The following is a 51,289-nucleotide window of genomic DNA, read 5'->3' as shown; positions in this document are numbered from 1 at the left end:
GAGACATACAGCAGATTGCACATTAATTATTCTCTTAGTATCCCTGATTTTGGATCATTTTTTCCTTGGATTACTCTTAGAGAGTTGAACCCGTCCTAGCTCTTCCAAAGCTTTAACAGTTTGTGGCTTTCTCATAGATTGAACTCCAGCAATTAGAGGTGAATAGCTTAATGTTAAACACTGGCAGATAATTTAGAAGCATTGTTGCAGCCAAAAGCAACGTTCCGGTTGAGTGGCTAGACATAACTTTTGCATTACCACCAATATCTTTCGGTAGTCCGCTCGAACCGGGTTGTTAGACCGCCGCGATCGCCACTTGACGCTGTTATTGTCCGCGTCCTGGTTTGCAATCTGCAAAACCTAATGCCTCCGTGTCAAGGAAACTAGCGATCGCCATCTCAATGACTGCTTCGATTGGATATTCAATTTCAGCAGCACGAGCAATTAGGGCAGCACGAATTCGGTCAGGAAAACGTCCTAAAATAACTTCGGCATCAGCGAGGGAAAGTTGCTCTTGAAGTTTGGCTTGCATGGCTTTACATCTCAGTTGGAATTTGGACGTTGTAAGGGGGTTCAGTAGCTCTTAGAATGATGGCTTCTAGCTCCAATAGTAACGCAGGGTTCTGCCAGTGAGAAATTGTCTGTACTGCAATCCGTATGTCTTCATCGCTATATTTATCGAGCCATGCCCACAAAAAAGCTTTGTGCCCACCACTGAAGCGACCTCGTAAGCTCTTGGTTTTACCGATGTAGAGCAATCCATCAGTTCTGTGCCTGATTGCATAAATGCCAGGACGCGCAGGAATGCTCTCAAACCCACGGGTCAAGGGTTGACATTGCTCAAAAGGAATGAAAGCAATCGCGTCTAGAATTCTTCGCGCTTGGATTTGTAGGTCAGAATCATTCGTTGGCATGAAGGCAAGAAGGCTGATTGCACAGAAATCATAATCCCACAAATTCTGTTACAACCATCATCAACTAGGGATGGTTTCCTGCGCGATCGCACAGAGAAGGCGATCGATCCCGAGCTGATTTGAGCCTTGGCCGTGCCTGTGTTTTTCTAGGATATAGGAAAGGGGCGAGCGATCGAGTTTTACCTGCCGATAAAAAATGTAACGTTATTTCCGTAAAAAACCTGGTTTCTGCGTCCAGGAGTATCAATGATGAAATTCAATCTAAAAAGCAACAAGTGCAGAATATCTGGCAACCATCCGAATTATACCTCCTAACATCCTGCTACACTATTAATAACCGCATCCTCACCCACATTTATGCTTCCAACAATCATCGCTGCTATCGCTCCCTACATATCAGGAGTGCTCTCACCCATCGCCAGAAATATCGGCTACAAACTAGGAGAAGCCTTCGGCAATCACTCTCAAAAGTACCGAAATATTCTGATTCCCGCTCCCAATAACTCATCTGATTCGACTGAGATAGAGCGAGCAAAACAGCGTTATTCTCAAGAAATGCTGGAATACGCGAAGGCGAAAGATACCAGAGATCGGGAATTGTTAAAGCTAACAGTAGCACAAACAGCGCGTCGCATTGAGTTGCAGGAACAGGAACAGCAGGATAGAGTAAAGCTGGCAGCCTTGCAGCGGGATTTGATGCGGGAATTGCAAGCAAAGGATATTCAGGTCAAGCTGGCTGAAATTCAAACAATTTGGGATAAAGATACTTGGTTTTCTAAGTTGAATCGAGAGGAAACTAAACAGATTTTACTTCAGCAGCAACATCGCCTCTTAATCTTACTATCACCGCCCAAAATTAGCAAGCAATGCCCGGAAACCTTCTGTGAAGATTTGCCCATTGAAATGAGAAGTGTGGGAGATTTTCTCAGACAGCATTATCCTCAACAGGATGTCTTACGCCCAGTTAAGTTTTATAGCGACTATTTCACTGAGTCGATTGGTGATATTGATGTGGAACGCTTGCAGCGAATTTTATCTCCGGTTCCTACTACAATTTTATATAGCGATATCAGCGATTATGCCGTAACTTTTCGCGTCGGCTTTTGGGGATTCCTGAATAATCAGGAAGTCTCCCTGTTTTCTACCAAAGTTTTTGACTGGGAAGAGGCAAAAGATGCACTTTTAGCATCTGGAGTAAGTGAGAAAAAAGCCCTCCGCATGATTCGGCAGTTGATAGTGGCGATTCACAAGTTACTGGCGGGATTTTTAGCCGATTTGTATTATCTCAATATTGACCCTAGCTATGAACCTCAGTTGTTTAATTTAAAGGATGAATTGGCTGAAGATGGGTTGGCAGAAGAATGGGTGAAACCTTATTTTGATATTCTTGAGGATATTCAGCGGCGACAGCGAGAAGTGTATGAAAAGGAGTTAAACAAGCTGGCTGATGCTGAACTAAAAGCTTTAGAAGAATTCAGGCAGCGAGAAGTGTATGAACAAGAGTTGAAAAAGTTGGCTGAAGCAGAAGCAGCAAAGGTATTCAGGATTAAAGAGCCGAAATGGAGATGTGTACGCACTCTCAAGGGACATTTAGGTTGCGTTACTTCTGTTGCCATCAGCTCGAATGGAGAAACTATTGCAAGTGGCAGTTATGACCGAAAAATAAAACTATGGAATCTGCAAAAGGGATGGGAAATTTTTACTTTTACTGGGCATTCAGACTACGTTACTTCTGTTATTTTTAGCCCGGATGGAGAAACTATTGCAAGTGGCAGTGATGATGAAAGAATTAAAATTTGGAATTTGAAAAATGGACGGGAAATTCTTACTTTTAATGGGCATTCAAAGGGAGTCAACTCTGTGGCTTTCAGCCCGGATGGAGAAACTATTGCAAGTGGCAGTGAAGATGAAAAAATAAAACTGTGGAATCTGAAAAATGGACGGGAAATTCTTACTTTTAATGGGCATTCAAAGGGTGTAAACTCTGTGGCTTTCAGCCCGGATGGAGAAACTATTGCGAGTGGTAGTGAGGACGATATCAAACTGTGGAACATAAAAAATGGACGGGAAGTTTGCACTCTCACTGGGCATTCAGATTGCATTACTTCTGTGGCTTTCAGCCCGAATGGAGAAACCATTGTGAGTGGCAGTGATGACGGAAAAATAAAACTGTGGAATCTAAAAAATGGACGAGAAATTATTACTTTTACTGGTCATTCAAAGTGTGTTAATTCTGTGGCTTTTAGCCCGGATCGAGAAACTATTGCAAGTGGCAGCATGGATAATACTATCAAATTGTGGAATCTGAAAACAGGACAGGAAATTTGTACTCTTGCTCGACATGGACACTGGGTTATTTCTGTCACCTTTAGCCCAGATGGAAACACTCTAGTTAGTGGCAGTTGTGATGAGAGTATCAAGATTTGGCGGTGTGATGCGTGAAGTAAGAGGGCAAGATGAAAATTATGGCGGGATTGGCAAACAGGGAACTACAAAACTTGACGGCGTGAGAAATAAACCGATAAACACTTAGGGAAGGTAATTGAGATGTCAGAAACAATTAATTTTGAGCAAGCAGTGTTAGAGAATCTGCGACAGTTGCCAAGGGAGAAACAACAAGAAGTGCTCGACTTTGCACAATTCCTCGTGCAAAAAACGGAACAAAAAAAGCAGTTACCCAGCGAAAGTTCTGAGTCTAACAGTTCGTCAACAACCGCACCTAGTCTCAAGCTATCACTTAGAGAAATTGCTAGCCTGCCAATAGCAGAACGCCATAAAATACTAGCACCATTTATACCTGCTACAGCCGAAGATTTTTTGACAAATCCTGAATTAACCGAGTTTTCGGTACTCGATGGCGAGGAGTATTTAATTGAGAAATGTTACACTCGCAGCCACGACGCTTTTTTGAAAGGCTACGTACCCGAAGACGAAGGACTTTATGATGACTACAGTACGTTTGTCTAGATTAGATTGTTTGGAAAAGTCTTTGTTGCTAGCGAAAATCGGGCAAATTTCTCAAGCAGATGCAGCAGCAGTGAAACAAGTCTGGGATTTGTACGTTAAGCCTCAACTTTAATCATAATTCGATCGCCCTCAACTCCCCAACTCCCCTCAACTCCCCTCTCCCATCCCCCAACAGCCCAACAATACTTAATAAAAACTTTATAAAACTTACCATTTCTGCATAGATTAGAGTTATCCTAGAAAATCCAGCAATCCTGCAAAGCGTCAACCTTCTCGTCACTTATCCAGTGGTTCGATGACTCAAACCCAAAGCACTAAAACCGCCACCCCAACTGCAATTTATTCCTTGACAATTGCTCCCGCCTGTGTATTGCGGGGTCGATCGGCCCTAGCACAAGCCGGAGATGCGATCGCCCGTTTCGGAAAGCGGCCGCTAATCGTCGGCGGCAGCAACTCCCTCGCCGCCGCCCAATCGTACCTGCAACCAATCCTCGAACAGCAGCAGTTAAAATCGGCCGAAACAGCATACGGCAAGGATTGCAGCGAAACCAGCCTCGAAACCCTCCGCGAAGCAGCCCAAACCCATCAAGCCGACTTCATCATCGGTGTAGGCGGCGGCAAAGCCTTAGACGCAGCCAAACTCGTCGCCTATCAATGCAAAATCCCGATCGTCACAATACCGACATCAGCAGCCACCTGTGCGGCTTGGACAGCCCTTTCTAACATTTATTCAGAACAAGGTGCATTCCAATACGATGTCACATTAGCCAGATGTCCCGACTTATTAATACTCGACTACGGCTTAATTCAAACTGCACCACAGCGGACATTAGTAGCAGGAATTGGAGATGCGATCGCCAAATGGTACGAAGCATCAGTCAGCAGCGGACACTCCGAACAAACCCTGATAATTTCCGCCGTTCAACAAGCTAGAATACTGCGCGATATATTATTCCAAAAATCAGCCGCTGCCCTCAAAGAGCCCGGTAGCGAAACCTGGCAAGAAGTCACAGATGCAGCCGTATTGCTAGCAGGAGTAATCGGCGGAATTGGTGGTGCTCAATGTCGCACCGTCGCCGCCCACGCCGTCCACAACGGCCTAACTCATCTATTAGCAAGTCACGGCACATTGCACGGCGAAAAAGTTGCCTACGGCATTTTAGTACAACTGCGGCTAGAAGAAATGCTGCAAAACAATCAACTCGCTGCTAGCGCCAGACAGCAACTGCTAAAATTCTACGCCGAGATTGGATTACCCCAAACTTTAGACAACCTAGGACTCGGAGACATTACCATCACAGAATTGCAGCGCGCCGCCGACATAGCCTGCAATCCCAATTCCGACATCCACCGACTGCCTTTTAAAGTTGTTCCCCAACAATTAATGGCAGCGATGGTTTCTACCACCGCACCTGTGGGAGAATTAAAGATTAAGAATTAAAACAGTTTGTAGTAAGGACTAAAGTCCTGAAAAGGCTGTGCTAGCAAGGACGAAAGTCCTTACTACAAACCAGGAAAACTGACAACTGACACAAAATAAATGACCTTGGATTGGATTAGCCCTGCTGACAGGTTGCAAAAACTACCGCCCTACGTATTTGCCCGTCTCGACGAACTCAAAGCCCGCGCCCGCGAACAAGGACTCGATTTAATAGACTTAGGAATGGGAAACCCCGACGGTGCCACTCCTCAACCAGTAGTAGAAGCGGCTGTCGCAGCCATCCAAAATCCGGCAAATCACGGCTATCCACCCTTTGAAGGAACTGCCAGTTTCCGCCGTACTATTACTAAATGGTACAGCCGCCGCTACAACGTTGAACTCGATCCAGAAAGCGAAGCATTGCCTTTGTTGGGTTCTAAAGAAGGTTTAGCACATTTTGCGATCGCCTATATCAATCCAGGGGACTTAATATTAGTACCAAGTCCTGCTTATCCCGTATTATTTCGCGGCCCAATCATCGCCGGTGCAAAAGTTCACAACATCATTCTCAAACCAGAAAACGACTGGGTAATTGACTTAGCCGACATTCCCGACAGCGTAGCCGAACAAGCCAAAATCCTCTATTTCAATTATCCTAGTAATCCGACTGGAGCAACAGCACCCCGCGAATTTTACAAAGATATTGTGGCTTTCGCACACAAACATCAAATCTTGCTGGTTCACGACTTGTGTTATGCCGAATTAGCCTTTGACGGCTATCAACCGACAAGTTTATTAGAAATTCCCGGCGGCAAAGAAATCGGTGTCGAATTTCACACCATGTCAAAAACCTACAATATGGCCGGCTGGCGCGTCGGTTTTGTAGTAGGAAATAGCAAAATAATTCAAGGTTTGCGGACATTAAAAACTAACCTAGATTACGGTATATTTTCCGCTTTGCAAACAGCAGCAGAAACAGCCCTGCAATTGCCGGATAGTTACTTGCACGAAGTGCAGAATCGTTACAGGACTCGCCGGGATTTCATGGTTGAAGGATTGGCAGAATTAGGGTGGAATATTCCCAAACCTCTGGCTGCCATGTATCTTTGGGTTCCCTGCACTCCGGGCATGAGTTCGACTGATTTTGCCCTCAATGTTTTGCAGCAAACGGGTGTGGTGGTGACTCCTGGCAATGCTTTTGGGCCGGGCGGCGAAGGATATGTGAGAATTAGTTTAATTGCAGATTGCGATCGACTGGGAGAAGCCCTGCGGCGCATGAAACAAGCAAACATTCGCTATCAATAGTCATTAATTAGTAGTCATTAGTCAGTTGTTATTGGTTATTTGTGGGTTGTTAGTTGTTACTGGTTATTTGTGGGTTGTTAGTTGTTATTGGTTATTTGTTATTTGTTGGCGATCGTAACCAATTATTAACTACCAATGACTACTGACTAATGACTACTGATTAATGACTATAACGTTTTAATTTGCTCAATTACCCAATCAAAAGTTTGTATAACTTGCTTGAGGGCAGATTCGTCTTGCAAAGTAAACAAAGCCAGACTCGGCGACCTTCTCTCACCCGGTTCTATAGGTAGCGACAGACCGATCGAACTCAGTTTACTTCTCAATTCCAGCCAATTTTGTTCCGCATTAAACGGCGGCTGGGAACCGTAATTATCAGCAGAAATCTCCATTCTGGCAGCAATATCTACAGTGAATAACTGATAGGGTTTTCTTCCCCTTTGAGGCAATTGAGCCGTGAAACCACCGTAGGCATCCCCCGTTCCCCAGTGGATTTGAACTTCGGGTTCTTGACTTTTTGCCCACAAGTAAATTGCTTTTGCCATTTGCGCCTCGTCCGCGCCTCGTCTAGCTTTGATTTCCGCAAAAAATGAAGATTCATCCCAGCGCCTTCTTTCGCGGGTTGCGCTGGATTTTTTCTGCTGTGCTTCTGCTGTCTGACCGATCACTCTGGGAACCAGCGTTTTCAAACCGTCTTCACTTACATACTGCTTAATTTCCAGGGCCAAAACTTCAAGCGGGTCCATTTGTTCGTTGAGAAATTCCACAACTCGGCGCATTTCAGCGGAAATCTCGTCAGCTACAAACACTAAGCGAACTTTACCCGCTTGCAAATTAGTTTTAACCTTCTGCCAAAATCTGTCTTCATTAGCATCCGCACCGAGAAACTCTTCAAAAATCTGTTCGGGATCGCGACCCCGATCGCGACAATTAGCTTCAAACAGAGCAATAATTGAATCGACAGGCCAGTAAACCAACGCATTAGCAGCATAGTCGATCGACTGACCCAAAACTTTTTGCCGCAGTTCGGCATTAGGAGTTCGCCGGACATCCACCAAAGTAGGAACTGCATTTTGGTCGAGAAACAAATGATCCAGCGACCACTGCACCGCTGTTTCCTCATCGCTGGGTGCAGCTTCCCGCGAAATTAACAGCCACCTCCGCGCCGTAGCCCGATCGATTTGGTCTCCCGCGATCAAATTAGGATAAGTTACTAGCAAGTCTTGTAACTGGTCTTCCGAGTCGTAGGGCTGTTCCATCATTTCTACCAGCCTGTCGTCGTCCTGAATCAGATAAATACCTCCAGCCATGCCAGCCCACCTACTTAATTTTAGATTTTAGATTTTAGATTTTAGATTTTAGATTTCAGGCTGAGTTATTAGTCTTCAGTCTTCAGTCCGCAGCCAATAACTTCTGAAGGCGGAAGGCATTGGTCAGAATTCAATAAAAATTTTGAATTCAATAATTTTTATTGCTTGTTAATTAAACAAAAAATCCCTTCTGACTAATGACTGATGACTAATAACTAATGACTAATGACTAATGACTAATGACTAATACAACCAGTAAATACTCGCTGTGCCGGCCCGGTCATGTAAATTCGCCCAGAAACTTCTGCCCATTCGATTTCCAAAACGCCGCCGGGGAGTTCAACCGCAGTTGCCCGATCGCACTTCCCTACCAACACCCCAGCTACCACAGCAGCACAAGCACCAGTCCCACAAGCTAGAGTAACACCCGCGCCTCTTTCCCACACCCGCATTTTTACATAGTCCGAACGTACCACTTGAATAAATTCCGTATTGGTACGCTGCGGGAATGCTTTGTTGTGCTCGAATTGAGGCCCGACAGTTTCTAAAGCAACAGCCGAAACATCCTCTACAAAGGTAATGCAGTGAGGATTACCCATGCTGACGCAGGTAACAGACCAAGATTTATCAGCAACTTCGATCGGCACATCTATAACTTTGGCATCCGGTGCAGCCAAACTTGTCGGAATTTCCGCAGCCAGCAGCCGGGGAACCCCCATATCCACCTTCACCTGACCGTCAGATCGCAGTTCCGGGGTAATCACACCAGCCAGAGTGTGGATGCGGTACTGAGTTTTCGCCTCTGACCCTTCCAAATCGGCGATAAACTTAGCCAAAGAGCGAATTCCGTTGCCGCACATTTCCGGTTCCGAACCGTCGGAGTTAAAAATCCGCATCGTATAGTCAGTGTCGTTTTGAGCCGGAAGAGCAAATATCACACCGTCTGCGCCAATCCCGAAATGTCGATCGCACAAATCCACAGCTTGTTCTGGCGTGATCACCGGTTCTGACGAGTGGCGGTTGTCAATCAGAATAAAATCATTTCCCAGTCCGTGATACTTCGCAAACTCGATCGGCATAAAAACAAACCTCTTTTGGTTAAAACTGATTAGATAATTTGATGACCAAATTACCCATTTCCCAGTATTATAAAACTTTCTGCAATTTATAGTCCTTTCTCGTCAAATATAAACAAATATAATTTTTATAACTCTACAGGGATATCTAATTAATCCTGATGTCAATGGCTCAATGAATATCGGTCGAAAAGTAACCGCCAATGGGTTTCTCTCTAATTGGGGAGAGGCGCTTGTAATTGCCGCAGTAAGGGTTAAACGGTATAAACTGAAGAATATGGTTTAAGGTAATATTTGACTATATTTTTCTGAACTATGTCTGAATTTGAAACCGGATTGCCCAGCGTTCGCTTAATACAAAGCTACATCAAAGACAAACAACAGGTGGAGATCAAACTCCTGACCGGCGACTTAGTAGCTGGCAGAATTTTTTGGCAGGATAATAGCTGCATTTGCCTCCTCGATCCCTCAGAAACACAAATTCTGATCTCGCGGCCAGCAATTGCTTATCTCAAACCCAACGGCTGAGAGTGGGGAATGGTGAATGGGGCATGGGGCATGGGGCATGGGGCATTGTTGACTGTTGACTGTTGACTGTTGACTGTTGGCTGGAAAGCTCACCACAGTCAACTGCCAACTCAGAACTGTCAACCGTCAACTGCCAACTGTCAACTGCCCACTAACTAATCGCTAAACAGCTTTTCGATGACTTGGGCCTTGACCAAAGGCAGCTTTAAAGCAGGTTGCGGCACCGGTGGTGAGGCCGTCCGCTGCATCAAGCCGAGCTCGTAGAAGCCGCCGCACAGCAGCAAACGATCGCCTTCTTGCAAATTTGTAGTTCCGTCGGGCCAGCGAGTAAATTTCCCTTCCCGGCGGATCGCCCGCACCTGGACCCCGTACTGGGTCAGCAATTCTACCTCTGACAGTTTTTTGCCCGCCCAAGGACTGTTTGCTGGCAGTCTCAGCCACTGGCAAGAACTGTCGCCCTGCGGGACTGCAACTTCGCCCTTCGCCAGCAACTCAAAACTGATGAGTTCTTCCGGTTCTCCCACTACAAAAAGTCGATCGCCCGAGTGCAAAGCTGTCTTGCCGTTAGGATAATCAATTTCCTCGCCATCTTTCCGGACGATTGCCATTACACTGACCCCTGTCAACTGCCGCAAGTTAGTTTCTTCCAGAGTCATACTGGCGATGGGAGAACCTAACGGCAAGTTGTACCACTCGCTGTTCATATCTCGAACCGCCACTTTCAAATCCCGCGAAATCGCCAAAGGTTCGCGCGGTGGCCGCAATTCCAGATAGCGGCTGCTGCGAATTTGCTGCACATCCCGCCCGATCGCCATTGCCGAGAGCCCCATGCCAGCCAGCAAGTGGGAAGACAGTTCTAAACTGGCTTCAAACTCGGGCTGCACGACTTCCCAGGCCCCCAATTGATAAAGCAGTTCGATGTCTTTATCTTGGTTCGCGCACACCACAATATCCAAATCCGGGACTAATTCTAAAGCCCGCTTCAGACACAAGCGAGTGCTCATGGGATCGGGAAGGGCGATCGCCATTGCTTTTGCCCGTTCCACCCGGGCGGCTTCCAATACGTGCAAGCTGGCAGCATTCCCGTAAATGTAAGGAATTCCTTGGACTCTACACTCTTGAATTCTACTTTCTGACTCGTCGATAACCACAACTGAACAGTTGCGGCTTTGGAGCATTTTGACTAAAATTCTACCGACTCGCCCGTAGCCGCAAACCACAACATAATTTTGTTCCGGCAAAGTTTCAGCTATTGCCACAGGTTGAGATGTTTCGTCAAAATAGCGCTGCAAAGGCCCGAAATTTTCCGCCCATTTCAATAACTGCGGCACGCTTCTCAACACAAAGGGAGTTAGCACGAGGGTGACGGCTGTCGTTCCTAAAATTAACAGGTAAACGTTCCGCGAAACCAGCCCCATAGCTTGACCTGCACTAGCGAGTACAAAGGAGAATTCTCCTATTTGAGCTAAGCCCAAACCTGTGATTAATGCTGTTTTTAGCGGATAGCCGAATAGTCGGACGATCGGCGTTATAATCAAGAATTTGCCGACAAATACTATAAATACCAGTCCCAGAATTACTTCTAGATGGTTCCACAGAAACATCGGGTCGATTAACATTCCGATGGTGACAAAAAATAAGGATGCAAAAATATCTCGCAAAGGCTCGACATAAGTTAGAGTTTGGTCGGCATATTCCACCTCCGAAATCATTAAACCCGCCACAAATGCGCCCATCTCGATGGAAAAACCCAAATATTCTGTAAGCAGCGCAATCCCTAAAGCCAAAACCACAACTCCCAGCAAAAACAGTTCTCGACTTTCTGTTTTCGCGAGGTATCGCAGCAACTGCGGTACCATCCAAATGCCGGCAACTACAGCACCGACAGCAAATAACCCGATCCGCAGCAGGGCCCACGCTACCGTCATGCCGATCTCTTCTGCGGGCTGATTGAGTGCCGGCAAAACTGCTAGCATTAGCCCCAAAGCCAAATCTTGAACTACTAATATTCCCAGCATGACTTGACCGTGGGAAGTACCGGATTCATTGCGCTCCATCAAGCATTTCAGTACAACTGCTGTCGAAGAAAGCGACAGAATCGATCCTAAAAACACGCCTTGAGCTGGCGATTCTACCCAGCCTACAGCCAAGGAAATTGCAGTAGTAATGGCGATCGTCAGCACAATTTGCAAGCCCCCCCCGCCCAAACTAATGCTTTTAACTTTTTGGAGTTCGGCGAAGGAAAATTCCACTCCCAAGGCAAATAACAGAAAGGCAACCCCAAATTCAGCCAGGGTGTCTACCTGAATTAATTCTTTAATCAGCCCCAAACCGGCCGGCCCAACTACGATCCCTCCCAGCAGGTAGCCGAGAATTACCGGCTGTCGCAACAGCGATGCAAAGAGTCCTCCTGCTGCGGCAGCAGCGAGAACTAGAACTAAGTCAACGATCAGTCGGAAGTCTTCTTGCACAACTTTATGAAAAAAGTATAAAGTTATATTATAGTGTCTAATGTGTTGATTATGTTTAGTGGGTTGACTGTAGTTGGGGACCCAGGGCAACTGCAACTATAGAACCCGGTATTTTCTGATACCAAAGATTTTCACTCCTCAAAAAAAGCTTAACCTCTTGCAAGTAGAGCGAGGCATTGCGCCTTGATTGAGGGTAATGTTTCACCTCAACGAGATGAGCGCGGTGAGATTAAATCAAGTTACTTTTTTTAATCAATTTCAGACCGAATAAAGTGGGGTTGATTACTTTTTTGTATTGAGCGGTTTTATCACGGTGTACGTTCACAGATCTGCGCTCGGTAAAAAGGATTAGTTAAAATCGTTTTTATTTTATTTATTCAAGCCCTGCTTGCGGATTTACCCGATATACTAGATAATTACTCAGGCACTTTTGTGTTTTTTCTAGTAATCCCCGTTTTTGCTAACAATAAAGATTTAGGTTTTAGACAAGTAATTTTGTCGTTGTTCTTGATACCTCAAAATGACAATTCCATTCGGAATGTAGGTGGGACAAAGCTGCCGTTGCACCTGTAAAGACTGCACTAGAGGCGATCGAGTCCCTAACTGTAGGACACCCGTATTCGCTCGGTGACGAACTGAGCATTGTCGATTTCTACCTGATTCCAGTCTTCACCTACCTATCGCAGACCGCAGAGTACGAAGCAACGATCGCGCGAACTTCAAAGCTGCGGACTTGGTGGAATGAGGTCAGTCAACTTCCCAGTGTGAAGCAAGTCTGTGCTTGACATCTGTGCACTTTATAACTTAAGGGTTTACAACCATGTCGCATTTATTTGAGCCATTGGATCAACGCGGTGTTACATTCCGAAATCGCATTGCAGTTTCTCCCATGTGTCAATATTCAAGCGTTGATGGATTCGCGAATGATTGGCATCTAGTTCATCTCGTCAGTCGAGCCGTAGGAGGGGCAGGGCTGGTGATGACTGAAGCAGCAGCAGTCGAGCCTGAAGGACGAATTACGCCGCAAGATTTGGGAATCTGGCAAGATGCTCACATTGAAATGTTGGCGCGAATCGTCGAGTTAATTCACCGCAATGGTGCGGTTGCTGGAATTCAACTTGCTCATGCAGGTCGAAAAGCCAGTACAGCACCTCCGTGGGATGGCGGCGATGTGCTTTCGGAATCTCAAGGGGGATGGACTTCGATCGCCCCTAGCGCCATTCCATTTGAACCCGATAGCCCCGCCCCGATCGCTCTGAGTATCGAAGACATTCAGAAGCAGACGACACTCTTTGTCAACGCAGCCCAACGCGCTCTCGCAGCCGGATTTGACGTAATCGAGATTCATGCGGCTCACGGCTACCTACTGCATGAATTTCTGTCTCCCTTGAGCAATCAACGCACAGATGACTATGGTGGCAGTTTTGAGCATCGCATCCGGTTTTTATGTGAAGTCGCACAAGCAGTGCGAAATGTTTTGCCAGATCGAACACCGCTTTGGGTTCGCATCTCTGCAACCGATTGGCTTCCAAATGGTTGGGACATTGAACAAAGTATTGCACTCAGCGATAAATTAAAGTCACTGGGTGTTGATTTAATCGATTGTTCCTCAGGCGCAATTGTACCGGGTGAAAAGATTCCGACGGGTGCAGGTTATCAAACTACCTTTGCCGATCGCATTCGACGCGAAGCCAACATCGCCACCGGAGCCGTTGGTATGATTACTGCACCCGCGCAGGCTGACCACATCATCCGTACAGGTCAAGCAGATATGGTATTACTTGCCAGAGAAATGCTGCGCGATCCTTATTGGCCGATGCGGGCTGCCCAGCAACTACGTCAATCGGTGCCTGCTCCAATTCAATACGCTCGCGCTTGGTAATTAAATAGATTGGCGATCGGTTTTACACAAATCCACTAGGAATGACTGTTTTAGTGTTTCTTTAAATCAGTCGCTCAATAAAGGCTTTTTTGATGCGGCCTCAAGTACAAGGCACGTTCCCATCGCCGTGACGTGAGCCGATTTAATCAACTAACAGGAAGTGAATATGTCTGAGATTCAAAACAAGGTTGTCATCATTACTGGAGCAAGTAGCGGTTTAGGTGAAGCCACCGCTCATCGTTTAGCCGCCAGGGGAGCCAAACTCATGCTTGCTGCCCGCCGCGAAGATAGACTCAAGGACTTGGTGGCTGCAATCGAAAAAACAGGTGGCACAGTTGCCTATCGAGTCACGGATGTTGCCGATCGGGCGCAGGTGCAAGCATTGGCTGACGCAACGTTGGAAACCTATGGACGCATTGATGTGCTGGTCAACAATGCGGGTTTAATGCCACTGTCTCCCCTTGACCAGATTAAGGTGGAGGAGTGGGATCAAATGATTGATGTCAACCTTAAAGGCGTACTTTACGGCATCGCAGCAGTGCTGCCGACTATGCGCCAACAGAAGTCTGGACACGTAATCAACTTGTCGTCGGTTGCAGGACATAAAGTATTTCCGGCGGGGGCAGTTTACTGTGCTACCAAGTATGCAGTGCGAGCCATTTCCGAAGGGCTGCGGCTGGAGTCAAACGGTGAAATTCGTTCTACCAACATTTCACCCGGTGCAGTTGCGACTGAGTTGACCAGTACCATCACTCATGGTGATACGGCATCAGGGGTGAATCAGTTGTATTCAGTCGCCATTGATGCCGATGCGATCGCCCGGGCGATTGCCTATGCCATTGAGCAGCCCGGTGATGTGGATGTCAACGAAATGATCATCCGTCCGACTCGTCAGGAGTTGTAAAGTGGGGCGCATCAGAGTCGATCGACTCAACTGAATTTAACCCAATGGCTCAACGGGAGAGCGAATGGCTGGTGAAATGCACTACATTCGAGGTTGCACAGGTAAGCCGTTGCTGCTAATTCATAGTTTGGTCCGAAGCTGGCGGTCGGGGCATCCCATCCTCCACGAGCTCGCTGCTAAACGCAATCGGCTTGCTTGCGGAGAAATCAGCAAAGTTTGTCGGTGGGTTCGATCGCACATCGCCTCGCGATCCGTTGGCACTCCCAATTCGTTCCTCTGAGTGCATCGTTGTGTCGATCGCACCTTCCCCCGTGCAACCCAACAATCTAATCAATCTAGCAACCATAATATCGGATAATTGTAAAGCAATTCACCAAGCCAACAGCATGAGTATTGACCAATTAAACACAGACTACGGCATTGCCGGGAACCTCACCTTCGCCACCGGAAACGGTGGTTTCCCGATGATTCACATCGACAACGGTCAAGCCAAAGCCTTAATTTCTGTGTATTCCGGTCAAGTGCTCTCCTTTCAACCAGCCACCGAAGCCACAGACTTGATGTTCGTCAGCGACAAAGCCTACTACGCCGAAGGGAAAGCCATCAAAGGCGGTATACCCATCTGTTGGCCCTGGTTTGGCCCTGATCCCGAAGCCTTGGGGCGTCCGAGTCATGGGTTTGTGCGGAATCGCCTCTGGAATGTGCTAGAAACCGCCACAACCCCAGACGGTGCAACCAAAGTCACTCTCGGACTCAAGGATACCGATGAAACTAGAGCAATTTGGCCCCAAGCTTTTGAACTGGCGATCGTAATTACGATCGGCACCAGCCTCACTGTAGAATTAATCACCCGCAATCTAGGCGACAAAGCATTTCCCCTCACCCAAGCTTTGCACACCTATTTCCAAGTCGGCGATATCAACCGCGTGCAGGTTTTAGGTTTAGAAAATAGCCAGTATCTTGATAAAGCTGATGGTGGTGTCGAAAAAACTCAAGTGGGTGCAGTGGTAGTAACAGGTGAAGTCGATCGCATTTATCTTGATGTCACCAATGAATTAGTCATTGACGATAGCGCCCTCAATCGTCGGATTCGCATTAAATCATCGGGTAGTAAATCCGTCGTAGTGTGGAATCCTTGGGTGACAATTTCTGCAAATATGGCCGACCTTGATGATGCAGATTACCAGCGTTTACTCTGCGTAGAAACGACCAATGCAGCTACAGATATTGTGGAAGTTCCCCCTCATGGTGAGTTTCGCTTGCAGGCAATTTACAGCGTTGAACGCGACTAAGGAATGCTAGCTTAATCTTAGCGGTGATGGGGCAAAAATTCCCAGTAAGCGGTTCAACATTTCTATTGGATATTGTAGGCGTTGCTCAAATCCCACCCACAAAACTGGGATTGTTTCTTTAAACACAACTTAAATGCCGATTAGCTGATTGAATAGAAAAACTCTGTCACCCTAATGACTAATAATACCAAATCAAAAATTTCTCCCCTGTTTATTTCTTAATCCGCGAAAGACGTTCGGCTAAGCTGACTTGAGCCGTCTAGGGGCAGACAAAAATTTGTATGATCGGTTTCAACCGCCGACTCCGATATTTTTACTTACCATCAATTATTATGCAAATCTTCAACTGGACAAAACTTCAAAATGGATCAGACATTCGCGGTATCGCCCTCGAAGGCGTTCCCAATGAAAAAGTCAACCTCACCCCCGAAATTGCGACAATCTTAGGTAAATCATTTGTGAGTTGGCTGGTGCAAAAAGTCAATAAACCAGCGGCAGAATTAACGATCGCGATCGGGCGTGACAGTCGCCTATCAGGGCCAACCTTAATGCAAGCAGTCATGGAGGGAATCGCCTCAGTTGGTGCAACCGTGTACGACTTTGAAATCGCATCAACTCCCGCCATGTTTATGAGTACCATTACCCCTGGTTTTGATTGCGACGGCGCGATTATGCTCACTGCTAGCCATTTGCCATTTAATCGAAATGGCTTAAAGTTTTTCACTGCCAAAGGTGGGTTACAAAAGCAGGATATTACAGATATCTTAACACTAGCCCAAAGCAATTACTTTCAGCCAGCCTCATCGCTCGGTAAGATTACAAAGCATGATTTTATCTCAGTTTATGCTAACCAATTTGTCACAAATATTAGGGAAGCAGTCAATCACCCCGATAATTTTGAGGAACCACTAACAGGATTAAAAATTGTTGTGGATGCGGGCAATGGTGCTGGCGGCTTTTATGTTGATAAAGTGTTAAAACCTTTAGGTGCAGACACCACGGGCAGTCAGTTTTTAGAACCTGATGGTACTTTCCCTAATCATGTGCCAAATCCCGAAGATAAACAGGCAATGCAGTCAATTTGTCAAGCGGTAATTGAACATCAAGCTGATTTTGGGATTATTTTTGATACGGATGTCGATCGCAGCGCGGCCGTCGATCAAGTTGGCAAGGAACTCAATCGCAATCGCTTAATTGCCTTGATTTCTGCGATCGTATTACAAGAGCACCCAGGCTCTACCATTGTCACCGATTCTATTACCTCCGATGGCTTGACACAATTCATCGAACAAGATTTAAAAGGAATTCACCATCGCTTTAAACGCGGCTACAAAAATGTGATTGACGAGTCGATACGCCTCAATAAAGCCGGACAGGAATCATGGCTGGCGATTGAAACCTCTGGACATGGAGCTTTGAAAGAAAATTACTTTCTGGATGATGGCGCTTATTTGGTCAGCAAATTATTGATTGAATTGGCTAAATCAAAGCTAGCCAATCAATCTTTGCCAGATTTAATTGCAAATTTAAAAGAGCCAGAAGAAAGTACAGAATTTCGGATTAAACTTAGTGGGGATGATTTCAAGCCTCACGGCGAGCGGGTTATTGAACAACTGCAACAATTTGTCTCAAAGCAAGCAGACTGGAAAATAGTTCCCAATAACTATGAAGGTCTGCGAATTTCCTGCACGTCACCTAGCGAATCCGGCTGGTTTCTGTTACGCTTATCACTCCATGATCCGGTGATGCCTTTGAATGTTGAGTCTAATGTTAAGGGTGGTGTTGCTCACATAGTGGCTCGGCTTTTAGCTTTTTTCCAAACCACAGAATCCCTTGATTTTTCGGCACTATCGCTCTAAGTTTTACTCGTGTCAGACTATTAGTAAACCAAACCCAAGGAGGAATTTAATCATGTGGATTTTAATCATAAAATGTTCTGCTGAAAGCTGGGAAACCCATTCCAAAGCTTTTAAAGCGCTCGCTGCCAAATATCCTGCCACGCCTTCCTCTTCCAAAAAGATGAAAGGCGATGGTCAACGCATCATGGAATTTCAGCTTGAGGATGTCAATGATGTAGAGGAATTTATGGAAGAATGCTTGACCTTAGATGGTTTCACCGCTAGCTTTGAATCCCTATAATTCTCGGTGAGAAGATTATAGCAGCTATCAATTGTTATCTCATATCATTTAAGATGTGAGATTTTAAAATTGAGAATCAATACTATTTGGCCAAAAACAGGCTACAATAACTAGAGAGTTTGAGGAAGGTTATCGGCAAAAAAACTGCCAATAAAAAATTGATTTAACAGCAGAGTTAAAATTTATTCTGTTGTAGCGCCGTGAACTATAACTAATATTAATACCAATTAGTTAAAAGTTATACAATAGTAGCTAGGATTGATAAAATATAATTCCATCGGCTTAGAGATGAAGAGTGTTTCTGTTGAAACTTGGGTTATCCTGGATTTGTCGTGGAAACGGTAGTGTGAGCGTCTGGCTCAAGCGGGCTTTCCTCCCCGCATTAGATAGAGGAATTTTTATTATTCTTATCACCTCAAGTTAAGTATTTATTTAAGTTAGTCTCTCCTCTCCAAATCTTTGAGTTTCCCAAGCTTTTTACTTACGGCTGTTTCTCTCGACTTATTGCGGATTGCTATAGTTAGCCTAGATAGTTAAAAATATATTAGCGAGACAAAGGTTAAGGACACGTAGTGATGATAATGACTGTGAGTCGAGGCAACGGTGGGCTAAGTGCGGAAATAGTTACGGGTCGGATTTTGCAGTGGGGGCAGTTGAAAGCGAACCAGTTAACCGCCAGTTCGATCGGGGGAATTGTTGGTGGTATTCTAAGTTTTGCCCTGCCGGTGCAAGCTTTGCAGGTAGTTGTGACGCCGACAAATCCCCAACTGGGGGATACGCTGTCAGTAATGATTCAGGTTGACGGTAACGGCGGGGAAACTCCAACAGTTTCTCTACAGCAAAAAAACTACCCCGCGTTTCCGATCGGCAACGGCCGCTTTCGGGCCCTGCTGCCGACGACGCCGCTAGACAAACCCGGTGCCCGCCAAATCCAAGTCGCAGGTGATGGACGAGTGCAGGAGTTTAACGTACAAGTCCGATCGCGAGATTTTCCCACTCAATCCATCTGGCTTCCGCCTGGAAAAGACAGCGAAGGTACAGACGCGGAGTTCGATCGCGTAGACGCATTTAAAGCACTGGTGACACCCCAAAAATTTTGGGACGGCAAATTGTTGCGCCCCAACTCCGGCGAAATTACCACTATTTACGGAGTTCGCCGATACTATAATGGGGTATTTGCTCAGGACTACTACCACCGCGGCGTCGATTATGCGGGTGCTTACGGTTCCCCTGTAGTCGCACCCGCAGCAGGTCGGGTGTCTCTAGTGGGACGCGAATCTCAAGGCTTCAAAATCCACGGGAATGTCGTTGGTCTTGACCACGGCCAGGGGGTAGCAAGTATTTTGATGCACCTCAGCCGGATTGATGTTAAGGAAGGCGATGTCGTGAAAGCTGGTCAAGTAATTGGTGCTCTGGGGTCAACGGGGGCTTCCACAGGCCCTCACCTGCACTGGGGACTTTACGTGCATGGGCAGTCCGTCGATCCTGTACCTTGGCGGCTTCAGGTAGTTGAGTAGGAGTTTTTACAGGTTTTTACGGATTTAGCAGTCAATTATGGGGTAAGTTTGTGGCTGGGGTGTGCAGATAACTTTATGGGTTATCAGTATTGAGTTAGGATTTGTATAAAAATTCTCAACTCAAGCCTCAAAACTCGAATCTCAAGACGCTAATAATCGCGTCTTCACAAAACTTTATTGATGATGCCGTTGAGCGGGGACGCATATATGAGTATTGAAAAAATTGTTGAACAGGCTTTGCAGGATGGCTATTTAACGCCGTCTATGGAAGCTGAAGTGGGACGGATCTGCAATACGGCTTCGGAATTGTCGATCGAAGAGTACATGGCGCTCGATCGTCTGATGGGCTCTTTGTTGACTGGCGAAGTTGTGGTTCTGCCACGCAAACAGTTCATCAACGTGATGGAAGAGTTGGTACTCAGCGATGCGATCGCTAGGGTAGCCGAAATTGAGGCGACGAGCGACCTTAGTCTCGATGTGGGAGATATTGCAGCTTATGCTTTAAATAGGCTGCCACCTCTGTACGCTACGACGGAAGAGGGCGCTCATTTTCAAAGGGCTAGGGCCAAAGAGCAACTTCACGATTTGATTTCCAAAGAAGTCAACGCAGCCATCGCCCGCAACTTGGACAGGCCCGACACCCCAAACCCGACAGCTTTGGGCAAGTCTTCTGGAAACGAGGTTCTTTCACAGCTAAGCACTTGGCTGCAAGCTAACGCGACTAACTTTGAGCCGCAGCCTTAGTACCACGCCAACAGCTCTATTTCAGTTAAGTCGATCCCGCTCAATTCAGAAAGCGGGATTTTTAGTTTCTGAGTCAGCAAGATTCATCTGAAGACCGAAGCCAGAAGGCACAAGACCGAAGCCAGAATTCAAGAAAAAAAATTAAAATTTAAGAGTTTTCTTTATTTGTTACATCAAATAAAGAATTCCCTCTTCCTTCTTCCTTCTTCCCTCAAACGATTAATTGTTGCTGTCAGAAGAGTCTGCCGAGGGGCCAGCGGTAACTTTTGTTTCTCGCTTTTCGCGTTTTTTACGTTCCGCTTGGATGACATCTTGAAGCACTATTCGCGCTTGAGCCATTTTTTCCAAATTGCTGCGGTACAAATCTAAATCTTTGCTAACTTTGTCTTCTGGCAGGTGCAAGGCCGCACTGACTTTGGCGATCGCGTCGTTTCGCGTTTCTTGGTCTTTTACCAAGTTAGGGTCAGCTTTTTCTAACAGCGAGAACAAACCGATCGCGAACAAGCGGCTGTACTTAAATTGAGGGTTGCTGGCGATCGCCCCTAAAGACGCTTGCAAATCCGCTGTATCTTCAAAGCTGGTCGAACGATCTAGCCACGAGAGCAACTCTTGCCCAGAAAGTCTATCTGCCAAGCTTTCCAATCGCTGAGCGTCTTGCTTGTAGCGCTCTGGATCGTCTTCTAGCGACTTGCACAAAGCGTTAAAAATCGAAACTCTGTCTGCTTCTGGGGCGTACCCAAGCATGAATCGATCGAAAGCTGTCACTACACCCAAAGCATAAATCGGGTCGTATTGAAAATCGGCATTCGCCGAAAGCAAGTGCATTTCTACCATCAACTCTTCCACCACTCGACGGTAAATTGAGTTGATCGGTCGAGTGTGAATCGTATAGAAACTTCGCTTAGTATCTGAAACAGTACGGTTATTGTTCACCTGAGTCTTATAGATAAATAATTTTGCCGTAGCGGGCGTGCCAGCGCGGCGTGAGTAAAGTCGGGGGAGTCAATTCTGCGATCGGGCTGACAACAAGTGCCAGTTTTTTTAAGCGTTGCCGCCTTCAAGCGAGACAAAATTTTATCAAAAAGATTTTACGCGCGATCGGCAGCAACAATTAATATGTCGCAATAGGAGGGAAAAACCCCAGTATCTTTACAATCATAGCTTAGCTGGGATCGCTCATAAATCTAATCTTCTGACTTGCCCAGCCTAGATATGGTCTTGCATATCACAATAACTTTTATTTGTCAACCCCTAATGGTGAAAAATCAAACAAACATGACAATTTCTCCTGAATTAATAGCTTTAGCCCAGTACATGGCGGGCGAATTTGACAACCGGGAACAAGCGCTAGCAGAGCCGACGTGGTACGTTCACCTTCGTTTGTGGCAAAGACCACTACCGATTCGTTTATTTTCCGAACCCAGCATTGCCCTGTTTGCCGAACAAGCCAACATTCTGGAATTAGACAAGCCATACCGCCCCCGCATCGTGCAACTGAGGCACTCACAGATAGCGCCGGGACTTATCGAAGCTCAGTATTATATGTTCCACGACATTACAGCCGTCAAAGGAGCCGGTTGCAACCCCGACTTGCTTGGAAAGCTAACGAAGGAGCAAATCCAACTCCTCCCCGGCTGCACCCTCTCGGTTGCAGTGCAAAATTTAGCCTCAAACAGCTATCGCTTTCGGGCATCTTTGCCGGAAGGCACTCGCTGCGGCTTTGCCTACGGGGGGCAAAATTACCAAGTAGACTTGGGATTTGAAGCCGCAGGCGAGGAATTTCTCAGCTACGACAAAGGAATAAGCCCCACGACAGGTAAGGCTATCTGGGGAGCTTTAATGGGCCCTTTTAGATTTGTCAAGCGTCAGGATTTTGCTGCTGAGATATTGGTTTGAACCAAGAAGCAACAAGAAACAAGGAAGAAAGATTTAGCTATCTAGGATAGAAGGCAAGACTTTACCTTGACCTATTCTTCTACTTTAGTGTTTTAGTGAACCTCTCAACCTCTCAAGAAAGGAAGAAAGCATAAGGAAGCTGGCAAGAATTTACCTGCTTCCTGTTCTTGTGCAGGGTCCCGGCGCATTTTGTGAGCCTCAAGCTTAAATTGCGCTTACACCGCAACGATGCAAGCGGGAGTGGTCAACTTGCGCGCGGCACCCCCTCTAGAGCTTCTTCTTCCGTTTCAAAGATTTCAAACACAGAATCCATCATGGTGACTTCAAACACCAGTTTGGCTTCGGGATGAACATTGCAAATGCGGAAACTTCCCTTAACTTTATCCGCATCCCGCATACCTGCTACAAGTGAGGTCAGGCCAGAGCTATCGATAAAGTTAACCTGACCAAGATTCACTACAACATGGCGGCTAAGTTTGGAAATACACTCTTGCAACTTGAGGCGGAATTGCCAAGCTGTAGTGATGTCCAACCGTCCTGTCGGTGCTAAGACGATAACTGTTGTACCGTCTTGAAGCGTGTGGGTTTTTTGATCAATATGAATCACTGACCCTTCCCTCAAATTTATTATCTATCGCGGTGGTTACTGTCCCAGTAGTTTAACTCAGGTCGGTGACTGCTGAGGCATCCAATTCGCCCAATCTTGCGGTTTTAAGAACTTGGAGTAGAGTTCGGCTTCGGGAGAGTTGGGCTCTGGCTCGTAACAATATTCCCAGCGTACCAAAGGTGGCAGGGACATGAGAATCGATTCGGTGCGTCCGTTGGTTTGTAAGCCAAAGGTCGTGCCTCGATCGTACACTAAGTTAAATTCAACGTAACGGCCGCGGCGGTAAAGTTGGAAATTACGCTCGCGCTCGCCGTATTCTTTAGATCGGTGCTTTTCAACAATTGGGGTGTAAGCCGGCAAAAATGCCCGGCCGCAGTCCTGTACGAAGGCGAACAGCGACTCCCAAGTCCTAGGTTCCGGCGCGCCGATGTTGTTGCTGCACTCAGCGGCCTTGCCTTTGACATGATGGTCGCGGTAAAGCGCGCCTTGAGCGCTTTGGTAGTCAAAAAAGAGGCCGCCCACGCCGCGGGTTTCTTGGCGGTGGGGGAGGTAGAAATATTCGTCGCACCAGAGTTTAAAGGTCGGATAATATCCGGGATGGTGGCGATCGCAAGCTGCTTTCAGAGTTTTGTGAAAATGAGCTGCATCCTCAGCCAACGGGTAATAAGGAGTCAAATCCACACCGCCACCAAACCACCAAATCGGCCCAGCCTCAAAATAGCGGTAATTTAGGTGAACCGTAGGCAAGTAGGGATTGCGGGGGTGCAGCACCATCGAAGTACCCGTTGCATAGAAATCGTGACCGGCAGCTTCTGGGTGCTTTGCCAGAATCAAAGCTGGCAAACTTTCGCCCCACACTTGGGAAAAATTGACTCCCCCTTGTTCAAACACATCGCCTTCGCGCATGACGCGAGAACGTCCGCCGCCGCCTTCGGAGCGTTCCCAAGAGTCCTCCTTAAATTTGCCGAGGCCATCGAGCTGTTCGAGGGATTGACAAATTTCGTCTTGTAGGCTTTTCATAAATTGGCTGACTCTAGCTCTAGAGTCAGCGGGTGGCAAAAACGGGGAAGTGGCGGTTTTAAGTGTTGTAGAAACTGTCATAAAATTTTCTGTTGTCAGATTTGAGTTTTAGATGGGCGATGAATCCCAAATCCAGTCGTCATGTAATTATGCCACCGTAGGTCTGCAAATGATCGCTATGAAGTTACATTAAAAAATAGCAATAAAAATATACTTAAATCTGCGATCGAAAATTCGCAAACCCAATTGCAGAGCTATGGTGGAGAACACAATGCCCAATACACTCGATGTTAGTTCAGTCTTAGAAATCCTGCGACCTGTGCAAGACCCCGAACTGCAAAAGAGTTTGGTGGAATTGAACATGATTCGTAACATAAAAATTGACGGCGGTGTCGTCAGTTTTACTTTAGTGCTGACTACGCCTGCTTGCCCGCTGCGAGAATTTATTGTCGAAGATTGCCAAAAAGCGGTCAAACAGTTGCCAGGAGTCGAAAAAGTGGCGGTGGAGGTGACAGCCGAGACGCCCCAGCAAAAGGGAGTGGTCGATCGCCAAGGCATTGAAGGAGTGAAAAATATTATCGCAATTTCCAGCGGCAAAGGCGGCGTCGGCAAAAGCACGGTGGCGGTAAACGTGGCAGTAGCGCTGGCACAAACCGGCGCTAAGGTGGGTTTGCTGGATGCGGATATCTATGGCCCCAACGACCCCAATATGTTGGGTTTGGGGGATGCAAAAGTGATGGTTAGGGACGGAAAAAGCGGGGAAAGCCTGGAACCCGCTTTCAACTACGGCGTCAAATTGGTGTCGATGGCGTTTTTAATTGACAAAGACCAACCCGTGATTTGGCGCGGCCCGATGTTAAACGGGATCATCCGGCAGTTCCTCTACCAGGTGAATTGGGGCGATTTAGACTATTTGATTGTCGATATGCCTCCGGGTACTGGAGACGCGCAGTTGACAATGGCGCAGGCGGTGCCGATGGCTGGTGTGGTGATCGTGACGACGCCGCAGACTGTGGCTTTGTTGGACTCTCGCAAGGGGTTAAAGATGTTCCAGCAGTTGGGAGTGTCGGTGTTGGGAATTGTGGAAAACATGAGCTATTTTGTGCCGCCGGATATGCCCGACAAGCAATACGATATTTTCGGTTCTGGTGGCGGAGAAAAGACTGCTGCTGAGTTGGGAGTGCCGCTGTTAGGCCGCATTCCGCTGGAAATTCCGTTGCGGGAAGGCGGGGATTCGGGGGTGCCGATCGTGGTGGGGCAACCGGGTTCTGCTTCAGCTAGAGAGTTGCGGGCGATCGCGGGCCGCATTGCCGGTAAAGTTTCCGTAGCAGCCTTAGCCTAACAAACTCTCGTTCCGAGGCTTTGCCTCGCGTCTTCCGGTTGACGAAGATTTGCCTAGTTCTCAGGCTCTGCTTGGGAACTAGAAACGAGAAAAGGTAAACTATAACCAGCAAACTTAACATTCAAAGAATTATGATTTTTCCCGGTTCGGCAGTTCGAGTTAAAGATAAGGGTGAGATTTACTACGCCTTTCAAGGACAAGTCCAGCGAGTTAGCGATGGGAAGGTCGCGGTACTGTTTGAAGGTGGCAATTGGGACAAGCTGATTACGTTCCGCCTGTCGCAGTTGGAACTTGTCGATGCTACGGCTGGTCGCGCGAAATAGTCAGTAGTCAGCGGTCATTAGTCATTGGTAATTGGTAATGGGTAATTAGTCATTGGTAATTGGTAAAGTACCCAAGACCAGGCTACTAACTGAAGACCCTTGACAACCAGCACAAAACCAATGGCTAATGACTACTAACTAATAACTAATAACTAAAACTATGCGTTTACCTTTACCCCAATTTGCTACAAAAGAGCGCCATCCCGATCGCATTGCTGAGGTAATCGAGACGGCAACTTCGGAGTTTTTGGCTCAATGTTTGGAACCGGAAGACTTAAGCTTTCCCGTGATGCCGCCTTTTGGGAGTTGGGTGAAAGCCGAGGATGAAGAGTCGAAAAATCAAATTTACGGCGTGGTTTATTACGCTACGACTAGCCCGATCGACTCGGTGCACAGAGCTCGCGCTTTGGGTTTGTCGCTGGAAGAGTTGCGGGAAGAACAACCGCAGATTTTTGCGATGCTCAAAACCGAGTTTCGAGTGGCGATTGTCGGGTATGAGGCTGCGCCGGAAAGGTTGAACGGTCACGGCCCATCTAGGGGTAAAATTTATCAGTATTTGCCGCCGCGTCCGCCGCAAATTCACCAGGCGGTTTATCGCTGCGAACCCGATGAGGTGATTGATTTTACGGTGCAGTTGGATTTTTTGAGGACGCTGCTGGGGGTGGCTAATGCGCCGGTGGATGCGCTGACGGCGGCGGCGATTCGGGAGATTTATCAGTTGCGGATGCGCGATCGATCTTGGTTGGTGGAAGCGGGGAGGAGTTTGAGTGTTTTGTTGAAGGATGATTATGACAGGTTGAGGGTGATTTTGAGTCAGATTCATCCGTAGGGAAAAGCTGGAATAAGATAATCTGGACTTACGCAAAAGTGGCTTGACACGCTACGGATAGCAGTAAGGTGTGCAAAGCGCACCCTACATAATTAGGTTCTGCGTAAGTCCCGATCTGGTTTTTTCGGAGGAAAAATATTTTATGTGGGTAGAGGTAACAGCGCTAAATCAAGTTCCCGAATGGGGTGTCTTGAAGGTAAAAGTTGACGAAACTTCAGTGATTTTGAATCGTCAAGGCATGAATGTCACTTGTTACCGTAATGCTTGCACTCATTTAGAATATCCGATCGACATGGGTAAGGTAAGCAACGGTATCATTACCTGTCCGTTTCACAAATATCAGTACAAGTTAGATACTGGTAAATGTTTGAATGCACCCAGCGATTCCCTGGAATCTTATCCGGTAAAGATTGAGGGCGATCGGGTTTTTGTAGACATAGATTAGTTATTCGTTATTAGCTTAAGTCCGACAGGGGTTGAAACCCCTGTCTCATAGCTAAAGTCGTCTAAAGACGACTGTAGATTAATATTTGATATCAAGCCCGGCTTAGATACCCCCTCACTCTCTTAGTCTGCGGAGGCAGACTTTGTTTTTGTAGTAGCGGTTTCAACCGCCGAATCATCGAGGGAGTAGCAAACCCGGATTTACTTTCAACCTACCATTTTCGCGCGCCGCTGGCGGAGGAAAATCGCCAAAAGCCCGATCGCGCCTACCGCCAACAGCAGCCATTCTTCGGGTTCAGGAACCCCCGAAACATTCAGAGGATTATTCGGCTTACTCAACTGTTCCTTACCAGATTCTACCTCTCTGTCAAATCGATCGCTCTTAGCTTCCGCTGCTTTTAGCTGCTCCCTTTGCGCGTCATTAACTAACACAATCATCGAAGAATAAGGAGTCACCACTTTGAAATTTTTAGCTACTGCGTGCATCGCATCCAGTTGCGTCAATTGATTTGAACTTTTCTGCTTGCTAAGTGCAGTTATCAACTGCCGTGCAGCTATCGGTTTAAAGCCTTCATTTTCAGCATTTTTTGGCTCTGCGACTGCCGCCGATTTTGCGCTTTTTTCCGACTGCGGGGTTTTGGCATAACTCCAAGCATAGCCGTCAACCACGCTAACTGTAGATTCGCCCGAAGCTGCTGTCGTTGCTACTCGCTGCATCGCCTCTTTCATATCCGTAGCAACTCCGCCGCCACTATCTTGAATAGCCTTTAAAGTTGCGTCGTCGTAGCCGGGGGGCAAACCTCCCAAATGCACTGTCCATAGGGGTGCAGAGATGGAAAGTTTAGGTTTGCGATCGTCCGACAATTCGTAACTGTGGCGATCACTCACCAAAAATACAGTATCGTAACTTCTATCGCCCCGCAACTGTGCAAACTGTTGCAGCATATCTTTGAGCTGGATTGTACCGTAAAATGTCACCTTTCCAGCATCGAAATTGCGTACATCTTCCACCAACTTAGGTGGCATTCCCGCAGCGCTGGCGATATACAAATCAACAGCATTCTTGCCTGCTGCATTAGCTTTCAACCATTCAAAAGTCTCTTTTACTTCCTTATTTGCCGTCGCCATGCTGCGGGAAGTATCGAGAATAACTGCAAATTTTTTGCCTTGCGGTAGCGAGTAATTTGCATCAGCCAGCGGCTTAGCAGAAATGATATTTCCTCCCGGTAGAACCGCCTCCTGCGCTGTTAACGGTTGCTGTGCGACTGTGGGCAAAAAGGGTGGCAGCCAAGTTTCTCTTGCTTCTTTCTCGCTGTATTCGACCTCTGTTCCAGCAATCGTGCGGCGAGTATTTTGGTTCCAAAAAATGTTGCGTTTTTCACCCAAAATAGGCATAGCCCAACCCTCCGGCTGGCGCATGACTTTGTAAGTAAGCCACAGGTGCATTTCCTTTGGTTCGCCAGCTTGGGCGGATTCTCGTTTAGCTGGGATTGGAAAAGCCCGCAAGCGGTATTGTTTGGGGCCAATTTGTTCTAGCAAAGCCGGATCGACTCTTTCTCTCACCTGTTGGTTGTAGACTTGCTGGGCCGCACCTCTAGGCGATACCGTAAATACAAAACGGTTGTTTAAATCGCCAGTATCTCCCAGCCAAATCCCTGTAACTGCGGCGCTTTCAGGCAGGGAAAAGTAGTAGAATACTTCTTGTAAGTTGGGCGTTTGGTTTTCGTAAACTTCGTAGAGTTGAACCTCAGCCCAGTCGCCGTTTTCTTTAACGGTCACTTCTTGCGACTGCAACAATACTTTTTCTTGATTGACATTCAGCAAACCAGCTTTAGCTTCTTCCCGGTTTGATGTTGACTGCACCGCGTGTTTTACTGCTTCTGTGTCGCCTTTTTGCAGTTCGGTATCGAAGAATTCGCCGTAGAGTTTTTCGGCTTTTTCCACATCAGCACTAGAGCCTTGATACAAAAACGGTGACATTAAAAAATTATAGCTGTTCTGCACCGTTTGAGCCGATTGGTCAGGCAAATTCAAAGTGTTTTTGTATATCTCATAAATGTGGTTGTTTTCTCCCACACTGCTGAGGTAGCGGTAAGGAGACAAATAAGCATTGACTAAGCCGGATCGAATCATATCAGAATTCGCTAATAAAGTTTGGCGAACCGTGTCATTTGCGGGGGGACTCGCCAACATTTTCAGTGCTGCAACTTGTGGCTGCTGCTGCAAAGCCGAGAAAATAGCCAGCCAAGCTGCTATGACTCCCAAACTTCCGATTAGCGCTTTATTTTTCCCGTATTGTCCAGCAAAACTCTGCCATATTTTTCGCCCGGAATCAATGTAGAGAAAGCCGTACAGCGAAGGCATAACAACGAATAAGCTACAGGTTAAACCAAAGAATATCAAGGATAGCGCTATCCAAATTAAACCCAAGCTTAAACTATATACCCACTGCCCGTCTCTAAACATATCCCAAAATGGTGATACCCATGTAAACTTGAAAAATTCTATTACTACAGCGAAGAATCCATAAAGTGTAAACAATGCCACAGGTACAGCGTAATATATCAGCAATGTTGCCGCCCAAATGCCAACTACTAGCATTAAACTGTGGCATCCTAATTGCAGCCACGCACTTCCATTGTCTGCGCTTAAGCTTAAAAAACGAGGCTGTTTATTATCGAATTTCTGGGAATATGAAATATTTTGAATATATGAAATATTTTGAACATTTTCTCTTTTACCCAGATATCCGTACAGCATTTCCACTGAAAAGGCTGCAATGCACAAAACAATAGTAGCGATTATTAGAGAACTAGCTGGGGTGAGTTCTCGCAGCAGGAACAAGCGGAGCAAACACAGCAAAAATAGCGGTGCTTCTACGCCGTAAAACCAACGCATTAGCTCTAGGGGTTGCTGCCTAAAACGCCTAGAGCCTACTACAGTACATACAGTGGGTACTGCGATCGTAGCTGCCATTGTCAAAGTAAATTCTAGGGGGATTATGCCATCGATTGTCGCCATAATTAATGGCACTCCTATAATCGGCAAAATTCCCAAGTAAACAATCGATAAAAAAGTCAAATTCCAGAACCAAAAAATTTTTAAAAAAATTCCATCAAATACCTGTTTGATTTTCATTTATTTTTCCTTGTAAGCTTTGTTTGACGGTATCGTATACATTACTAGCAAACTCTTTCACTTCCTGATTTTCGGCTTGTAGCGAACGGTCAAATAGAATGGAAACTAGCACCCAATTGTGATTTTTGTGGGTGAGGTCGCTGCCGATACGGGACAAGAAGTTATCTGTAGTTAACTGTGCCGATTGCAGCCAGTATACTGCTGATAATTGATTGTTGTTGAGAGACAGCAACCGGGCTGTTACTGAAGGAGTTAATTGTTTTTTTTCAATGCGATTGACGGGAATTCCGCTGGCTACAAAACATAACTCGGGGGCGTGATAACTTTGCCAGGATGTGCTCGCTACTGTGAGCATGGAACCGCGCAAGTTGCCGGCGACAAATCGGATTTTTTGTGCTTGCGTGTCCGCATAGTTGCCAAAGAATTTTTGTTCGCTAGGGTTCAGGGGAATGGAATCTGATTTAATATATTCAGGCAATCTTAAAGGTGCGATTGCCATTTTTGACGTTTCTACATGAGACAGTTGAGCCATGAGTGCCAAAACTGTTACTGCTGCAATTATTCCTGGTTTGGCTAAAGGGTGATTTTGGAATATTTCTGAGTTGGGTTTTGCCGAAATAACGCTGGGTTTTTCTGGCTGAAATTTGGGTACTCGTTGCAGCATTAACCACGTCACACCACAAGCACATACTAAACCGACAATTCCCAGAGGAACGTGAATAATTTCTGCTATTTTTGGCTGCTTAAACACTTCGGCAACCAGGACTAACACGGCAACGCGCGCAGCGTTAGCACACACCAACATTAAGAGATTAGCAGCGCCGACTGCTAGCCATTTTAAACTCAATTTACGCCCTTCCAGCCAGGTAGCAGCTAGCAAAAATAGCGTTCCGACTAAGAGGGTTTTAATGCCGCTACAAGGCACGTCAACGTGAGCTATGCCGTTTTCCAAAACGATAATATCGTAAGAAGAAATAGCCCCAACGTGCAGCATTGAGAGCAACTGTTCTACTACCTGAGCAGTCAGCACTCGCGCCGGCAAACCTAATCCGCTATTAAACTGACTGTTGAATGGTAAAATACAAGCCAGCAAGCCCGCAACGGGCAAGTTTTTTTGCCAAAAGTTCTGCTCCACCAATAAGCCGCACAGCCCGTAAGTTCCGAGGATAAATAGCAGGACAGTAACTTGTTTGATATCAATTATGTACTGAAGGGCGATCGAGCAAATACCCGCACCCAACATCAATAGCAGCGGATATCGCCTCAAAACGAAATTTGGCGAAAATCCCGGTGGGCGATCCTCTTCGAGGGCTGCGCTAACGGAGTTCCCAATCGATCGCACTACTAATGCTACAATCAGAAAGCCAATTACTATCTTGTACAGTGTGGGTATTTCAACAAACGAGGATAACAGCCACTTAACAGCCGAAATATTAGCCCAAAACCAAGCAAGCGCCAGTAAAAAAGGAGCCAGCCAAACCCCATTAACCGCACGATGAGGAGTAACAGAATCTGGAATTGCAGAATCAGTGATATTGGTGCGCTGCATGATACTGCTTGACATTCACGTTGGTGACATCTTAGCTCAGCCAAATTGGTAATGTCTAGACCGATTATTTAAGTTTTGTCAAGCTTCGATTTTCTCTACAGAGAAGCTAGCGTTATAATAATTAATTTTATCGGAGGTAAAAATGAGCGAAAAAAGCCCAGGATACAAAATTGTTAGCGATAACCGACAAGCGCGCCATCTCTATGAAATTATAGAGACATACCAAGTGGGCATCGAGTTGAAGGGAACCGAAGTCAAATCAATTCGGGAAGGAAAAGCCAATTTGCGGGACGGATATGGTTTAGTTCGGAACGGGGAACTGTGGCTGATCAACGTTCACATTTCGCCCTGGAGAAGTGCTAGCGACTATTTTAATCACGAACCCCGCCGCACCCGTAAATTGCTGATGCACAAGCAGGAAATCCGTAAATTGATAGGTAAAGTCGAAGAAAAAGGTTTGACTTTAGTGCCGTTAAAAATGTATTTAAAAGGCGGCTGGGTAAAACTCGATATCGGTTTGGGTAAAGGGAAAAAACTGTACGACAAGCGCGAAGATTTGAAGAAACGCGAAGACAAGCGGGATATGGAAAGAGCGATGAAGCAATATTAGTCATTAGCCATTAGTCATTAAACATCTCCGAAAAAGAAACTACAACCTTTGCTACTCGAAGGTTTAAATTTTCATTTATGGAGATGTTTATTACTCAGGACTCATTAGTGATTAATGATTGGTGATTGCTGATTAGTGATTGATTATTTTAAATAGAGTTCAATTAATTACTCATCATAAAATTGTTTGATATTCCCCGTTGAGAATTTTGAGGACTTCCGTGGTGGCTACAAACTTAATGAGAGTTATTTCACCGGAGTCCATCTTACAGCAGATTCTATGTTGATGAACTAAACCCCAGCTCGTTCCATCCCCGTAGGGAAACGGCCCAGGGTAAGTCCCTACACTTCATAAACCTGGAATAGGCTGTATCTCCTCATACAGTCGCATACTGTCGATCGACTGACCGCTGACTAAGTATTATTACTTAGACAAGGCAACTGTTCTACCTTCTTCCTGCTTCCTGCTTCCTTTTTCCTGAAAATATCCGGATGGCTTGTGGAGCCTTATGAATGATTAACCTATGCTCGAATACATCTGGGTAGTGGGAGCATTACCCAAGCATTTGGCTGTGGACTGACAAACTCCTATGAGAAATGGGCTCAAACCTGAGTCATTTCATAAAATTATGAGGCCATTAGGGTGGCAATTAAATCTGGCAAACAAAATATCGCCCAACTCTCAAGTTAAAAAATGCTAAAAATGACACCATTAGCTAACATTTTCAATGCCATGAAAGAGCCAGCAAAAAAGCACCATAACTCCAAGTGGGGGGCCTTCTTGCTGATGCTAGCAGTAGGCTTTGGCGGCTGGAAAATTGCTTTGCCGGAACTGGCATCTTTCTTTAATAATATTGCGTTTGAAAACTACAAAGCCAACCGATTCGCTGATACTCAAAAAGCATATGAGTTAGCGCTCTGGGTAGATCCAAAAAGCCGAACAGCTCTTTACAATTTAGGATGGCTTTGCGAAGAGGTGCAAGATTTACAATGCGCCCGAGGCAAATATCTGCAAGCTGCAAAACTCGGTCTACCTGCTGCTTACAGCAATCTGGCTCGGTTATATATAGTTGATCAAAAAAACTATCCGGCTGCCGTTCACTTCCTGTGGCAAGGTTTGAAATTAGCTGAGGACGATCAAGTAAAATATTCTTTACTCAAAAACTTGGGATGGGCTCGCCTGGAACAGGGTCGATATTCAGAGGCATTGCAACATCTGGATGCAGCGATTAAACTTGATAGTGAAGGACCAGCAACTTACTGCTTAAAAGCGCAAGTCCTAGAAAAGATGAAAAATACTAAGGAAGCGCTACCGCAGTGGAAAATTTGTCTAAAGTATGCGGATTCCCAAGAGTTCGATGAGGATATATGGATAGGGATGGCACGTCAACGATTAAACGAGGAAAAAACAAATAAATGAAACGAACAGTTTTGTTTTCATCAACCATACTGGCAATTATAACGGTACTGGAGCTAAGTCAAGCCTCAACAGCACTGCCAACTCCTTCGACTGTTAAAATTACAGTTAATGAATCAGTCGAAACGCCGTTCGACTCCTATCAAGCGAGGAGGCGGCGGTGCCAAGATAGAGATGGTGGAAAATATCCGTGTCCCAGATTCATCATGCCTTCGGAGAGCGAAGAATAAGAGTTATTTTCAATAAATTTTGTAGAGTGTACCATCACCACTTTACAGCAACAGGTATGTAGTATGTAGTAGTAGTATGCAGGGTGCCCCGTCCGCACCTTATAGCATTTGAGATTTGAGATTAATAATTGAAGAATTGGAAATAACTTATGGCGATAATGGTTTGCAGCTTGCATAAAGCTGCATTCTTTTTTTGCACTGGTATAACTCTTAATCATTGCGGTATCGGCTATTGCTGGAATCCACACCGGGCGGGGAGAAAATCCCCGCCAGCAATTCTATCTACTCGCCCTCCGTCAAAGCTGAATCTTGCTCATGCTGATGCGAGTTGCTGTAAAAACTAGCAATAATCGCCACCATCAACCACCAAAGCATATTAACTTCCGGTCGGTACCAAACTGTATCGACAAAACCGTGGGCCATCATGCCAGCTAAAGTTGCGATCGCCCCAATCAACCAAAACCCCTGATTCGATTTGAGATTTGGGATTTGAGATTGGGGATTTCGGGATTCTTCCTCTAACCTAGAGATCTTAAATTGTGAATCCCGCAGATGTTTGATCTGCAACAAACCTTGATTGACGGTGACAGTCATCAGCCAAAGGAAACACATTAAACCGATAAAACCGGTTTCCACCGCAATTTCCAGCAGGACGGAATAAGCGCTCAAAGCAGTGAATCTAGGCTTCATATAAAGCGGATAAACTTTATTAAAAGCAGTGTTTCCCGGGCCAATTCCAAGAATTGGTCGATCGCGAATCATGTCAATCACCGCAGTCCAAACATTAATCCGAAAATTGTTGCTGCTGTCACCTCTGCCGATAAACATACTCGAAACTCGATCGCGCAGGGGCTCCACTAAAGCCACTCCCAAAATTAAGGCCCCAGCCAAACCTCCTAACCCTAACGGTAGGGCCCAAGTTCGCCAGAACCGAGGCATCAAAGGGCTGTACCAGTACCACAGCAGCACTAAAAATACCACCAGTAGAGCCACAAAACCGATCCAAGCACCACGGCTGTCCGTGTAGCGCAAACACGCGCAATTCACCACCAGCATCGTCAGCGCTAAAACTTTTGTTCCCCATCCTTTCCACACAAAAAGTGCGGCGGCGCTCAATGCAATGGCCGGCAGCAAATAGGAACCAAGCAAGTTAGGATTTCCTAGAAAACTGTAAACTCGCGTGACATTGGCTTGAATAGAAGTCGGATCGTTCCAAGTAGCTAATGGTGGCACTTTGTCAATCCACTGCCGCACGCCGTAGAAACTGACAATTAAAGAGACGTTCAAAAACACGGCAATTAACCACGATCGCCAACGGGGCGATCGCAATATCCGAGCCATCAGCGCAAAAAACAGCAAATACAGCGTTAGCTTGCTCCAACCAGTAGCAGCGGCGACTTTGACCGGCGACATGGCGGTTGCGACAGTGGCTATGCCCCAGTACAGCAGAACCAGCAAATGAATCGGCGTGAAGGGGATCTCGCGATCGTCCGAAACAGTCAGCAGCACCCAAAAAGCAGCGCTAGCCACCATCAACACCCCCACCAAGGCATTGTTTACAAACGGCGCCAAACCGAAAGTCAAGGCCAGCAAAACAAAACCCAAGGGTTCGGCCCACTGCATCAGCCAGCTACTCTGCCGCCAACTGCGTAAAGAGCCGATCGCCAAATTGAATAAATAACTTCTACTTTGCCACTGAGAGAGCGGCAAATTTGCCAGAGTTAACTGTTGCCAAACTGAATTCATTTTTAGATTGATTATTGGTAATTGGGAATTGGGAATTGAGTCTAAAAGCAGCGACAATTGGTAGTAACTCCCATCTTGCAGCATTCTCGCTTAAGGCTTTTCGGGTCGGCTCCACCAAGAATAAATTTCTTGTGGGCGGGGCACGCGATACCGCGCATAAAAGCCTTATTGAGAAGGGTGCAACATCTCAGTATTAATTAACAAATGACTTGTTTCTTCTTCCTTCTTCTTTCCATCCGTTACATCCGTTAGAAAATCCGTTGCCGAACTTCCCTCTTCCTTCTTTAGCCTTCCAACAATTCCGTAGCATTTGTGCAGGGCAGCCAGAGCACGTAGCGATATCCAGATTCCGGGGCTCCTTGAATTGAGAGTTGACCGCCTTGAATTTCCACCAACTGGCAGCAAAGCAGCAGCCCCAAGCGTTCCCGCGCCCCGTAACCAGCTAACACCGGCGCGGTATCCTCGGCATTCTGGGCCACCAAAGCCGCCAACTCAGAAAACGCCAGCGTTAATCGCTGCGAACCCTGTGTCGGGAGTTGCGCTTCGAGTCCGAGGGAGTCGGTTTCGGAGTGCGATGGCGAACCGCTACCAGATCCGGCCTTCAACAAGTAGTCGGTGTAGAGTTTAGCATGGGGCAAACTTTCCCCTAACCAAGGATGAAAAACCCAAACTCCGATGTTGATACCGTCTTCTTTCCGAGAAACGTGGACTCGAATCACGCTGCCTGCCCCAGCAGATTGAATAATGCTAAAAATTAAGTGGTGCAGCATTTGCTGAACCTTATCTTTATCTATCAACCAGATGCGCGACCCGGGCCCCATCGACAAATTAATTTCTTGCTCTCGTCTACTTGCCACCGACGACAGGATTGTCACAACCTGCTGGCACAAAGTTTCTATATCGACTGCGCTTCGCTTTAAGGTGAAAGCGGAATCATCTAGTTCTGCCAGTTCCAAAATTTCTTCAACTAGCGATCGCAAAGAGCGGCTGCTGTCTTGGATCACGTCAATATATTCTTTTTGCTTGCTCGTTAATGGACCATAAATTTCTTGTTTCAACACGCTTGCCATGCCGAGGACAGAAGTGAGCGGTGTGAGCAATTCCTGCGCTAAATTATTCAGCAGTTTTACTTTAATTGAGTTAGTAGACAAATCGATAGGTTTGTTAGTCATCGCTAATTTTTATTGGTTCATTGTCGAGCGAGCGTTTGCGGTTCATTAGACCTATTCCAAAAGTTTATAACAATTTCTTTATAATTCACCAAAAAAAAAGTTGTGAAGAAAAATATATATTCCTTCTTCCCTAGAAGCTCTTCCTTATCTGAGTAGTTAAGATTTAATCATTGCTTCTAAAGCTGATTGCAAGTCTTGAGTGAGTTCGGCAACTGCTAACCTGCGACTGGTTTGATATCGATCCCAACGATCGCTCACTGATATGGGTTCGCCCACGGTCATTTGTACCTGCTGTTTGCCCAACTTCGGTCTGCCGAAAGGATTTCCCCCTTTGATGCGAGCCAGTACGTCCCACAGCAGTAAAGTTGTTTCTGCCAAACGTTCTGCTGTCAGTTGTTCTGCGACATACCTGCCCGTGACGGACACGAAACTTTCTACAAGTCTCATGTGCCACATCCGAAGACTTGCTTCTTCAGCGAGGCGATCGGCTAATCCTCTTTCTAAGGGAGAAAGTGCTGCAATATCTTTGATATCTTCTCGATAAATATACTCCCATCCTGCTTGTTCCACACGGCGGCAGCGGTCTATTAAACTGCCTTTGGGCTTTAAGTTAAAATATTCTTCTGCTACTTGCAAACCCACGTCTAACAGGGCTTTTAGTCGAGCCATCATTACTTCATTGCCAGAATCATTTCCCGTTTTGTTGGGAAGTGATAATGATGTTAAAAGAGATGTTTCAGGCTGTAAACTTTTATGATAAAAACGGCTGTAAAACTCTTCCATCACTGCTAGCAAATGGCTGCCAAGTCGAATCAGGCGCAGATATTGGAATTTGTGATTGTGGTTTTCGGAATCGGGATTTGCAGTCTCTAAATTAGCGATCTCGGTGCGTTCTAAGGGTGGCAGTCCGCAATCAATTTCTAATTGAGTTAGAAGTTTTTCTAGGGGTTGCCAGGGTGGGTTGATATAGCGGTATTGAATGCCGATCGGCACAATTAAAACTTTTTCAGTGCGTCCGGCTTTCAGCAAATCTTCAACGCACCAGAAACCCATTTGAGCAATTCCCGGTTCGAGGGGGCTAACTATTTCATTGTGACCGTTGGTGGCGCCTTCTGGGGCGGCGGCGATCGGGAATTGGCTGTTGGCAAATAAATTGCGGGCAGATCGCAATCCGACGCGATCAATTTTACCGCGAACAATCGGAGTGCCACCGAGTTGGGAATACAACCAGCCGACTCCCGCACCGGCCCACAGGGGAATGCCCCGATCGTAGATAAAGTGGGAATGTACCGGGAATTGCAGGGGAATACCTTTGGCGCGCGCTGCCTGGGGAACGAGTTTCCAAATTAGTTGTCCCAAACAGTAGGGATCGTCTGAGTTGGGGTGGCGGAAGGCTAGCAAGAAGCGAACTTTCTGATTTTGAAATTGGTGGAATAGTTCGGCGAGGGTTTCGACGTTTTCGGCTTGAACCTCGCTGATACTCGTCTGAAATCGCAGCCACCAGGGGAATATTTGCTTACAACCTTGCATCACTAGAGGGTTGTAGGCTGGGGGTATGAATTCCAGCGGCGGCTGAACTTGGCTAATTGAATTGGGCATTTTGCGATTTTAAATTTTAAATTTTAGATTACTAGGCTGCGGTAAAAACTTCCAATTGTTACAATGCTGAAGTTTTTTTGATTAACCGCAGAGGACGCAGAGGAAGAGAGAAGATAGCAAAGCGTGTCAATTTAACGTCAAAAGTATTACCCGTCTTGAATCGAATATTATGTCTAGTCGATCGGTCACAATATTTTGGTCGGGGCCGGTTGACGGAATTTCTGGCTTATATTACAGATCGGGGGTGAACTAGCCCTGACAAGAATTACGATTATTTTACAGGACTAGATATGAACCCAGGATCTTTTTTACCTCCCTGTCCTTGACAAGGGGGAGGCGAGGGGGTCAGAAACTGGACTAAAAACGAGATTTATCGTCAGTTTCAGTCTTCAACACAGATTTTTGCAATCCAAAATCTAAAATCTAAAATCCTATTGTGCGGCTTCAAATATCATTTCCTGGAAGTTAATGACATCCGATCGCGGATCGCAGTGGGTGACTTTGACTTCTAGCCGATCGCCTATTTCGACCGATCGACCAAATCGCATTGCCAATTCTAAACCCAAATCTTCCAATAAAATCAATCCGAGATTGCTGTCTTCTCTCAGCCAGCGCAGCATTAAAGCTTCCCAAACTTCATCGGGGTTGCGCCGCAAATATTCCAATCCCCAATAGCGGTTAGTTTGGCGTTCCACGGTGGATGCTTCTTTAACTGCGGTGCCGAGACACATCACAATGTCCTGTATTTCTTGGGCCGTAAAAGGCAGGGGTTCGCCCCGCAGGTGGGCTTTGATTTGGAAGTGAGTCAGCAAGTCGGTATAGCGACGGATCGGGGAAGTAACTTGAGTGTATAATTCCAAACCCAATCCGGCGTGGCGTCCGGGGGTGAGGCCCATTTCGCTGCGGGGCATACACCGGCGCACGGCGCAAGCGCGGGCGGGGCCTGCGGGCACGGCCAGCAGTTCTTCATCGGGAGGGAGTTCGGGCTGCGGCTGATAGCGGTAGGGTATGGGCAGGTTGTGAGCTTGACCGTAGCGGGCGGCTAGTTCGCCGGCTAAAATCATCATTTCGGCTACTAGCATCCGGGCTGTGGAGTCGTCGATGACGTGGATTTTAATGTCGTCGCCGTTGACTTTGATGACTGATTCGGGCATGAAAATGCTGATTGCGCCTTGGGCTTCCCGCCATTTTTGGCGCAGTTTTGCTGCAGAGGCGATCGCTGCTATTTCCGGTTCTGCTTCGATTCCCAACTCCAGCATTTCGTCTACGTCGTCGTAGGTCAAGCGGTAGGTGGGTTTTATGGTGCTGATGTGGATGCTGTAATCTTGAGCCGCGCCGATTTCGTCTAAGGTGACGCTGAAGCTGAGCGCGCTGCACTCTTGGCCTTGAATTAAACTCATCGGCCCGGTTGCCAAAGCTGGGGGAAACATGGGGATCATTCCCGTTGGCAGATAAACCGTAGTGGTACGCTTTCTGGCTTCGAGGTCGAGTTCGTCTCCGGGGGAAAGCAAGCGGGTGGGATCGGCAATGTGTATCCACAGGCGCTGCTGGCCGTTTTCGAGGAATTCTAAGCTGAGGCCGTCGTCGATTTCGGTGGTGCTTTCGTCGTCGATCGTGTAAACCTTGAGGTGAGTTAAATCGAGACGATTTGTGTCGGAGTCGGCTGGGGGATTTTCTAGGCAGCGTTGGGCCACTTCTAATACCTTTGCGGAGAATTGTAGGGGAATTTGGCTGCGCCGCAAAAACAGGTTTTCGTGGCTACTCCACAGGCCGAGATCGACTAGGAGTTGAAATGCTGCTTCGGGGTTTTCGGATCGTTCTAAGCTGGCTAAAGTTTCTAAGGCCGGGGTGCGGTGTGTTGCTTCTTCTCCGAGGAGGGCAAAGCGTTCTAAGGCGTCGAGGCGAGTTCGATCGCTGTGTTCCCAATCTACATTTTCCCCTGCCAGCCGCTGTTTGACTCGATCCCAAAATCCTTGGGATTCCTGGTGTCGCTGCTGTTCTACTTCTTGCTGGTGTTTGATTTCGGCTACTTGCGCGGCCGGTCGCGGTTCGTAGCGATCGCCCTTTTGTTTGAAATACAGTTTGTCTGTTGATAGCAAACAGTAAGCCGCGTAACACTGGGCTGCACTGCGTTCGGAAAATAGCAGCATTGCCAGGGATTCGGGGTCTGCAGTTTCTCCGTCGCCTACTAAAAGTTCCCAAGCGACTTCCAAACTCGACGGATCTGAGTAGGCTTCTACTTCTTTGAGAAATTTGGGAATGTCGGAGGGTTTGTAAGTTTCTCCCACTACTTCGTAGGTGATTTGTTTGGGCGGTATGCTGTGCGGTTGACCGTTTTCGTCTACCACGACCCAGTTTTTCTTGCCGTCGGGGCGATCGGCAACTGCCAGACGGCGGTCGCCGTGCATTCTAAATTCTACTAACGTTCCCTTCTCCACTTGCCAGCTTTATATTTGAGATTTTGGATTTTTACCGTGGCCACTTATCGAGTTTCGAGCTTGCGATTTTAGATTTTGGATATTGGCAATTTTTCTGGTTTGTGAAAGTTAAAATCTCAAAAGGTTTTCTGTTTTTTGCTTATATTTTAACTTTTGACTTGTGATTAAGACTTGCGCTGCAGCGACTCTTAACCCTATTCCGCTGCATTCTTGCTGCTTTTTTTATAACAGAAAGATGCTGTTTTCGCGCAAGTCTTATTCCCAGTCCAAAATCTAAAACCCAAAATCCCAAATCCTGTTAACCTTCTTGGTTTACGAAGGGCATCAAAGCTACAATTCTTGCTCTTTTGATGCTTCTGGTCAGGTCTCGCTGCTGTTTTGCAGTCAAACCTGTAATCCGGCGGGGCAAAATTTTACCGCGTTCTGTGACGTATTTTTTGAGCAAATCGACATCTTTGTAGTCGATCGGGTCTCCTGGTTTGATGGGCGAAACGCGCCGGCGAAAGTAAGTCATGGTTTGTTGTTTGTTTACTGTTGTTCTTGGACTGTTGACTGTTAGTTTTTAGTTATTAGCCGTTAGTTGCTAGCCGTCAGGAAAGCATTGGTTAGTTATCTGCTTTTCGCGGGTCAGTCGATTTTAGATTTTAGATTTTAGATTGACTCCACAAAAGAATCTGGGATCTTGAACCTTCGTCTAAAATTTTGCGAGCTCCACCCAGGATTGTCGGGGGCTTCTACCCGTTTTTGGGCGGGTTCAATATCAATTGCCAACAACTGATGAGTGATAACTAAGGACTAATGACTAATCACTACTTGATCTCTTTGTGGGCAGTGTGCTGGTTGCAATGGGGGCAGAACTTTTTGAGTTCCAGCCGCGCCGTCGTGTTGCGACGGTTCTTGGTGGTGGTGTACCGAGACACGCCTTTTGAGCGTTTGCTTACGTTTGTACGGCACTCAGTACACTCTAGAGTAATTATGATGCGGACGCCTTTAGCCATAATTCTAAATAAATTTCGACTAATTTAAACACAATTTATTATCTTCTCACATTGCTCTGCACTTGGTCAAGCAATCTTCTAACTTTGATGTCGAGGGAGTAGCCGCGGCGGGTTCCGACGACCATCGTCCTCCCGATGCGATCGTGGAAAGCTTGAGGAAACCTTTCGGCGGAGTTGAGGGCAACGCTACAGTCGATCGCCAGGGGCAGGATCAGCAGCAAGACGGCAGCGTTGGTAGATGTGATTCCCCCTATACCTGCGAAGGCTAAGGCGACGCAAATGCCCAGCAATGCCTCGCGCTTGCACAGTTCTTGCACTCCGGGAATCCGTTGGAATCTGGTATCGGCAATTTTCATGTCCAAGGCCCAGCGCCCGAGACTTTGACCTTGGTTTTTCCTGACGATGGGTACGCGCAGGATCAGCCACAGCAGGACAAAAAATATGGTTTGGACGATCGCATTATTGCCCAGAAGCAAACTGGGCAGCAAAACTGCGATTCCGTCGATGCAGAGGGCCGCGGCGCGGCGGCCGACGGATACTTTGGGAAGGAGAGGAACTAGGTCGGAACTCATAGGCAAAAAGGTTGATCGCCACTAGCTACTTTTTCATTTTTCATCTTAAGCTGTGGATTAATCGATCGGCATCAATCAGCGTAAATCAACGTCAAAGCCTACCGCTAATTATTCAAGCTGAAAAGGGATTTTCGCCAATTCCCAACTGCTTTTTGGAGTTTTCCACCTCTTCCCAGAGTGTTTGTATCTGAGTAAATGCCTGTTCTACAGAGATTTTACCGTTAGATGTCAAGGAGCTGATGTAACCCACCCGCTGAGAAAACTCTTGTAAATTCGCATTAAATACTAAATTTTCTGGCTTTACTTCACCGTAATAGCGAATTTGAGGATATAAAAAATTTGAATTGGCTGCCATTGGTTTAACCTCCCCTGAAAACTTGTTCCCTGAACAGATCAATATTATAAACCACGTTTCCACTCTAAAGTTGTGCTGTAAGTAGCAGAAATCATGTGACATTTGGCGAGTTTTTTTGTGATGGCAATTACACAGAGAGATGAGGGGGGCAAAAACCTCAGTAATTTCACTTGTAAAACTTACGCATACGGGGTCAACAATCAGGTTTTTGCGTTCAGGCTCATAACTTGGGAGTTGGCGTCAAAACCAGGTTGCTGTTTTTCCAGGACTGACTTATTGAAATAAGTGACAAAAAAACCACAAATGGATAATATTATTGCAGACATAAATACTTAGACTTTTAGTAGGAATCTGCGTAATGTCTCCTAATGCGCTATCGCTCCGTCCCAAACCCCGGCTGAGGCAACTTTTAATTAGACTTGCCATCGCCGTAATTGCTGGTATTATCGCCCTCAACCTTCCTCACTCCTTAATTCCAGTGTTTAAAGAATCCGTATCCCAAGCAACGCCGGCACCAGAAATCCAGAACTTCCTCGCCGGCAAGCGCAAAATTGTGATAGTGGGCGACAGCATCACCGAGGCCGCGAAATTCCCCGGAGGTTACGTTTGGCTGCTGCAACGCTATCTGAATGCCCTTTATCCCGATCGCCCAATCGAAATCGTCAACGCGGGGATCGGCGGTAACAAATCGACTGATATGCAGGCGCGCTTCCAGAAAGATGCGATCGACCAAAAGCCAGGTTTAGTAATGATTAATGTAGGAGTCAACGACGTTTGGAACGCTTTCTTCGACTTCCCAAACAATCAGTTTTATCCGGAAGGCAACTGGTCCGCAGGAGTGCAAGTGGCAGAATATCGGGAGAAAATAACTCAAATGGTGCTGGCAGCAAAAGCCGCAGAAATTCGAGTTGTACTGCTTTCTCCTACTCTGATAGGGGAAAGTATCGACGGCCCAGAAAATCGCAGGTTGCAACAGTATGTTGCCGCGATGCAAGAAATTGCGTCAGAGAATCAGTGCTTGTTTATTGATTTGAATGCGCCTTTTCGGGAAGTTATCGGCACGTATCAAAAGCACGCAGGTAAAACTCTGAATTTGTTGGCGGCAGATGGAGTTCACCCGAATCCGTCGGGGTATCGAATTATGGTTTTTACTATTTTGCGAGGTTTGGGAGTACCCGCAAATGATATTGAGAATTTAGAAGTCCAAAAGTGAATCTTTGAATTTAGTTGACGGTTGACGGTTGGCTGTTGACTGTTGACTGTTAATTGAAAGTCCCCAGGGTAAAAGCCCCCAGATTTATCTCTGGGCTAAATTCTTCAAATCTCAAATCTCAAATCTCAAATCATTCAATTGGCGGATGATACCGCTTCAACCAACAACTACCGATAATCACCAACGCCACCACAACAATAATTTCCGTCCAAAAAAACGACAGAAAATCGCTTGCAGTTCCCACCGGAGGCACTCCCGGTTGAGCGTTGCGAATCGCGGGGAAAGCAAACAGCATCACAGCAGTCCAGCTCAGCATTCCCACTTCCGGCAACTTGCCGGATTTCATCACTTTTAATGCGAGCAAAAATGCCATAATTGACAACACCCACATGATGACAATAATCACTAAGGCAAAGAATTTGACCGGGAGCGATCTAGTTGCAGAAACATCAATATAAATAAAGATAGAGGAATTCTCCTCCATCGGCTGATAACTAATGTCGAAACCGGGAACGTCGGCATTAAAATTAAATTTAAGTGGCACGGGATTCAGTTCAAATGGAGCAAACTTTTTACCAATTGAAGGCAGCGGGTCGAGCGAAATAGCTACTTTAGCAATGTGCTTGTCAAACGGGTAATTGTTAATTTTTCCTTTGACTAAGTTAAACTTCAATGCAGGAACAATCATCGGTTTCCCTTCTTTAAAGGTAATTTCCGAATCCTGTACATTTGCCCCGTTAACTGTCATTAACAAGTCTTGAGCCGGGTAAGTTGGTCCTTTTTTATAGATACCTTTGAGTTCAAACTGCAAGCGGGTTTCTAATTCGTTCTTAATGGGATCAACTGCAATTACCGTCATTTTGACCTCAACCAAGCCTTTGGATGCTACAGCGCTTTCTGGAGAGGGATTGTAAGGCTCTTGGGCGTTAGCATTGTGAGAGTAAATAGATAAGATGATTGCGAAAATTGCGAGGAAAGTGCCTATTAAAATAAATATTTTTTTTAAATTAAATGTCTTGATAGTTTGCATTTATTACGATATTTTTTATTGTGAATAGTTGTTAGCACTCCCGGCAGTCCGCCAGGGGTTTAAACCCCCGGCGGGCTGTGGCGCTCATCGGCGCAAGAACCAGGCTAATCAACGGGCAACTACGAACCTATAGGAAGCAGTACATTTGGTGTGAAACTTCCGTGCAAACCGTAGGGAATGTGCTGTTTTAAATGCAAGCGCGCTAGGGGCCCTTTGGTGATGTCGCGAGCATCTAAAATCACTAAGGTCGATCGATGATGAGCTGCATCATACATTAAAAGCAGCAGCCACCCGTCATCCTCAGCAACAGCATCGGGACGGAGAACAAACACCGGTTCCCCCGCAAAACCGCGTGGTGCCGCACTCCAAATTTGCCTTTCACCAGTCACGAAATCCATTTTGAGGATAGCTTGCAAAGGAGCATTTCCCGTGGGAGCATCAGCAGCACCGATGTAAAGATATCGGTAAGGTTGTCCGACATTATTCGGATGCAAAGTTGGAAACTCGCAGCACCTAGTTTCAACAACTTGATGCTGCACCGTTTTGTCTTGCAAATTTAACTTAAACCGCCACAATTCGCCCGCTGGAACGCTCTCAAAATCTACCTCGCGAAAATCGCCGTCCGCCTCTACAGTGGGAAATGATTCGTAACAAACTGAGTCAACAAAAACTTCGTCTCCTTCTTCCCATGCGTTGCAGTGGTGGAAGACAAAACAAGGTTCGGTTTCTAATATCTTTACCTCGTCAGTGCCGTTGCGGGGAATTAAAATTGCTTGCGTTGGCTTGTTTGGCGAAAATTGAATGCACTGGGAGGCACTCCGAAATCCTAACACGAATGGTAGAGGATTAAATGAGACGGGATTTTGGAAGAATATGCAGTAATTCGGGGTAATTACCATGTCGTGCAGGAAGGCAAAACCCGGTATTGCATGGGCGTGACGCTGCAAAAGTTTGCCGCTTTCGTCGAGTTCGTAAATCGTGATGGTACTCGACAAACCGGGCTTGACAGAAAAGTTTACTAATCTGTCTCCTTTGCCATTTTTCCCTTTTTCAATTCTGGGGTGGGCGGCGAAGGCTTCGCCGGGTTGTAAAATGCCGTCTAGGGTGTCTAAGCCGAATGTTTCTAAGGTGCGGGGGTCGAGTCTGTAGGGTGCTGCGGCTTCCCAAAGCGCTAGCAATTTGTCGCCCCAATAAATGATGTTGGTGTTGGCAATGTTTTTGATTTTGACATCAAAGATGTTGGCTAGCCAGCCCCCTGGCTTCTGCGTCCCGAAAACGCCTCGGTGGAGGATTTTTCCCGCTTTTTGTTCGGCGAGATAGCCTTCTGTGTGTATGAATCGGTTGCGGAAATGGGCGCGGCCTTCGGATATTGCGATCGCACAAACCATCCCGTCACCGTCAAACGGGTGGTGGATGCGCTGGCCGTTGACATCCAATAATCCGGGCCCGTTGCGAAAGAATGTGCCTTGCAAGCCGGGGGGGATTTCGCCTTCTATGTCGTCAATCCAGTAGTCGGATTCGTTGGGTTGGGATTCGTAGCCGCGCTGCCAGTCTGTGCGATCGTATGATAGGTTTTGGGCGGCAGTTTTGGCTGGAGGAGTTTGTATGTTTTGCATTGTGTAGAATAAGCTTTTATTGATTTAACCGCAGAGGGCGCAGAGATAAAGAAAGGAGGCGAAAGAAGAGGAAATAAAACTAGGGAGATTTTCGCAGTGAATTGTAGTTCTAATATCTACAAGTTCAATATCTTTCTGCTGTCTTCCTTCTTCTTTCTTTCACTCCGTTACATCCGTTACAAAATCCGTTGCCGAACTTCCTTTATTTGCTATCTGCCGTGCGGCTTTGTGACCTTACTGTCGGTACTAAGTCGGGAAAGTATTCGGGCATGAAATGCTGTCCGCCTGGTTTGGAACTGCCCAGTTCGGGTTCTAATACGGGAAGAGACTTTTGATAGTTTGGATCGCCGCTTTCTGTACTCTCGGCGGGCAGCCAATTTAAGAAGGGTAGGGGCAGAAGTGTGGAGAGGTTTGTGATTATCACTAGCAGCCAGAGGTTATCGAAATTGCGATCGGTAATTCCTAGCAAGTGGGTTAAAAGTGCACCGCCTTCGTGGGACAAAAGTCCTGCTAAATTGGTGATTGACATCAGCAGTGCAAATAAAGTTGCTTCGACGCCTGGGGGACACAAGCGGGCGGAGAGTACCAGCACCGGCATATAAGCAATTTGTCCGATTACTGTGAGGATCAGGCTGTCTCCGATGCTGAACCATTGATCGTCAATTCCTAAAGCTCGGTTCGCATGAGTTACTAATAATAAAGTAGTCATGCCCAAAGCAGTCGCAATGACGGTTGACCAGCCAAAAATTACTCGAAATGGAACTGTTTTGAGGAAGCGCTGAAACACCCAGACGCCGGCGAGGGCGGCAATGCTGGTAACAAGGCGCACTCGGCCGAGAAATTCTGGTGGAAAGCCTAATTCGTTGGTGGTGAAAAAGAAGAAGGCGGAGTCAGAGCTTGGGGTGGCTTGCAAGAGGAAGAGAAAGGCGGTGGGCAGCCAAATTGTTTTTTGGGTAACAGCTTGCCGCAGTTGTTTTACTTGGTCTTTGACCGTTTCAAAGTCTGTTCTTTTGTCGGTTTTTTCTTCGGCAATTAACCAAGCTGTGGCTGATACAATTAGCGGGAAAGATGCAGTGATTAAAAATATTGTGTGGGTGCTGAAGTGTTGCAGCAGGGAACCGCTGAGGTAGGCGGTAATTAGTCCGCCGAGGGCAGCAGCGCCCCAAGACAAGGATTGCAGGGAACCTGCATCGGTAACGGATTCTTTTCTGGCCCTTTCGACTACCAGGGAGTCGGCGATTACGTCGCTGACGGCGAGAGAGAGAGAACTGAGGGCGATCGCCCCTGTAGCGGCAAGCGGTGTGTGTACAATTGTTGCGAGGCTCACCCATGCTAAGGTTCCCAGCAGCCCGGAGAGGACGATGTAAGGGCGTCTGCGGTAGCCCAATATCGGCAAACCGTCAGACATGAAGCCGAACACGGGTTTGATAATCCAAGGCAGGGCGACGACGCCCAGCATTGCCGAGACTTCTGCCGGACTCATGCCGAGTTCGTCTTTGAGAAAGAAGCTGACGGCTAAGCGGGCGAGTCCGAGAATGCCTTGGACGAAGTAAATCAGTAAGATGGCTATGAGTTCGGGGGTTGGCTCATTCCCAAAGAATACTTTTTCTTTTAAAGATTCTTTGAGTTTGCTGACGCCGGAGGGGGAAACGAACATTTGAGCAATATTTCTTAATGAATCTCAATATTTATAACACATTCTTAATGGCTTCCGGGAACTGTCGGAGGTGGGATGCGAAAGTGACGGGAAAGTGGCAGGTAATATAAAATTATGATGAGCTCGAATTAAAGGATTTTTAGTAGCAATGAAAGCAGAAATTAGAATTGTCTTTCTCGCAGGGGCTTGGATTTTAGGAATGGGGGCTAATTTAGCCTCAGCAATACCTGTTGCTAACAAGCAAGGTGATTATCCGGTGCCGCCTGCGAGACAGCGGGGCAACAGGCAGGTAAATTGGTTGGTTGTTGACTCTGATTCTAAAGGGTTGAATTGCCGGATGGCTCAGAGATTTCGCTCAATTTCTGTGGACGGTTTGGATGCGCCTGATGAGTTGTTTGAAAGAAATAAACATAATGTTTCGCAGTGGCCTGTGGTGACTGCATTTCGGCGGGGAGAACGCTTGCAAGCGGTGACAGGAAATAATGCCAATCAAATTATGATTGCTGACTCTCAGGGCAAACCTTGGCTGCCGATCTCAACAAATAAGGGTAATTGTTTTGTGCGGGCGAACAGCCGTTTTATTAAACCTATTCGAGAAAATCCTACTACTTTGAAACCTTTAGAATAGGTGATTTGTTTTTGATAAGAGTGGGCAATTGGTGAAAGGAAGGTTTGATGATTATCGATCCTAAAAAGGTGCCGGAAATTACGGGTTCCAAGTACCCTCAGCAATTCCAATCTGCTGTTGCGGGGAGAGTTAAAAAACGCTTGGGCGATGCTGCCGGATTGCAGAATTTTGGGGTAAATTTGGTGAGACTTGCGCCGGGAAGTTGTTCTGCTCTCAGGCATTGGCACACCCGGCAAGATGAGTTAATCTATGTCCTGGAAGGGGAAGTTACTCTGATTGCAAATTCGGGAGAGCAAGTGCTTAAACCGGGTATGGCGGCGGGTTTTCCGGCGGGAGACGCAGACGGACACCATTTAGTCAACCGCTCGATGGGAGAGGTTGTTTATCTGGAAATTGGCGATCGCACTCCGGGAGATAGTGCCGAATATCCCGATGACGATCTAGTGGCGAAAGGTAACGGAAATAGTTGGATTTTTACTCGCAAAAATGGCGAGGTTTATGAGAGTTGAAAATTTATGAGTCAAGTGAATCTTTGGACTTCGGCGGAACACGCTTTGTGGTATCTTGCTAAAGCTGATGGAATTCCTCACCGCACTGAAGGTGAAGCGGTTTTGTTGGAGGAAGTGCCGAAAAATGTTAAGCGAATTCTGGATGTGGGCACGGGAGACGGGCGGTTGCTGGGTTTGCTGAAGTGCGATCGACCAAATGTTGAATGTGTGGCGATCGACTTTTCGCCGACAATGCTGGAAAAAGCCAGAATTCGCTTTGCTGATGACCAGAATGTCACGGTAATCGAGCACAATTTTGATCAATCCTTACCGGATTTGGGCAAGTTTGATGCGGTTGTTTCTAGTTTTGCGATTCATCATGTAACAGACGATCGCAAACGTTCGCTTTACGCGGAGATTTTCGAGCTTTTGGAACCGGGAGGCATTTTTTGCAATTTGGAGCACGTAGCGTCAGCAACTCCCGCTTTACACGAGAAATTTCGAGAGGCGCTGGGTATTAGTCACGAACCCGAAGATCCGTCTAATAAATTGCTTGATGTCGAAACGCAACTGCGCTGGTTTAGAGAAATTGGTTTTACAGATGCAGACTGTTATTGGAAGTGGCGGGAACTCGCTTTATTAGTTGGGGTGAAACCAGTTTAGCCGTGTCAAGGTGGCGAAGAAGGCTCCCAAACGCTTGAAATTTCGTTGCGGGCGTGAACTCGATCTAATTTTTTTCAACCGCGCGAGACAATAAATCTTGTTTATTGTCGATCGCCAACCGATAGGATGACGTAAAGTTGATCGATCGCACCAGCTACGCGAGCTGGGTAAAACCAGTTTAATAGCTAAAGAAAACAGTAGTTAATTGCAAAGCCTACGCACTTCCTTTGGGCAGCCCAACTGCGAAACTTAATAAAATTGGCAGCGTCATAGATTATAATTTGCAATATCGCACTACGCGCGATGGAAATCGCGATCGCTTCGCCTAACCCGGGAGATCCGCGCTAGAGCAACTCCGCTCACTTAGCATGTATAAAAAAAATGGCTACACTTGAAGGTACTCCCAACGACGATGTTTTAATTGGCTTTCCTGGAAGTAACTCGCTCTCGGGTAAACAAGGCGATGATACTTTGTTTGGCGCAGAAGGTGACGATCAAATCTTTGGCAACCAAGGTAATGACTACATCTTGGGCAATCAAGCCAATGATACCCTCTACGGCGGCAAAGACAGTGACCTAATTCAAGGCGACGCAAACGAGGATTGGGTGTTTGGCGATAACGGTAATGATACCCTCGAAGGAGGGCAGGGAAACGATTTTGTGCGCGGTGGCAAAGAAAATGATTTGCTATCGGGAAATGAAGGCAATGATGTCCTATTTGGAGATAGCGGTGGCGATACCTTAAGCGGTGGCGATGGTGACGACATTTTTGCGATCGGCAGAGTACAAAATAATTCTTTTAGGGGCAATTCTAGTCTTGGCAATGCTGACTTGATTGCCGACTTTAGCCTGGGTACAGACTTAATAGGACTCGATGGAGGCTTGCAATTTCAAGACTTGAATATCTCTCAAGGAACAGGGGATTTTGCCAGAGATACGATCGTTCGAGATAACGTGACAGGCGAATATCTCGCTATTTTAAAAGGTATTAACAGCAGCAGTATCACAGCCGCCAATTTCACCACCTCACTCGCTCCAGTTACCTCAACATCAACCCCCAGTATCTTAGAATTCAGCACCTCTAGCTACAGTGCCGACGAGGGCAAGAGTGGCACTTCCGAAATTGTCGCCACAGTTCAACGCACTGGCAGCAGCGAGGGGGCTGTCAGCGTTCAAGTGGAACTAGATACTTCTTCCACAGCTACAGTTAGCGAAGACTACATTAACAATCTGCCAGTTAC

Annotated in this window: 48 protein-coding genes and 1 pseudogene; 27 read left to right on the top strand and 22 right to left on the bottom strand. The window is 46.6% G+C overall.

Going from position 1 to position 51,289, the window contains the following annotated elements:
- Positions 1-325: 325 nt before the first annotated feature.
- Both QUB33_RS17755 and QUB33_RS17750 read right to left on the bottom strand, forming a co-directional pair.
- Positions 326-532 carry a hypothetical protein gene (locus QUB33_RS17755; RefSeq protein WP_333352041.1) on the bottom strand — a complete coding sequence of 69 codons (207 nt, stop codon included), beginning with the start codon at positions 530-532 and terminating at the stop codon, positions 326-328.
- Between the two features lie 4 nt (positions 533-536).
- On the bottom strand, positions 537-956 hold the full coding sequence (locus QUB33_RS17750; protein WP_333104206.1) for a GIY-YIG nuclease family protein: 420 nt from the start codon (positions 954-956) through the stop codon (positions 537-539).
- A gap of 315 nt (positions 957-1,271) precedes the next feature.
- Between QUB33_RS17750 and QUB33_RS17745 the strand changes: the two genes are divergently transcribed.
- The 5 genes from QUB33_RS17745 to QUB33_RS17725 all read left to right on the top strand — a co-directional run bounded on the left by QUB33_RS17745 (position 1,272) and on the right by QUB33_RS17725 (position 6,606).
- Positions 1,272-3,356, top strand: a complete 2,085-nt coding sequence (locus QUB33_RS17745) for a WD40 repeat domain-containing protein (protein ID WP_333352039.1) — start codon at positions 1,272-1,274, stop codon at positions 3,354-3,356.
- Between the two features lie 105 nt (positions 3,357-3,461).
- Complete coding sequence (locus QUB33_RS17740; RefSeq protein WP_333352037.1) at positions 3,462-3,881, top strand: DUF2281 domain-containing protein; 420 nt, start codon at positions 3,462-3,464, stop codon at positions 3,879-3,881.
- Entirely contained in the window at positions 3,856-3,993 is a 138-nt protein-coding gene (locus QUB33_RS17735) for a hypothetical protein (protein WP_333352035.1), read from the top strand. Before QUB33_RS17740 ends, QUB33_RS17735 begins: the two co-directional genes overlap by 26 nt.
- Before the next feature lie 183 nt (positions 3,994-4,176).
- Positions 4,177-5,322, top strand: coding sequence for an iron-containing alcohol dehydrogenase family protein (locus tag QUB33_RS17730; protein ID WP_333352032.1), 1,146 nt, complete (start codon positions 4,177-4,179; stop codon positions 5,320-5,322).
- Between the two features lie 99 nt (positions 5,323-5,421).
- Positions 5,422-6,606, top strand: a complete 1,185-nt coding sequence (locus QUB33_RS17725) for an aspartate aminotransferase (RefSeq protein WP_333352030.1) — start codon at positions 5,422-5,424, stop codon at positions 6,604-6,606.
- 167 nt (positions 6,607-6,773) lie between these two features.
- On the opposite strand, the gene QUB33_RS17720 is transcribed toward QUB33_RS17725, so the two are convergent.
- Together QUB33_RS17720 and dapF are read right to left on the bottom strand one after the other, a co-directional pair.
- Positions 6,774-7,916, bottom strand: coding sequence for a hypothetical protein (locus QUB33_RS17720; RefSeq protein ID WP_333352028.1), 1,143 nt, complete (start codon positions 7,914-7,916; stop codon positions 6,774-6,776).
- A 236-nt stretch (positions 7,917-8,152) separates the two neighbouring features.
- A complete protein-coding gene (gene dapF / locus QUB33_RS17715) occupies positions 8,153-8,995 on the bottom strand; it encodes a diaminopimelate epimerase (protein ID WP_333352026.1) in 843 nt (280 codons plus the stop codon).
- A gap of 312 nt (positions 8,996-9,307) precedes the next feature.
- Between dapF and QUB33_RS17710 the strand changes: the two genes are divergently transcribed.
- Positions 9,308-9,520: an Hfq-related RNA-binding protein gene (locus tag QUB33_RS17710; RefSeq protein WP_333057289.1), complete on the top strand. Its 213-nt coding sequence runs from the start codon at positions 9,308-9,310 to the stop codon at positions 9,518-9,520.
- A 155-nt stretch (positions 9,521-9,675) separates the two neighbouring features.
- Here the strand turns inward: QUB33_RS17710 and QUB33_RS17705 are convergent, their stop codons facing one another.
- A complete protein-coding gene (locus QUB33_RS17705; protein WP_333352024.1) occupies positions 9,676-11,991 on the bottom strand; it encodes a cation:proton antiporter domain-containing protein in 2,316 nt (771 codons plus the stop codon).
- A 569-nt stretch (positions 11,992-12,560) separates the two neighbouring features.
- Here QUB33_RS17705 and QUB33_RS17700 point away from each other — a divergent pair.
- The 3 genes and pseudogenes from QUB33_RS17700 to QUB33_RS17690 all read left to right on the top strand — a co-directional run.
- A pseudogene (locus QUB33_RS17700) lies at positions 12,561-12,776 on the top strand (glutathione S-transferase family protein); the annotation flags it as partial.
- 35 nt (positions 12,777-12,811) lie between these two features.
- Positions 12,812-13,873, top strand: coding sequence for an NADH:flavin oxidoreductase/NADH oxidase (locus QUB33_RS17695; RefSeq protein ID WP_333352021.1), 1,062 nt, complete (start codon positions 12,812-12,814; stop codon positions 13,871-13,873).
- 166 nt (positions 13,874-14,039) lie between these two features.
- Complete coding sequence (locus QUB33_RS17690; RefSeq protein ID WP_333352019.1) at positions 14,040-14,777, top strand: SDR family oxidoreductase; 738 nt, start codon at positions 14,040-14,042, stop codon at positions 14,775-14,777.
- A gap of 115 nt (positions 14,778-14,892) precedes the next feature.
- Here QUB33_RS17690 and QUB33_RS17685 read toward each other — a convergent pair whose 3' ends face one another.
- Positions 14,893-15,123 carry a hypothetical protein gene (locus QUB33_RS17685; RefSeq protein ID WP_333352017.1) on the bottom strand — a complete coding sequence of 77 codons (231 nt, stop codon included), beginning with the start codon at positions 15,121-15,123 and terminating at the stop codon, positions 14,893-14,895.
- 40 nt (positions 15,124-15,163) lie between these two features.
- Between QUB33_RS17685 and QUB33_RS17680 the strand changes: the two genes are divergently transcribed.
- The 5 genes from QUB33_RS17680 to QUB33_RS17660 all read left to right on the top strand — a co-directional run bounded on the left by QUB33_RS17680 (position 15,164) and on the right by QUB33_RS17660 (position 20,469).
- The gene (locus QUB33_RS17680) at positions 15,164-16,069 is read left to right on the top strand and encodes a D-hexose-6-phosphate mutarotase (protein WP_333352015.1); all 906 of its coding nucleotides are present in this window, start codon (positions 15,164-15,166) and stop codon (positions 16,067-16,069) included.
- Positions 16,070-16,401: 332 nt separating this feature from the next.
- Positions 16,402-17,928 carry a phosphomannomutase/phosphoglucomutase gene (locus QUB33_RS17675; protein ID WP_333352013.1) on the top strand — a complete coding sequence of 509 codons (1,527 nt, stop codon included), beginning with the start codon at positions 16,402-16,404 and terminating at the stop codon, positions 17,926-17,928.
- Positions 17,929-17,980: 52 nt separating this feature from the next.
- Positions 17,981-18,208, top strand: a complete 228-nt coding sequence (locus QUB33_RS17670) for a hypothetical protein (protein ID WP_333352011.1) — start codon at positions 17,981-17,983, stop codon at positions 18,206-18,208.
- 575 nt (positions 18,209-18,783) lie between these two features.
- Positions 18,784-19,725 (top strand): M23 family metallopeptidase, encoded by a 942-nt coding sequence (locus tag QUB33_RS17665; RefSeq protein ID WP_333352009.1) that lies wholly within the window; start codon positions 18,784-18,786, stop codon positions 19,723-19,725.
- A gap of 207 nt (positions 19,726-19,932) precedes the next feature.
- Positions 19,933-20,469, top strand: coding sequence for a late competence development ComFB family protein (locus QUB33_RS17660; RefSeq protein ID WP_006631395.1), 537 nt, complete (start codon positions 19,933-19,935; stop codon positions 20,467-20,469).
- A 219-nt stretch (positions 20,470-20,688) separates the two neighbouring features.
- Here the strand turns inward: QUB33_RS17660 and psb29 are convergent, their stop codons facing one another.
- Entirely contained in the window at positions 20,689-21,402 is a 714-nt protein-coding gene (psb29, locus tag QUB33_RS17655; RefSeq protein WP_333352007.1) for a photosystem II biogenesis protein Psp29, read from the bottom strand.
- Positions 21,403-21,744: 342 nt separating this feature from the next.
- Between psb29 and QUB33_RS17650 the strand changes: the two genes are divergently transcribed.
- Positions 21,745-22,365 (top strand): chromophore lyase CpcT/CpeT, encoded by a 621-nt coding sequence (locus tag QUB33_RS17650; RefSeq protein WP_333352005.1) that lies wholly within the window; start codon positions 21,745-21,747, stop codon positions 22,363-22,365.
- Positions 22,366-22,609: 244 nt separating this feature from the next.
- On the opposite strand, the gene QUB33_RS17645 is transcribed toward QUB33_RS17650, so the two are convergent.
- Positions 22,610-22,972 (bottom strand): STAS domain-containing protein, encoded by a 363-nt coding sequence (locus QUB33_RS17645; RefSeq protein WP_006631392.1) that lies wholly within the window; start codon positions 22,970-22,972, stop codon positions 22,610-22,612.
- Positions 22,973-23,029: 57 nt separating this feature from the next.
- Entirely contained in the window at positions 23,030-24,073 is a 1,044-nt protein-coding gene (gene hemF / locus QUB33_RS17640; RefSeq protein WP_333352003.1) for an oxygen-dependent coproporphyrinogen oxidase, read from the bottom strand.
- Positions 24,074-24,263: 190 nt separating this feature from the next.
- Between hemF and QUB33_RS17635 the strand changes: the two genes are divergently transcribed.
- The 4 genes from QUB33_RS17635 to QUB33_RS17620 all read left to right on the top strand — a co-directional run bounded on the left by QUB33_RS17635 (position 24,264) and on the right by QUB33_RS17620 (position 26,931).
- The gene (locus tag QUB33_RS17635) at positions 24,264-25,334 is read left to right on the top strand and encodes an Mrp/NBP35 family ATP-binding protein (RefSeq protein WP_333057242.1); all 1,071 of its coding nucleotides are present in this window, start codon (positions 24,264-24,266) and stop codon (positions 25,332-25,334) included.
- A gap of 131 nt (positions 25,335-25,465) precedes the next feature.
- Positions 25,466-25,657: an NAD(P)H dehydrogenase subunit NdhS gene (locus QUB33_RS17630; RefSeq protein ID WP_015175937.1), complete on the top strand. Its 192-nt coding sequence runs from the start codon at positions 25,466-25,468 to the stop codon at positions 25,655-25,657.
- 160 nt (positions 25,658-25,817) lie between these two features.
- Entirely contained in the window at positions 25,818-26,486 is a 669-nt protein-coding gene (locus tag QUB33_RS17625; protein WP_333173180.1) for an HAS-barrel domain-containing protein, read from the top strand.
- A 142-nt stretch (positions 26,487-26,628) separates the two neighbouring features.
- Entirely contained in the window at positions 26,629-26,931 is a 303-nt protein-coding gene (locus QUB33_RS17620; protein WP_333352000.1) for a Rieske (2Fe-2S) protein, read from the top strand.
- 206 nt (positions 26,932-27,137) lie between these two features.
- Here QUB33_RS17620 and QUB33_RS17615 read toward each other — a convergent pair whose 3' ends face one another.
- Together QUB33_RS17615 and xrtO are read right to left on the bottom strand one after the other, a co-directional pair.
- Positions 27,138-30,068 (bottom strand): TIGR02921 family PEP-CTERM protein, encoded by a 2,931-nt coding sequence (locus QUB33_RS17615; protein WP_333351998.1) that lies wholly within the window; start codon positions 30,066-30,068, stop codon positions 27,138-27,140.
- Positions 30,046-31,632 (bottom strand): exosortase O, encoded by a 1,587-nt coding sequence (xrtO, locus tag QUB33_RS17610; RefSeq protein ID WP_333351996.1) that lies wholly within the window; start codon positions 31,630-31,632, stop codon positions 30,046-30,048. The genes QUB33_RS17615 and xrtO overlap by 23 nt, the downstream gene beginning before the upstream one ends.
- Before the next feature lie 127 nt (positions 31,633-31,759).
- Here xrtO and smpB point away from each other — a divergent pair, with 127 nt between their 5' ends.
- From smpB to QUB33_RS17595, 3 genes are all read left to right on the top strand, one after another.
- A complete protein-coding gene (smpB, locus tag QUB33_RS17605) occupies positions 31,760-32,227 on the top strand; it encodes an SsrA-binding protein SmpB (RefSeq protein WP_190658630.1) in 468 nt (155 codons plus the stop codon).
- A 693-nt stretch (positions 32,228-32,920) separates the two neighbouring features.
- Positions 32,921-33,646 (top strand): tetratricopeptide repeat protein, encoded by a 726-nt coding sequence (locus QUB33_RS17600; protein WP_333351994.1) that lies wholly within the window; start codon positions 32,921-32,923, stop codon positions 33,644-33,646.
- Positions 33,643-33,873, top strand: coding sequence for an Osc7112_2153 family protein (locus QUB33_RS17595; RefSeq protein WP_333351992.1), 231 nt, complete (start codon positions 33,643-33,645; stop codon positions 33,871-33,873). The genes QUB33_RS17600 and QUB33_RS17595 overlap by 4 nt, the downstream gene beginning before the upstream one ends.
- A 282-nt stretch (positions 33,874-34,155) precedes the next feature.
- Here QUB33_RS17595 and QUB33_RS17590 read toward each other — a convergent pair whose 3' ends face one another.
- The 8 genes from QUB33_RS17590 to QUB33_RS17555 all read right to left on the bottom strand — a co-directional run bounded on the left by QUB33_RS17590 (position 34,156) and on the right by QUB33_RS17555 (position 42,753).
- Entirely contained in the window at positions 34,156-35,619 is a 1,464-nt protein-coding gene (locus QUB33_RS17590; RefSeq protein WP_333351990.1) for an IctB family putative bicarbonate transporter, read from the bottom strand.
- Between the two features lie 284 nt (positions 35,620-35,903).
- Positions 35,904-36,791: a histidine kinase dimerization/phospho-acceptor domain-containing protein gene (locus tag QUB33_RS17585; protein WP_333351988.1), complete on the bottom strand. Its 888-nt coding sequence runs from the start codon at positions 36,789-36,791 to the stop codon at positions 35,904-35,906.
- A 156-nt stretch (positions 36,792-36,947) separates the two neighbouring features.
- Positions 36,948-38,390, bottom strand: coding sequence for a 1-acyl-sn-glycerol-3-phosphate acyltransferase (locus tag QUB33_RS17580; RefSeq protein WP_333351986.1), 1,443 nt, complete (start codon positions 38,388-38,390; stop codon positions 36,948-36,950).
- A gap of 431 nt (positions 38,391-38,821) precedes the next feature.
- A complete protein-coding gene (locus tag QUB33_RS17575) occupies positions 38,822-40,828 on the bottom strand; it encodes a ribonuclease R family protein (protein WP_333351983.1) in 2,007 nt (668 codons plus the stop codon).
- A 298-nt stretch (positions 40,829-41,126) separates the two neighbouring features.
- Positions 41,127-41,342, bottom strand: a complete 216-nt coding sequence (gene rpsR, locus QUB33_RS17570) for a 30S ribosomal protein S18 (RefSeq protein WP_006631377.1) — start codon at positions 41,340-41,342, stop codon at positions 41,127-41,129.
- A 295-nt stretch (positions 41,343-41,637) separates the two neighbouring features.
- Positions 41,638-41,826: a 50S ribosomal protein L33 gene (rpmG, locus tag QUB33_RS17565; RefSeq protein ID WP_190658616.1), complete on the bottom strand. Its 189-nt coding sequence runs from the start codon at positions 41,824-41,826 to the stop codon at positions 41,638-41,640.
- Between the two features lie 38 nt (positions 41,827-41,864).
- Positions 41,865-42,398: an RDD family protein gene (locus QUB33_RS17560; protein WP_333351981.1), complete on the bottom strand. Its 534-nt coding sequence runs from the start codon at positions 42,396-42,398 to the stop codon at positions 41,865-41,867.
- Positions 42,399-42,510: 112 nt separating this feature from the next.
- Positions 42,511-42,753: a DUF7219 family protein gene (locus QUB33_RS17555; RefSeq protein WP_333219290.1), complete on the bottom strand. Its 243-nt coding sequence runs from the start codon at positions 42,751-42,753 to the stop codon at positions 42,511-42,513.
- 358 nt (positions 42,754-43,111) lie between these two features.
- On the opposite strand from QUB33_RS17555, the gene QUB33_RS17550 reads away from it, so the two are divergent.
- Entirely contained in the window at positions 43,112-43,966 is an 855-nt protein-coding gene (locus QUB33_RS17550; protein ID WP_333351979.1) for an SGNH/GDSL hydrolase family protein, read from the top strand.
- 130 nt (positions 43,967-44,096) lie between these two features.
- Here QUB33_RS17550 and QUB33_RS17545 read toward each other — a convergent pair whose 3' ends face one another.
- The 3 genes from QUB33_RS17545 to QUB33_RS17535 all read right to left on the bottom strand — a co-directional run bounded on the left by QUB33_RS17545 (position 44,097) and on the right by QUB33_RS17535 (position 48,269).
- The gene (locus QUB33_RS17545; RefSeq protein WP_333351977.1) at positions 44,097-44,996 is read right to left on the bottom strand and encodes a DUF4436 family protein; all 900 of its coding nucleotides are present in this window, start codon (positions 44,994-44,996) and stop codon (positions 44,097-44,099) included.
- Between the two features lie 119 nt (positions 44,997-45,115).
- The gene (locus tag QUB33_RS17540) at positions 45,116-46,612 is read right to left on the bottom strand and encodes a carotenoid oxygenase family protein (RefSeq protein ID WP_333351975.1); all 1,497 of its coding nucleotides are present in this window, start codon (positions 46,610-46,612) and stop codon (positions 45,116-45,118) included.
- A gap of 202 nt (positions 46,613-46,814) precedes the next feature.
- On the bottom strand, positions 46,815-48,269 hold the full coding sequence (locus tag QUB33_RS17535) for a folate/biopterin family MFS transporter (protein ID WP_333351973.1): 1,455 nt from the start codon (positions 48,267-48,269) through the stop codon (positions 46,815-46,817).
- A 148-nt stretch (positions 48,270-48,417) separates the two neighbouring features.
- Between QUB33_RS17535 and QUB33_RS17530 the strand changes: the two genes are divergently transcribed.
- The 4 genes from QUB33_RS17530 to QUB33_RS17515 form a co-directional block, all read left to right on the top strand.
- Positions 48,418-48,897, top strand: coding sequence for a hypothetical protein (locus QUB33_RS17530; RefSeq protein ID WP_333351971.1), 480 nt, complete (start codon positions 48,418-48,420; stop codon positions 48,895-48,897).
- 47 nt (positions 48,898-48,944) lie between these two features.
- Complete coding sequence (locus tag QUB33_RS17525; protein ID WP_333351969.1) at positions 48,945-49,406, top strand: cupin domain-containing protein; 462 nt, start codon at positions 48,945-48,947, stop codon at positions 49,404-49,406.
- Between the two features lie 6 nt (positions 49,407-49,412).
- Positions 49,413-50,048, top strand: coding sequence for a class I SAM-dependent methyltransferase (locus QUB33_RS17520; protein ID WP_333351967.1), 636 nt, complete (start codon positions 49,413-49,415; stop codon positions 50,046-50,048).
- A 381-nt stretch (positions 50,049-50,429) separates the two neighbouring features.
- The coding region (locus QUB33_RS17515) for a calcium-binding protein (RefSeq protein WP_333351965.1) at positions 50,430-51,289 on the top strand (860 nt) is incomplete at its 3' end.

This window comes from Microcoleus sp. B3-A4 (assembly GCF_036705385.1).
GTDB lineage: Bacteria > Cyanobacteriota > Cyanobacteriia > Cyanobacteriales > Microcoleaceae > Microcoleus.
This window is presented reverse-complemented; position numbering and strand designations above follow the sequence as displayed.

Excerpts from the sequence above, each read along its gene's own strand:
- QUB33_RS17615 (WP_333351998.1), bottom strand. The coding sequence starts at position 30,068 with ATGAAAATCAAACAGGTATTTGATGGAATTTTTTTAAAAATTTTTTGG.
- dapF (WP_333352026.1), bottom strand. The coding sequence starts at position 8,995 with ATGCCGATCGAGTTTGCGAAGTATCACGGACTGGGAAATGATTTTATT.
- QUB33_RS17675 (WP_333352013.1), top strand. The coding sequence starts at position 16,402 with ATGCAAATCTTCAACTGGACAAAACTTCAAAATGGATCAGACATTCGC.
- QUB33_RS17600 (WP_333351994.1), top strand. The coding sequence starts at position 32,921 with ATGCTAAAAATGACACCATTAGCTAACATTTTCAATGCCATGAAAGAG.
- QUB33_RS17595 (WP_333351992.1), top strand. The coding sequence starts at position 33,643 with ATGAAACGAACAGTTTTGTTTTCATCAACCATACTGGCAATTATAACG.
- QUB33_RS17650 (WP_333352005.1), top strand. The coding sequence starts at position 21,745 with ATGACAATTTCTCCTGAATTAATAGCTTTAGCCCAGTACATGGCGGGC.
- QUB33_RS17755 (WP_333352041.1), bottom strand. The coding sequence starts at position 532 with ATGCAAGCCAAACTTCAAGAGCAACTTTCCCTCGCTGATGCCGAAGTT.
- QUB33_RS17730 (WP_333352032.1), top strand. The coding sequence starts at position 4,177 with ATGACTCAAACCCAAAGCACTAAAACCGCCACCCCAACTGCAATTTAT.
- QUB33_RS17670 (WP_333352011.1), top strand. The coding sequence starts at position 17,981 with ATGTGGATTTTAATCATAAAATGTTCTGCTGAAAGCTGGGAAACCCAT.
- QUB33_RS17725 (WP_333352030.1), top strand. The coding sequence starts at position 5,422 with ATGACCTTGGATTGGATTAGCCCTGCTGACAGGTTGCAAAAACTACCG.
- QUB33_RS17620 (WP_333352000.1), top strand. The coding sequence starts at position 26,629 with ATGTGGGTAGAGGTAACAGCGCTAAATCAAGTTCCCGAATGGGGTGTC.
- QUB33_RS17630 (WP_015175937.1), top strand. The coding sequence starts at position 25,466 with ATGATTTTTCCCGGTTCGGCAGTTCGAGTTAAAGATAAGGGTGAGATT.
- QUB33_RS17735 (WP_333352035.1), top strand. The coding sequence starts at position 3,856 with ATGATGACTACAGTACGTTTGTCTAGATTAGATTGTTTGGAAAAGTCT.
- hemF (WP_333352003.1), bottom strand. The coding sequence starts at position 24,073 with ATGACAGTTTCTACAACACTTAAAACCGCCACTTCCCCGTTTTTGCCA.
- QUB33_RS17625 (WP_333173180.1), top strand. The coding sequence starts at position 25,818 with ATGCGTTTACCTTTACCCCAATTTGCTACAAAAGAGCGCCATCCCGAT.
- QUB33_RS17560 (WP_333351981.1), bottom strand. The coding sequence starts at position 42,398 with ATGAGTTCCGACCTAGTTCCTCTCCTTCCCAAAGTATCCGTCGGCCGC.
- QUB33_RS17580 (WP_333351986.1), bottom strand. The coding sequence starts at position 38,390 with ATGCCCAATTCAATTAGCCAAGTTCAGCCGCCGCTGGAATTCATACCC.
- QUB33_RS17555 (WP_333219290.1), bottom strand. The coding sequence starts at position 42,753 with ATGGCAGCCAATTCAAATTTTTTATATCCTCAAATTCGCTATTACGGT.
- rpsR (WP_006631377.1), bottom strand. The coding sequence starts at position 41,342 with ATGACTTACTTTCGCCGGCGCGTTTCGCCCATCAAACCAGGAGACCCG.
- QUB33_RS17685 (WP_333352017.1), bottom strand. The coding sequence starts at position 15,123 with ATGGTTGCTAGATTGATTAGATTGTTGGGTTGCACGGGGGAAGGTGCG.
- QUB33_RS17710 (WP_333057289.1), top strand. The coding sequence starts at position 9,308 with ATGTCTGAATTTGAAACCGGATTGCCCAGCGTTCGCTTAATACAAAGC.
- QUB33_RS17665 (WP_333352009.1), top strand. The coding sequence starts at position 18,784 with ATGATAATGACTGTGAGTCGAGGCAACGGTGGGCTAAGTGCGGAAATA.
- QUB33_RS17720 (WP_333352028.1), bottom strand. The coding sequence starts at position 7,916 with ATGGCTGGAGGTATTTATCTGATTCAGGACGACGACAGGCTGGTAGAA.
- QUB33_RS17590 (WP_333351990.1), bottom strand. The coding sequence starts at position 35,619 with ATGAATTCAGTTTGGCAACAGTTAACTCTGGCAAATTTGCCGCTCTCT.
- QUB33_RS17585 (WP_333351988.1), bottom strand. The coding sequence starts at position 36,791 with ATGACTAACAAACCTATCGATTTGTCTACTAACTCAATTAAAGTAAAA.
- QUB33_RS17740 (WP_333352037.1), top strand. The coding sequence starts at position 3,462 with ATGTCAGAAACAATTAATTTTGAGCAAGCAGTGTTAGAGAATCTGCGA.
- QUB33_RS17680 (WP_333352015.1), top strand. The coding sequence starts at position 15,164 with ATGAGTATTGACCAATTAAACACAGACTACGGCATTGCCGGGAACCTC.
- smpB (WP_190658630.1), top strand. The coding sequence starts at position 31,760 with ATGAGCGAAAAAAGCCCAGGATACAAAATTGTTAGCGATAACCGACAA.
- QUB33_RS17550 (WP_333351979.1), top strand. The coding sequence starts at position 43,112 with ATGTCTCCTAATGCGCTATCGCTCCGTCCCAAACCCCGGCTGAGGCAA.
- QUB33_RS17690 (WP_333352019.1), top strand. The coding sequence starts at position 14,040 with ATGTCTGAGATTCAAAACAAGGTTGTCATCATTACTGGAGCAAGTAGC.
- QUB33_RS17695 (WP_333352021.1), top strand. The coding sequence starts at position 12,812 with ATGTCGCATTTATTTGAGCCATTGGATCAACGCGGTGTTACATTCCGA.
- QUB33_RS17635 (WP_333057242.1), top strand. The coding sequence starts at position 24,264 with ATGCCCAATACACTCGATGTTAGTTCAGTCTTAGAAATCCTGCGACCT.
- QUB33_RS17520 (WP_333351967.1), top strand. The coding sequence starts at position 49,413 with ATGAGTCAAGTGAATCTTTGGACTTCGGCGGAACACGCTTTGTGGTAT.
- rpmG (WP_190658616.1), bottom strand. The coding sequence starts at position 41,826 with ATGGCTAAAGGCGTCCGCATCATAATTACTCTAGAGTGTACTGAGTGC.
- QUB33_RS17525 (WP_333351969.1), top strand. The coding sequence starts at position 48,945 with ATGATTATCGATCCTAAAAAGGTGCCGGAAATTACGGGTTCCAAGTAC.
- QUB33_RS17745 (WP_333352039.1), top strand. The coding sequence starts at position 1,272 with ATGCTTCCAACAATCATCGCTGCTATCGCTCCCTACATATCAGGAGTG.
- QUB33_RS17660 (WP_006631395.1), top strand. The coding sequence starts at position 19,933 with ATGAGTATTGAAAAAATTGTTGAACAGGCTTTGCAGGATGGCTATTTA.
- QUB33_RS17535 (WP_333351973.1), bottom strand. The coding sequence starts at position 48,269 with ATGTTCGTTTCCCCCTCCGGCGTCAGCAAACTCAAAGAATCTTTAAAA.
- QUB33_RS17540 (WP_333351975.1), bottom strand. The coding sequence starts at position 46,612 with ATGCAAAACATACAAACTCCTCCAGCCAAAACTGCCGCCCAAAACCTA.
- xrtO (WP_333351996.1), bottom strand. The coding sequence starts at position 31,632 with ATGTCAAGCAGTATCATGCAGCGCACCAATATCACTGATTCTGCAATT.
- QUB33_RS17545 (WP_333351977.1), bottom strand. The coding sequence starts at position 44,996 with ATGCAAACTATCAAGACATTTAATTTAAAAAAAATATTTATTTTAATA.
- QUB33_RS17530 (WP_333351971.1), top strand. The coding sequence starts at position 48,418 with ATGAAAGCAGAAATTAGAATTGTCTTTCTCGCAGGGGCTTGGATTTTA.